Origin of the sequence: Streptomyces prunicolor NBRC 13075 (assembly GCF_000367365.1) — a bacterium.
In the GTDB taxonomy this organism is placed as follows: Bacteria; Actinomycetota; Actinomycetes; order Streptomycetales; family Streptomycetaceae; genus Streptomyces; species Streptomyces prunicolor.
Map to the genome: position 1 here is coordinate 57,672 of NZ_BARF01000047.1, position 55,920 is coordinate 113,591.

Consider the following 55,920-nt stretch of genomic DNA (forward strand, 5'->3'; position numbering starts at 1 on the left):
TCTGTCCCGCTTCAACCTCGACTTCCTGCTGGACGTGAGCGAGGTGCGGGTCAACGGCGCCGCGGCGACCTTCGCGACCTCCGGCCAGCACGAGCTGGAGATCACCCCGAAGACCCCGCTGCCGAAGGGCACGCCGATCACGGTCGTGGTCCGCTACAGCGGGGTGCCGTCCACAAAGAGCGCGTACGGCTTCACCACCTGGCACCGCACGCCGGACGGGGCGGTCGCGGCGGACGAACCCGAGTCCGCGTGGTGGTGGTTCCCGAGCAACGACCACCCGAGCGACAAGGCGACGTACGACGTGTCGGTGGCCGTGCCGAACGGCACCCAGGCGATCTCCAACGGCACGCTCCAGTCGACGAGTTCACAACTCGGCTGGACCCGCTACAACTGGCGTCAGAACAAGCCGCAGGCCACCTATCTGGCCACGCTCGCGCTCGGCAGGTTCGACATCACGACCAGCACCTCGGACGGCGGTGTCCCCGTCATCAACGCCTACAGCAAGGATCTCGGCGACAACGACGGGGCCGCGCGGGCGAGCGTCGAGCGCACCGGGGAGATCGTCGACTGGCTGAGCGGCTACTTCGGTCCGTATCCCTTCAGCACGGCCGGCGGGTACGTGCCCAACACGACCACCGGGTACGCGCTGGAGACCCAGACCCGCGTCTACTACAGCCAGAGGCAGTTCGCGAACGGCGCCAACACCTCTGTCGTGGTGCATGAGTTGGCCCACCAGTGGTACGGCGACGACGTGTCGTTGAAGGGCTGGAAGGACATCTGGATCAACGAGGGCTTCGCGCGGTACGCGCAGTGGCTGTGGTCCGAGCACGAGGGCGAGGGCACGGCGCAGCAGCTCGCCGACTATGTCTACGCCTCGCATCCGGCGGACGACGCGTTCTGGACGATCGCGCCGGGTGATCCCGGTCCGGAGGACCAGTTCGAGCTGCCGGTCTACGACCGGGGTGCGTTGGCCATCCAGGCGCTGCGGAACGAGATCGGTGACGACGCGTTCTTCGCGGTTCTGAAGGGGTGGCCGAAGGAGCACGCGTACGGCAACGCCTCTGTCGCGGACTTCCGGGCCTACGCCGAGCAGGTGTCGGGGAAGTCGCTTTCCGCGCTCTTCGACACGTGGTTGTTCCAGCCGACCAAGCCTGCGGCTCCGGCTGCGCGGAGTGCGTCGATCACGAAGGCGGGTGTGGCTCCGGTGCAGCCGAAGTCCTGGAAGAAGATCGCGGCTACGAACGACGTGCACTGAGCGTCCGCCGGGTTCGGTGCGCCCCTGAAGGGGCGCTCTCCTGGACGTGTCGACATCAGCCGCCCTTGCCGGAAGCCGTGTCCTTGACGAACACGATCCCGTCGATGCCGGCCAGGTGCGCGGGGTCCAGCGGGGCGTAGCCGTACCAAGGGGACACGCGAGGGACGGGCGTCGGGTCGGCGAGCGCGGTGGCCAGTCGGCGGGCGTCGACCAGGCAGTGCTCCTGCGGGAGCGCGTACAGCAGTCCCTCGACGGTGTCCGGTGGCGGGGCGTCCACCCCCTGGTGGCGGATCGTGCCGAGGGCCGTGGCCAGGAAGGCGTACTCCTCGCCCGTGCGGGCGGCGACGATCGCACCGGCGCTCCACCACTCCAGCGGCAGGCCGCCCATCCGCATCGTGCTCCGGTCGCGCTGGAGGTGGCCGTTGTGGCCGTTCACCAGCGTCGGGCTCCGTTCGGCGGCGGCGAGCAGGTTGGCGGCCATCATCGAGTCCCGCAGGGCGACCAGTCGCGCCATGCGGCTCGGTGACGGGTCGGCCATCGCGGAGTGGTAGCGCAGCAGCCCGACCGCGGTGCGTCCGTACAGGCGCGCCCGATGCCACTCGTCCGGTGTGGACGTGGCGACCAGTTGTGGCGTCTGGGTTTCGAGCAGGGCCGTCAAGTCATCGGCGAGCAGACGGAGTTGCCGGGCTTCGGGCGACCGCCCCACGGACCGGGAAGGGTCCCTCATAGCGGCGGGTTCGGTCCACCGGTCGTCGGCTCCGAGCAGTTCGCCGAGGGTTTCCGCGGTGCAGGGAAGGAGGGCGTCGTCGACCCTGGCGGTGAGGTAGGTGTGGAGTGCGGTGAGGGCCTGCCGCGGGCTCGCGGCGCCGGTGATCTCCAGCGGGCCGTCGAACCCGGCGAACCGCACCTGCTCGGACTCGGGCCGGCCGTCGTTGAACGCGCGCATCCAGCGCACCAGTTCGCGGTTGGCCGCGAAGGCGCCCCACTCGTGGCTGAAGCCGCGCTCCATGACCTCGTCGAGGGCGCCTGCGCCCGAGGTGACGTGGTCGTCCACGACCAGACCCATCAGACAGTCGCTCTCGATGGCGATCGTGCGGTATCCCTCCTGCTCGACGAGGTGGCGGAAGAGCTCGTTCCGTACGTCGAGCAGAACATCCTCGCCGTGGGTGGGCTCACCCAGGGCGAGCAGCCGTGGCCTGGTCGGGAGCAAGCTCATGACGGCAGCGGGGTCGACGGTGTGGACGGCAGCTGTGACAGCGGGAGTCATACCTTCAACGCTATCGTTGAAGCAACGGTTGAAACTTTTGGTGGACAGTGGCAGGACAGTGAAGCAAAACCTTCAAAGCGGTGGTCGGCTCAGGCCGGTCGACCTGGCGCGCAGGCACGGTCTGTCGACGCAGGCGGTCCGCAACTACGAAGCGGCCGGGATCCTGCCGGCCGCCGAACGCTCCGCGCACGGCTACCGCACCTACACGCCGCGGCACGCTCGGGCCCTGCACGCGTTTCTCGCGCTCGTGCCCGGACATGGCCACCGGACGGCCGCGGCGATCATGCAGGCGGTCAACCGGGACTCCGTCGAGGACGCGCTTCGGCTCATCGACGACAGTCATGTGCAGCTTCTCGACGACCGCCGCACCCTCCAGGCGGTCGAAGCCGCGCTGCGCGACCTCCGGCCCGTACCGGAGGAACGCGGCGACACGTTCGTAGGCCCGCTGGCGAGGAGGCTCGGCATCCGCCCGGCCACCCTGCGCACGTGGGAGCGCACCGGTCTGGTCCAGCCGCGCCGCGACCCGCGGACGGGCTACCGGATCTACGGCCCGGTCGACGTACGCGACGCCCTCCTGGTCCACCAGCTCAGACGGGGCGGTCACCTGCTCGAACAGATCGCCCCGCTGCTCTCCCAGGTCCGTTCCGCCGGAGGCGTCGCGCCGCTCGAATCGACACTGCGCGACTGGCAGGCCCGCCTCTCGGCCCGCGGGCGCGCCCTGCTCACCGGCGCCGCCGCACTGGACGCCTACCTCGGCCGTCCACCGGCGCACGGAGCCGGGCCGAGCGTCTCCGCCACCGCCTCGTCGGCCACGGTCTAGTGCGGGGCAGCGACCGTCGAGGCCTCCACCTCCGCGACGTGTAGGAGGAGTTCGTCACGGCCGATCGCATCGACCTCCGTCGACGGCACCGTGCACGCGTACGCCCCGGCGACCGCGCCGTACCGGGCGCATCGCTGCGGGGACTCCCCGTTCAGCCGACCGAAGAGGAAGGCGGAGGCGAAGGCGTCGCCCGCGCCGTTGGAGTCGACGACCGGTCTGCGGGGTGTGGTGGTCGGGATGTGGGTCACCTCGTCGTCGGCCAGCAGATACGCGCCCTCCGCCCCGGCGGTGGCGACGACCAGCTCGGCCCGGCCCCGCTCGGCGATCGCGCGCATCGTGCGTTCGGGCGTGCCGGTCAGTGCGGTGGTGGACAGGAAGACGATGTCCGCCGCGAGGGCGAACTCCTTCTGGTACGGGTTCTCGCCGTCCCAGTTGTGCAGGTCCGTCGAGATCGTCGTGCCGGACTCGCGGAGCAGCGGCAGGGCGTGGGCGCAGGGCTGGGTGATGGAGACGTGGGCATGGCGGCTCGCCTCGGCGAGGGCGCGGACCGTGGGTTCCGGGAGGCGGTCGTCGGGGTGGGCGCGGGTCGCGTCGTAGAGGGAGAGGCGCCTGCCGTCGGGGCCCACGAGGTTGACCGCGCGCTTGGTGCCTGCGGGCTGCGGGGCTTCGGTGAGCGGGATGCCGTGGTCGCGGTGCAGCGCGCGGACCAGGTCGCCCTCGGGGTCGGCGCCGAGCATGTCGAGGTGGTGGGTGCGCAGGCCCAGCGCGCCGAGGCCGAGGGCCACGAAGTCGCCGGTCTGGCCGGCGCGGGTGCGGATGCCGGGGTCGATCATGTAGCTGTCGGCGTACGGGAGCGGCAGTTCCGGGACGTGGACGATGGTGTCGACGCCCGCGCCGCCGAGAACGAGGACGTCGATGTCACGGCTCATGACTCACAACCCTCCTTTTGGTTGCGCAAGATTCTGCAACTCCTTTCAGCCTGCGGCAAGTTGGTTCGACGGCTCAGTCCCCGTGGTCGTACACCGTCACCGCGAGCCCCCGCCGCACCAGCCGCTCGGTGACCAGCGGCTCGACCCGTGACCACTTGCCGCCCGCGAGGCCGCACCCGATGCGGGGCATGTGCACGGACGCGCCGAGCTCCGCCGCGCGGTCGGCCAACAGGCCCAGCGCCTTGTCGATCGCCTCGTAGCGCACGGGCACGCCCTTGCTGCCCGTGCGTGTCCCGCGCTGGCCGATCATGTTGGCCACCCATACATGGCGCTCGACCTGGACGAGCTGGATCGCGCCCAGCCCGAAGCCATTGGCGGCGCGGTCCCGGTGCCAGGACCGGTACGCCTTCTCCGGCTCCGGCCAGCGGCGCGAGAGTGCCAGCACGAAGCCCTTTCCCCAGCCCCCCGAGTCGTTGCAGACATGCGCGATCACCTTGACGCCCTTGACCGACGGAACGGTCGCGTCACCCCGGACATAGTTGATCTCCCCCATGACACCCACCGTAGACGGCACCACTGACAACGGGCCTCCGGTGCTCCTCCGGTGGTTTCACAGCACTGGTGAGACAGCGATACTGCTGCACATGACGACCGAGACCGACACCGAGGAGCCGACGCTCACGATCGACGAGCTGGCCGCGCGGGCCGGTACCACGGTCCGCACCGTCCGGTTCTACAGCACCAAGGGGCTGCTTCCGCCGCCGGTGATCGGGGCGCGGCGGGTCGGGCACTACGGGCAGGAGCACCTGTCGCGGCTCGCGTTGATCGAGGAGTTGCAGCACCAGGGCATGACGCTGGCCGCGATCGAGCGCTACCTGGGTCAACTGCCGCCGGGCCTCAGCGCGCACGACCTCGCCATCCACCGCGCGGTGGTGGCGTCGTGGGCGCCGGACACGGTGGAGACCCTGGACCGCGCCGAGTTGGAGCGGCGGGCGGGCCGGGCGCTGAGCGAGGAGGACATCGAGCGGCTCGTCGCGATGGACGTGGTCGGGCTCGACGGGACCTCCTACCGCGTCGACTCCGGTCTGCTGCGGCTCGGCGTACGACTGCTCGACGTACCGGTGTCCCAGGAGGCGATCCTCGCGTCCCGGAACGTGCTGATCGAGCATTCCCGTGCGGCGGCCCACGAGTTGTCGCAGGTGTTCCGCGGTGAGGTCTCCCAACGTGCCGCGCAGGACGTGAAGTCGCTGTCCGCGCACATGCAACCCCTGGTCGTGCAGGCCCTCCTGACGGCCTTTCAGCGGTCGCTGCGGGAGGAACTCCGCGCGTGGCTCAAGGAGCCGGAGGAGTCGGCGAAGGCGCCGGAGTCAGAGGAAGGCTGAACCGCCCGACACGTTCAGCGTCTGCCCGGTCAGGAACCCGCTGCCCTCGTCGACCACGTACAGCAGGGTCGAGATCAGGTCCGACGGCTCCTGCGTGCGCGGTACGACCTGGCCGTCCCGGACGTGCGCGAAGCCGCCGTCCGCTCCGACCGTCCGCTCCGCGGTCGCGGTGCGGACCATGCTGGGCGCGATCGCGTTGACGGTGATGTCGTACGGCCCGAGCGCTGCCGCGAGCGATCGCGTGAAGCCGATGAGGCCCATCTTCGAGGCGACGTACGGGACCATCGTGGGCGGTGCGGTGAGGACGGCCGCCGAGACGATGTTGACGATACGGCCCCACCCGGCGGCCTTCAGATACGGCAGGACCGCGCGGGTCAGCAGGAACGGCGCCTCCAGGTTGACGCGCATGATCCGGCGCCATTCCTCGGGTGTGGTCTCCTCGAAGGGGCGGGCCGGGTAGACGCCGGCGTTGTTGACCAGGACGTGCAGGGTGCCGAACCGGTCGATGACGCGCTCCAACGCCCCCTGGATCTGGTCCTCGTCGGTGACGTCGCCTATCAACTCCACATAGTCCAGGACCCTTTCGGCGGTCTCCGGCTGTGCGACGAGGTCGATTCCGGCGACCCGGTAGCCGCGTGCGGCGAGCGCGACGGCGAACTCCTGCCCCAGGCCCTGTGCCGCTCCGGTCACCAGGGCAGTACGCGTCTCCATGGGGCGAGTGTGATGACCCGTCAGGCGTCCGGCAAGAGCACATTCCACTCGCTGAAACGCCCCGGTTGCCGCTCACGCCCGGTGGGCCCACCCTGCGTGACGACGCCAGCACCAGCCGTACGGGAGCCGTGCCCGATGACCGAGACCGAGCGTGCCGTGGACGATGCCGAGCGCGCCCGCGAACAGGGCGGCGGGCAGAGCGGGTTGGCGCGCTGGTGGCGTCGACTCACGCCGTCCGCGCGGGCGTTGGAGCCGGTACCGCGCCGGTGGGTCCGGGACGAGTTCGGTGTGCTGCTCGTACTGGGGTTGCTGATCGCCGGGATCGGCATCCCCTACCCGGACTTCCTCGACACGAACAACCTCCTCTCCACCGCCCACAACTCCGTCTACATCTCGCTGATGGCGTGCGGCATGGTCTTCGCGCTGTCGATGCGCGAGGTCGATCTGTCCGTGGGCGGGACCTACGCGATGTGCCTGGTCGTCGGGGCGTTGCTGATCCGGGACGGCACTCCGCCCTGGCTGGCGGTGCCGGTGATGCTGGTCACCGGGATCGCGCTGGGGGTGTTCAACGCGCTGGTGACGACGCTGCTGGCGCTGCCATCGTTCATCGTCACACTGGGCACGCTGATGCTCTTCCGGGGCGTCGGGCTGGCCCTTGCGGACGGCAAGCAGATCACCGATCTCCCGCTGGACGACTCGTTCTTCACCTTCGCGGGCGGTGATCCGGGCGGCGTGCCGTTCGCCCTGTGGGTGCTGCTCGCGGTGATCGTCCTGCTGTCGGTCGTGCTGTCCCGGACGCGCTTCGGGGCCCGGGTGCGGGCGATCGGGTCCAACCCCGACGCCGCCGCCTTCAGCGGTATCCCGGTCGTCCGCACCCGTATCCAGGCGCTGGCCCTCTCCGGCCTGACCACGGCGTGCGCCGCCGCGCTCGCGCTCGCCTTCTACGGCGCCGGGGATCCAACTCTGGGCCAGGGCTACGAGTTGCAGGCGATCGCCGCGTGCATCATCGGCGGCACTCCGCTGGCCGGGGGGCGTGGTTCGGTGGTCGGTGCGGTGGCCGGGGCGATGATCCTTTCGGTCGTCGCCTCGGGCCTGGTGTTCTTCGAAGTACCCATCAACTGGACGTCGTTCGCGACGGGTGGGGTGATCCTCGTCGCCGTCGCGGCCGACAGCGCGCTGCGCCGCACTGGACGCCGTCGCAGGTGAAGTCCCCCGCGATCCAAGTCCGTTCTCCTGTCGTCAAGTCCCCTTGTCGTCAAGTCATCTCGTGGTCCAGCCTTTTGGAGGCCGTGATGCACTCCCGTTCGCGTACCTGGTCCGCGGCGCTCGGCGCCCTGGTCCTGCTGGCCACCGCAGGCTGCGGCAGCGGTTCCGGTGGCAGCAACGGCAGGCTGAAGATGGGCATTTCGGTCGCCAACATCTCCCTCAACTTCGCCCACGAGATGGTGCTGGGCGCGGAGAGCGCGGCGAGCCATGCGGGCAAGGTCGACTTCAAGGCCGTAGGACCGCCCAACACGGACGGACCCGCCGAGGTGCAGCTGTTCCAGAACCTCACCGCCGTCGCCAAGGACGGCATCGTCCTGGAGAACCTCGACCCGCCGATCTTCACCCGGCCCGCCGCGCGCGCCGTCGACCAGGGCATCCCGATCGTCGCCCTGGACACCTCCCCCACCGACGGCAGCAAGGTCGACTTCTATGTGGGCAACGACAATTACGCGCTCGGCGAGCTGATGGCGAAGGAGGCGCTGAAGCGGCTCGGCAGCAGTCCGAAGGGGCAGGTCGTGATCGGTGTGCCCAACCCCGGGACACCCGTGCTCGACAACCGCGCCAAGGGCATCGCCGACACGTTCAAGAAGGAGGCGCCCGGCATCAAGGTCCTCGGCCCCTTCCAGACGTACAGCGATCCCGGCCAGAACTACAGCTCCTGGTCCGCGCAGGTGAACGCGCACCCGGACGCGCTGGCCTTCCTCGGTGTCGGTGACGCCGACAGCTACAACCTCGCGAAGATCAAGAAGGCCGAGCACGGCACGTGGCTCACGGCCGGCTTCGACGTCGACCCGAAGACCCTGGACGCGGTGAAGGACGGCTCCAACTTCGTGACCATCGACCCGCAGCACTTCCTGAAGGGCTATCTGTCCACGGCGATGCTGATCGAGGCCGTGCGCGACAAGAAGGGGAAACTGCCGGACGGTTGGTTCCTGTCGCCCGGCGGGGTCGTGGACTCCTCGAACATCGACGAGATCATCGCCCGGCAGAAGTCGGCGCGGGCGGCGTACGACTGGTACAAGCCGACGATCGACAAGCTGCTCGGCGACGAGGCGGGCAACCTGAAGCCACTGAAGGACGCCCGCTGAGATGGCCCACGACGACATCCTCGTGGCGGAGGAACTGGTCAAGTCCTACGGCGGCGTACGGGCGTTGGACGGTGCGTCGATCCGGCTGCGCGGCGGCGAGGTGCACGCGCTGGTCGGTGAGAACGGTGCCGGGAAGTCGACGCTCGTGCGCATCCTGTCGGGGACGCTCGGCGCGGACGGCGGGACGGTACGGGCGGCGAAGGACGCCCGGATCGCCGTCGTCTCCCAGGAGTTGAGCCTCTTCCCCGACCTCACCGTGCGCGAGAACCTCTTCCCGCAGCACCCGCCCCTGCGCCTGGGCCTGTTGGACCGGAGCGCCATGGACCGCGCGGCCCGTCCTGTCCTCGCGGAGCTCGGCCTGGACGTGGATCTTCGCACGGAACTCGGCGAACTCCCCCTCGCCGACCAGCAGTTGACGGAGATCGCGCGGGCTCTGCTACGGCGCCCCAAACTGCTGATCCTCGACGAGCCCACGTCGGCGCTCCCGGCCGCCGCCGTCGACCGCCTCGAACGCGTCCTGCGCACGCTGACCGACCGGGGCATCGCCGTCCTCTACGTCACCCACTTCCTCGACGAGGTGATGCGCTTCGCGCAGCGCGTGACCGTACTGCGGGACGGGCTGGTCGCACTGGCGGGTGCGGAGCGGGCCGAGGTCGACGTACCCGAGCTGGTGTCGGCGATGCTGGGCGGCCGACCGGAGCAACCGCCGCGCCGGGCACGGTCGTTGGCCGCCGACCGGCCGCCGCCCGTGGTGCTGTCCCAGGTGGACGTGGACGGGCGGCTGACCGACGTGACCTTCACCGTGCGGGCGGGCGAGGTGGTCGGGGTCGCCGGGCTGCAGGGGGCGGGCCATCTCGACGCGTTGGCGGTGGTGTGCGGGCGTACGGCGGTCTCCGGGGGCCGGGTGGACGTCGGCGGCCGGGGGCTGCCGCGCTCGCTGCGGGACGCGGTGCGCGCCGGCGTCGCCTTCGTACCGAGTGACCGTAAACGGTACGGGCTGATGGTGGACCGTACGGTGTGGGAGAACACCACCGCGGTCAGCTGGCTGGCGCTCGGCCGGGGCGGGATCGCCCCCGCCCGCTCCGAACTGGTGCGCCGCACCGCCGAGTTGACCGAACGGCTACGGCTGCGCGGCGGGCCGTACGACCTGGTCGTCCGGTTGTCCGGCGGCAATCAGCAGAAGGTCGTCTTCGCCAAGTGGCTCGCGACGGAGCCTAAGATCGTCGTCCTGGACGATCCGACCCGAGGTGTCGACGTCGGCGTACGCGCCGAAATGCACCGTATCGTCGGCGAGTTGGCGGCGGGCGGCGCGGCCGTCCTGATCGCCTCGACCGACCTCGCGGAGCTGACGGAGGTGTGCGACCGGGTGCTGGTGTTCGTGCGCGGGCGGGTCACCGAGGAGGTGCGCGGGGAGCGGCTGACGGAGCACGGGCTGGCGGTGGCGATGCAGCGGCCGGAGGTGACGGCGTCAGACTGACAGGGTCCGGGTGATCGCCCGTGCCGCCGCGCACAGCCGGGCCCCGATGCGGTCCACGTCCAGGCGGCGGGTGCCCCCGGTGACCGAGATCGCGGCGACCGGGCGGGAGCCGCGGTCGGGGGCGTAGACGGGTGCGGCTACCGCCGAGATGCCGATCTCGGCCTCTTCGAGATTGACGCCGTAGCCGCGGGCCCGGGTGAGGGCGAGGTCGCGGGCGAGTTGGCCGGGGAGGACCAGGGTGCGTGGGGTGAGGCGGGGCAGCGTGCGATGGGGCGGGCGGGGGTCCTGGGCGAGGAAGACCTTGCCGGTGGCGGTGCAGTGGGCGGGGAGCCGGCCGCCGGTGCGGGAGACGATCGGGGTGGCGCGGCGGCCGGTGATCTTCTCCAGGAAGAGGGTGTCGGTACCGTCCGGGACGGCCAGGTGGACGTTCTCGTGCGTCGCCTCGTGCAGATCGCCCAGGTAGGGCAGCGCCACGTCCCGCAACTCCCGTACGGACGGCGAGGATTGGCCGAGGACGAAGAGGGCGAGCCCGATGCGGTAGCTGCCTTCGGGGGTGCGGTCCACCAGGCCGAGCCGGACCAGTTCGCCGATCAGCCGGTGTGCCGTCGGCTTGGGCAGCCCGGTGCGCAGGGCGAGTTCGGCGAGGGAGAGCGCGGTCTCGGCGTCGCCGCAGGCGCGGAGCAGCAACACCCCGCGTGCGAGTACCGACTTCGGCAGCGGCCCCTCCGTCATGGACCGATCGTCGTCGCTGTCGTACTCGGGTGACAAGGTGTGGGTGACGGTGAGTCAGGAACCGCAATCGAAGCGGTACCTCGTCGAGGTCACGGCTTCACGAGTGGCGAAGCGGTACGTCCACGAGCATCGGCCGTGTCAACTCGCCGGCCCCGGCGACCAGTTCACGCAGGTGATCCGCGCTGTCGGCCCGTACCGCGTCGACGCCGAAGAAGCGTGCGGCCCGGGTGAAGTCCAGGGTGCCCAACTCGGTGCCGGGGCACCGCCCGTTGCCGCCCATCGCCTCGTAGGTGTCCTGAAGCGTGCGGTAACTCCCGTTGCCCATCACCACGAACAGCACGGGAACCTGCTGCCGTGCCGCGCTCCACAGGCCCTGGAGTCCGAACAGAGCGCAGCCGTCGCCGAGGACCGCGACGACCGGTCGCCCGGGTTCGGCGAGCGAGCGGCCGACGGCGGCGCCGATGCCCCAGCCGAGGCCGCCGCCGACGGTGTGGGTGTAGCTGCCGGGGCGGTCGAGCCGTAGCAGCCGACGGAGTAACAGGCCGACGGTGATGGCCTCTTCGACCACCACTGCGTCCGACGGCAGGCCGCGCGCGACAGCGTGAGCGGCGGCCCACGGTGCGAGCGGTGCCGTCGAGTAGGCGGCGTGGGCTGCGGACTCGGCGCGCTCCCGTTCGGCGGTGTGCCGTTCGCCCGCGCGCAGCACGCGGGCCTTCGCGGTGTGGTCGGGCACCTGCTCGCGCAGCAGCTCGGCGAGCCGGTGGAGCGAGGGTGCGAGCGCGCCGACGAGCCCGGCGTCGGCGGGGAAGTTGCGGCCGATCTCGTCGGCGTCCGAGTCGAGTTGGACGACGGTGATGCCGGGCGGCAGGGCCGGCCCGGGGCTGTAGTGGTGGGGCGTGAAGGCGTGCGCTCCGACGATGAGAACGGTGTCGTACGAGGCGAGGGCGGCGCGGATCGCGTCGTGGCGGGGTGGCAGCATCCCGGCGTAAAGGGGGTGCGTGGCAGGGAAGTTGAGGCAGTCGGCCATCGGCTGGTGGTGGACGGTCGCGCCGCAGGCCTCCGCCGTACGGACGAGCGCGGCCACCGCGTCCTCACGGCCCACCCCGTCCCCGGCGACGATCGCGGGACGGGCGGCGGCGCCGAGCAGTACGGCCGCCCGGTCGAGTCCGGCGGCGGGGCCATGCCTGGGCGGTGCGGTGCGGGCGGGGACCTCTACCTCGGTGTCCTCGGCGAGCAGGTCCATGGGGAGGGACAGGAACACCGGTCCGGCGGGCGGCCGTTGGGACTGGGCGAAGGCGCGGCGCAGGGCGAGGGGCAGGTCGCGGGCGTGCTGGATGTCGTACGTCGCCTTCACGGCGGGCCGCGCGAGGCCGAGGAGGTCGCCGGAGAGCATGGGGTCCTGCTGGAGGTGGCGGCGGTCCTGCTGGCCGGCCGTGACGACGAGCGGGGTGCGCGAACGGCGGGCGTTGAGCAGGCCGATGAGGCCGTTGGCGAGTCCGGCGGCGATGTGCAGACTGACGAACGCGGGGCGGCCGGTGCCGCGCGCGTAGCCGTCGGCCATGGAGACGACGGCGCCCTCGTGGACGCCGAGGACGTACTCGGGGGCGTTCTCGGTCGCCGACAGGGCGGCCAGGAACGGGAGTTCGGTGGTGCCGGGGTTGCCGAAGATCCGGTCCACGCCCTCGCCGCGCAGGATGTCGAGGAAGGCGAGGGCGGGACGGTGACCCATGGGGGGCTCCTCGGGGACGGGACCGGTGACCGGTTCGCCGGTCAGCGTCGGGGTCCCGTCCCCCGAGGGCAAGGGCAACGTGTCGCTCAGCGATACGTCAGCGCGCGTCGCTGAACCGCTCGCCCTTCTCGGCCTTCTCCACGAGCAGCGCGGGCGGCGCGAACCGCTCCCCGTAGCGCTCGGCGAGCGCACGCGCGCGTGCCACGAAACCGGGCAACCCGCCCTCGTAGCCGTTGATGTACTGGAGGACGCCGCCGGTCCAACCCGGGAAGCCGATCCCGAAGATGGACCCGATGTTGGCGTCCGCGACGGACGTCAGCACGCCTTCCTCAAGGAGCTTGACCGTGTCGAGCGCCTCGGAGAACAGCATGCGTTCCTGCATGTCTTCGAAGGGCACGGTCTCGGAGGGGCTCTCGGCGCCCTCGCGGGTGAAGTGCTCGCGCAGGCCCGGCCACAGACCCGCGCGCTTGCCGTTCTCGTCGTAGTCGTAGAAGCCCGCGCCGCCGCTGCGCCCGGTGCGGCCGAACTCGTCGACCATGCGGTCGATGACGGCCTCGGCGGGGTGGCCCGGCCAGGTGCCGCCCGCTTCCTCGACGGCCCGCTTGGACTCGTTGCGGATCTTGCGCGGGAGGGTGAGCGTCAACTCGTCCATCAGGGAAAGGACCTTGGCCGGGTAGCCGGCCTGCGCGGCGGCCTGCTCGATGGACGCGGGCTCGATGCCCTCGCCGACCATGGCGACGCCCTCGTTGATGAACTGCCCGATCACGCGTGAGGTGAAGAAACCGCGCGAGTCGTTGACGACGATCGGCGTCTTCTTGATCTGCCGGACCAGGTCGAAGGCGCGCGCGAGGGCCTCGTCGCCGGTGCGCTCGCCCTTGATGATCTCGACGAGGGGCATCTTGTCGACGGGCGAGAAGAAGTGCAGCCCGATGAAGTCGACCTGTCGCTCGACACCCTCGGCGAGAGCCGTGATGGGGAGAGTTGAGGTGTTGGAGCAGAGCAGCGCGTCGGGCTCGACGATGTGCTGGATCTCCTGGAACACCTTGTGCTTGAGCGAGGTGTCCTCGAAGACGGCCTCGATCACCGCGTCGCAGCCCGCGAGTTGCTGCGGGTCGGCGGTGGGGGTGATGCGGGCGAGCAGCGCGTCCGCCTTCTCCTGCGTCGTACGGCCGCGGGAGACGGCCTTGGCGCAGAGCTTCTCGGAGTAGGCCTTGCCCTTGGCCGCCGCCTCCGGAGTCACGTCCTTCAGGACGACGTCGATGCCCGCGCGGGCGCACGAGTAGGCGATGCCGGCGCCCATCATCCCGGCGCCGAGGACGGCGACCTTGCGGACCGGGCGGGACGCGATGCCCTTGGGGCGGTTGGCGCCGGAGTTGACGGCCTGGAGGTCGAAGAAGAACGCCTGGATCATGTTCTTCGAGGTCTGGCCGGCCGCCAACTCCACGAAGTAGCGGGCCTCGATGAGCTGCGCGGTCTCGAAGTCGACCTGGGCGCCCTCGACGGCGGCGGCGAGGATGTTGCGCGGGGCCGGGTAGGGCGCGCCGTTGGTCTGCTTGCGCAGGCTGGCGGGGAAGGCGGGCAGGTTGGCCGCGAACTTGGGGTTGGCCGGGGTGCCGCCCGGGATGCGGTAGCCGGGCTTGTCCCAGGGCTGCTGCGACTGCGGGTTGGCGTCGATGAAGGCGCGGGCCTTGGCGATCAACTCGTCCGGGGTGGTGGCCACTTCGTGGACGAGGCCGTTCTCCTGGGCGCGGCGCGGGCTGTACTGGGTGCCCTGGAGCAGCACCTTCAGCAGCGCGTCGGTGATGCCCAACAGCCGTACCGTACGGACGACTCCGCCGCCTCCGGGGAGCAGGCCGAGGGTGACCTCGGGGCAGCCGATCTTCGAACCGGGCGCGTCGAGGGCGATGCGGTGGTGGCAGGCGAGCGCGATCTCGTAACCGCCGCCCAGGGCCGCGCCGTTGAGCGCGGCGACGACCGGCTTGCCGAGGGTCTCGATGCGGCGCAGGTTGCGCTTGATGGCGAGGCCGCCGTCGAGCAACTCCTGGGCGGTGTCCGGGGTTACGCGGATCAGGTCACGCAGGTCGCCGCCCGCGAAGAACGTCTTCTTGGCGGACGTGACGATGATGCCGCGGATGGAGTCCCGCTCGGCCTCCAGGCGCTCGGTGATCGCGGCGAGGGAGTCGCGGAAGGCCGCGTTCATGGTGTTCGCGGACTGGTCGGGGTCGTCGAGGACGAGGGTGACGACGCCGGTGTCGTCCTGTTCCCAGCGGATGGTGGTGCTCTCGGTCATGAGGGGTTCTCCGTAGAAGTCTCTGATGCCGCAAAAGCCTCTGGCCGGCCGTGGAAGCCTCAGGTGGCCGTGGAAGCCTCAGGTGGCCGTGGAGACCGCTGGTCGCAGCGGCGATCTCCGGTGGGCCGCCGGGGTCTTCAGACGCGCTCGACGATCGTCGCGATGCCCATGCCGCCGCCGACGCACAGCGTCGCGAGGCCGTAGCGCTTGTCCTGGCGCTCCAGTTCGTCGACGAGCGTGCCGAGGATGATCGCGCCGGTCGCGCCGAGCGGGTGGCCGAGCGCGATGGCGCCGCCGTTGACGTTGACCTTGTCCAGGGACAGGCCCATGTCGCGGACGAAGCGCAGGACGACCGCGGCGAAGGCCTCGTTGATCTCGACGAGGTCGATGTCGTCGATGGTCAGGCCTGCCCTGGCGAGAGCCTTGCGGGTGGCGGGCGCGGGACCGGTGAGCATGATGGTGGGCTCGGAGCCGGAGACGGCGGCGGAGACGATCCGCGCGCGCGGGGTGAGGCCATAGCGCTCGCCGACCTCCTTCGAGCCGATCGCGACGAGCGAGGCGCCGTCGACGATGCCGGAAGAGTTGCCCGCGTGGTGGACGTGGTCGATCTTCTCCACCCAGTGGTACTTCTGCAGGGCCACCGCGTCGAAGCCGCCGAGTTCGCCGATGTCCGCGAAGGACGGCTTCAGCCTGGCGAGGGAGTCCGCGGTGGTGCCGGGGCGCAGGTGCTCGTCGCGGTCGAGGACGACCAGGCCACTGCGGTCACGGACCGGAACGACGGACCGCTCGAAGCGGCCCTCCTTCCAGGCGGTGGCCGCCCGCTCCTGCGAGAGCGCCGCGTACTCGTCCACGTCGCGTCGCGAGAATCCCTCGATCGTGGCGATCAGGTCGGCGCCGATGCCCTGGGGCACGAAGTTGACGGCGAGGTTCGTCATCGGGTCGTTGAACCAGGCGCCGCCGTCCGAGGCCATCGGCACCCGTGACATCGACTCGACGCCACCGGCGAGGACGAGGTCCTCCCAGCCCGAACGCACCTTGGCGGCGGCCATGTTGACGGCTTCGAGGCCCGAGGCACAGAAGCGGTTCTCCTGCACTCCGGCCACCGTGTCCGGCAGCCCGGCGGCCACGGCGGCGATCCGGGCGATGTCGGAGCCCTGGTCGCCGACCGGGCCGACGACGCCGAGCACGATGTCGTCGATCGCGGCCGGGTCCAGGTCCGGGAAGCGGTCGCGGAGCTCGTGGATGAGTCCGACGACCAGGTCGATGGGCTTCGTCCCGTGCAGGGATCCGTTCGCCTTGCCGCGCCCGCGCGGGGTGCGGATCGCGTCGTAGACATACGCTTCGGTGCTCACTGCCAAGCCTTTCACTGAGGGTTTTCGAGGACTCGCCGAGGGGTTTCCCGATCAGCGTCCTCGACGTCGTCGACAAGCCGGGGGACGTCCCAGTCACGGGCCACGTCGGACGTGTCCGCGCCGGGCAGTGCGGGTCCGCCGCGCACCGAGGTGGGCGTCGCGGAGAACCGGGGTGCGGGGGCGGGCTGGGTGATCCCGCCGTGCTCGGTGAACGTGCCGCGCGCGGCGAGGTGCGGATGGTGCGGGGCCTCGCGCAGCGACAGCACGGGCGCCACGCACGCGTCCGTGCCCGCGAAGACGTCCGTCCACTCGTCTCGCGTACGGCTGCGGAAGCGGGCCGCGACCGCCTCGCGCAGCTCGCCCCAGCGGGTCCGGTCCCGGCGCGCGTCGGCGAAGTCCGCGAGGCCGAGCAGGTCCACGAACTCGGCGTAGAACCGCGGCTCCAGGGCGCCCACGGCCATGTGCTTGCCGTCGGCGGTCTCGTAGGTGCCGTAGTACGGGCAGCCGCCGTCGAGGAGGTTGGCGGCGCGGCGGTCCTGCCAGCCGCCGGCGGCGAGCATGCCGTGGATCATCGCGGAGAGGTGGGCGGTGCCGTCGACGATGGCGGCGTCGACGACCTGGCCGATGCCGGTCACGCGCGCGTGGTGCAGCGCGGCGAGGACGCCGACGACGAGGTAGAGGGAGCCGCCCGCGTAGTCGCCGAGCAGGTTGGCGGGGGCGGGCGGGGGCTCCCCGGGGCTGCCGATCATGCCGAGGGTGCCGGTGAGCGCGATGTACGCGATGTCGTGCCCGGCGCGCTGGGCGAGGGGGCCGTCCTGGCCCCAGCCGGTCATCCGGCCGTAGACGAGCCGGGGGTTGCGGGCGTGGCAGGGCCCGGGGCCCACGCCGAGGCGCTCGGTGACGCCGGGGCGGTTGCCCTCGATGAGGATGTCGGCGCGTTCGACCAGGTCGAGCACGCGCGCGGGGCCGTCCGGCGCCTTCAGGTCGACGAGGACCGAGCGCTTGTTGCGGTTGGTCACGTCGTACTCCGGGTCGACCCCGAGGGCGACGCCGCCGGGGCGGTCGACGCGGACGACGTCGGCGCCCAGGTCGGCCAGGAGCATGGCCGCGAAGGGGCCGGGACCGATACCGGCCAGCTCGACCACGCGCACGCCGGAGAGCGGGCCGTGCCCGGGCGTCGTTGCCGCTGTCATCCAGCCCCCAGCTGTGACACAACTGATGTAACACCAGTGATGTTAGGAACACGTTCCACTTGACACAAGACCTGGGCGAGCAAGCGCTTAGCCAAGTTACCCGCCGTCAACCGTGACGAGCCACGACCGTGCACGGTCGTGCACGACCGGCTAGCGAAGACCATCCGCGTCCAGCTCGGCCATCAGCCGCTTCGGGGCGATCGCGCGGTAGCTCTCCTCCACCCAGTCGCACAGCAGCTCGGCGGCCGGGGCGCCCTGCTCGGCGAGCGGGACGCGCACCCAGCCGGCCTTGCCGAGGCCGTAACGGGCGGGCGTGGCGCCGGGTGCGGTGAGCGCGTGGGCATGGGCCGCCTCGTCGGTGAGCTTGACCGTAAGGGCCGGCGGATAGCTGCCGTCGTCGACACCGAGGAAGACGAACACCTTCTTGTTGACCTTCGCGACGCTCTCGCCCCACGGGCAGTATCGATATGCGGCTCCGCCGCGCGGCTTCGGTGGCACCCGGCAGCCCGAGGGCGAACTCGCGTACTTTCGCCCACTTCTTCAGGGCGTTCCTGGGCACGGCCACCTGATACCTCCGGGCTCGTCGTCGGGCACCGCACTCTTCACGCTAGCCTCAGCCACCGACAGCGGCGCGGGCTGCGGGACCCAGGAGTGTCATGAGCAGGCTGAACAGGACGGACCGTCCCTACGACATCGTGCTCTTCGGAGCCACGGGCTTCGTCGGATTGCTCACCGCGGAGTATCTCGCCGCGCACGCGCCCGAGGGCCTGCGCTGGGCGATCGCGGGCCGGGACGAGCTGAAACTGAAGCGGCTGCGCGAACGGCTGCCCGGCGCCACGCCGGTGGGCGTCCTGCGGGCCGACGTCGCCGACCCGGCCTCCCTGCGCCAACTCGCCGAGCACGCGCGCGTGGTGGCCACGACGGTCGGCCCCTACGTCAGCTACGGCGACGACCTCGTCGCCGCCTGCGCGGACACCGGCACCGACTATCTCGACCTCAGCGGCGAGCCGGAGTTCGTCGACCTGACGTACGTCCGCCACGACGCACGCGCGCGGGAGACCGGCGCACGGCTGGTGCACTCCGCCGGCTTCGACTCGATCCCGCACGACCTGGGGGCGTACTTCACAGTGAAACAACTGCCGGAGGGGGTGCCCCTGACGGTGGACGGCTTCGTGACCGTCGACGCGATGTTCTCCGGCGGCACGTTCGCCACGGCGCTGACCCAACTCGGGCGCGGCCGACAGGTGTTGTCCGCCGCCAGGGAGCGGCGACGTCACGAACCACGGCTGGTGGGCCGCCGGGCCGGTGCTCCCATGGGGGTACCGCGGTTCGCCGGCGAGGTCGGCTCCTGGGCGGTGCCCCTGCCCACCATCGACCCGCAGGTCGTTCAACGATCCGCGCGAGCCCTGGAGCGCTACGGCCCCGACTTCCGCTACCGCCACTACGCGGCCGCACGACACCTCCCCGTGGCGCTCGGCGGTGTCACGGCGGCCGGCGCGCTCGCCACGGTCGCCCAACTCCCGCCCGCCCGCCGCTGGTTGTCCGACCGCCTCAAGCCTGGCGACGGACCGAGCCCGGAGAAGCGCGCGAAGAGCTGGTTCTCCGTGAAGTTCGTGGGCGAGGGCGGCGGCCGCCGGGTCTTCACGGAGGTCGCGGGCGGCGACCCCGGCTACGACGAGACGGCGAAGATGTTCGCCGAGTCGGCCCTCTCCCTCACCCTCGACCAACTCCCGCCCACAGCGGGGCAGGTGACGACGGCGGTTGCCATGGGCGACGCGCTCATCGAACGGCTCCGCAGCGCGGGCATCACGTTCCGGGTGGCCGCGATCCGCTGACGGTGTCGGACCCTCATGCGTGAGCACGGCATCGACTGGATGCCGTTCGCGCAGCGGGAGTTCGGATCAGCCCACCGCCGAGGCCGTCGGCCCGTCTCCGCCCGGCTGGTGGCATGCCGCCGCGGAACGCCGGGCCATGAACTGACCGTGCTGATCGGGGAGTTCGGAGTACCCCTCGGAATGGGCTACGATGGATCTTGAGCCGGTCGCCGGAACATCCGGGGTCTGGTCGCGCGTCGGTGGTCCAAGGAAAGACGCCCCGCTTCCTGCGGGGAAATGCAGGTGCGAGGCCTGCCCGGCGCTCAACTCCGAGCCCCACACCGCTACTTGCGGGGTGGGGCTCGCGTGTTTCCCGCACCGGAACGCCCCCCGGCCTCACGGCCACAGCGTGTAGATCATCCCGCCGATCCAGGCGAAGCCCGCCGCCACGGACAGGACGAGCGCGATCGTCACGGCCCGCTCTATCGGCTGGCTCGGGTGGGCAACGGGCTTCGGGGAACGGTGCGTTGTCATGCGGGACAGCCTGCCGATCACGCGGGCGCGGTCACATCCGTACAGGTACTCAGATCAGGTACTCAGAACGCGACGCACCCCCGACTCCTCACACGGTCGCCTCCCGCAGCGCCCGCCGGCACAGCGCGTCCGCCCTGCGGGTCGTCTCCGGGAGGCGGAACTCCGGGGTCAACGCGAGGGTGTGGGCACAGGCGTTGTCCAGGGTCACCCGGTGGCCCACGGAGACGAACACCGGCTTCACCGCGTCCCGGGTGCGCAGCGCGCGGCCGACCTCCTCGGCGTCCGCCCGGAGCGGCGACGCGGAGCCGCGCGGGGTGCCCGGATCGTCGTAGGTGAACGTGAAGGGGTTCTTGGCGACGCCGATCGTGGGCAGGCCGGTGAGGACGCCGAGGTGGCTGGCGAGGCCGAAGCGGCGGGGGTGGGCGAGGCCGTAGCCGTCGCACACGACCAGGCCCGGCGGGCAGGGCAGCGCCTCCAACGCGGCCAGCACCGTGGGGATTTCGCGGAAGGCGAGCAGCCCCGGCACGTACGGGAAGGAGACCCGGCCGACGGCGGTGGCCTCGGCGACGACGGTGAGGCTCGCCGCGTCCAGCACGACGGCCGCGGCCACCACCACGTCCCGTTCGTCGTCGTAGGCGACGTCAACTCCCGTGACGTACCCCGTCCTTGGCGGCGGCCCCGGTTCGTCGGTCACCACCCGCTCCCGCAACTCGTCCTGGACGGCGCGGGCCTGCTCCTCGGTCGCGGGCCAGCCCGCGGGAATGTCTACGGTCGTCATGGTGGTGCCGAGCGTACGGGGATCCCGGGTTGCAGCGGGGGCCGTACTGGTCCCCCGCCACCGGCCCCGTCAGTCCTCCAGCCGCGCCACGCGCCCCTTCTCCCCCGCCGCCCAGCAGCCCAGGTCGGCCGCGCAGTCCACGGTGTCGTACGAGCCGGAGTCCACCGTCCTCCAGGTGCGGCCGGCGTCGGTCGTGAGGTCCGTGCCCGTGGGGCCGACCGCGAGGGCCGTGCTGCGGCTGCGGGGCACCCAGGTGACGCCGGAGCGGTAGGCGGGCGGCGGGGTCGTGGCGGGCCTCCAGGTGTGGCCTCCGTCGCCGGAGACGGCCGCCGCGAGCGGTGAGGGCTGGTCCGCGGTGTAGTTGCCGCCGACCGCCAGGCCGTGCGTACGGTCGCGGAAGGCGAGCGCGAACACCCCGCGCGCGGGGTCACCGGCCGGGATCGGCGTGTCGGTGGCCGTCCAGGTGAGGCCGCGGTCCGCGGAGTGCAGGACACGCGCGCGTGCACCCCCGCCGGTGGCCAGCCAGACGTCACGAGGCCCGGAACTCACCAGGCACTGGCCGCTCGCCGCGAAGCCCGCCTCACCGTCGAGCGCGGCCGGCATCCCGGTGTTCGGCAGCACCTTCCAGGAACGGCCGCCGTCGCCGGTCGACAGGATGCGGAACTTTCCGTCCACCGGGTCGCTCATCGCGAGGCCGTGCCGGCTGTCGAAGAAGGTCATGCAGTCGTAGAAGGCGCTCGCGTCGGTGTTGCGGAAGGACTCCGTCCAGGTCGCCCCGGCGTCGTCGGTGCGGTAGACGCGGGACGCCTCCCCTTCGCCGATCGCCAGGACCACCGCGCGCCGCGCGTCGAACGCCTCGATGTCCCGGAATTGCAGGTCTGCCGCGCCGGACGGCGACACGTTCCGCCAGCTCGCCCCGCCGTCGGTGGTGCGCAGCACCGTGCCCGCGGTCCCGGCCACCCACGCGGTGTTCCGGCTGACCGCCGACAGCCCCCGGAAGCGCACATCGGCGGCCCCGCTGTCCTTGAGCTCCCAGTGCGGAGCCCGGTGCGCCGTGTCCCGTGCCTGTGCCGGTACGGCGGTGAGCGCGGCCAGCGCCGCCCCGCACGCGATCGCCACGGCCACGCTCCGGTACGTATGTCCCACCTGTCGCTTCTTCCCCATGCGCCTCATGGCGGGCGAAGCTAGCCCACTCCCCCGGGGCCGTCCAGATGCCCCCGCCCGCCTTGGGCGCATTTGGGCGGCGGTGACGGAGGTCACTCGAAATTCGTGTGCACGAATGGGCCCGTTCCGGCGTCTCTTCCAGTGCGGGCCCATCCACTCGGGGGTCCGTTCCGGAATACGTACGGGAGTCCGTCCGGTCGTCACCGCAGTCCGCACCGCCGTCACACAAGGGAGCAAGGCGTTGTCCATCGTCATCGAGCAGCCCGTAGAGGCCCGCCTCGTCGCCGCCGCACCGCGGATGCCGAGCATCCCCGCCACCCTGCACTACGACCGGCGGGACCCCTTCGCCGTCCGGATGACCTTCCCGGCACCGGCCACCCTGGAGGGCGTCGAGGTCTGCTGGACCTTCGCCCGGGAACTCCTCGCGGCCGGCCTGCACGGCACCGAGGGCCACGGCGACGTCCGGGTGCGGCCCTACGGCTTCGACCGCACCGTCCTGGAGTTCCACGCCCCCGAGGGCACCGCCGTCGTCCACGTCCACTCGTCCGAGATCCGCCGCTTCCTGCAGGCCACCGGCGAGCTGGTGCCCGCCGGTCTCGAATACCTCCAGCTCGACCTGGACCACGACCTCGCCGAGCTGATGCGGGATGCCTGCTGACCTAACGCCCTTTCCCCAGCAGTGAGTTGAGCTCGCCGTAGCCGAGCCCTCCGGTCTGCGCGCCGTAGGTACCCGTGTCCAGCAGCTCCCGCGCGGCACGGCGGACCACGGCGTACGCGGCCAGTGCGACGCTGGATCCGGCGCTCACGCGCGCGACGCCCAGCGCGGCCAGTTCGGCGACCGGCGGTGCGCCGGGGCCGACCAGCACATTGAGCGGCGCGTCGATCCCGTCGGCGAGTTCCTTGACCGTTCCCGGTTCGACGGCCCCGGGGACGAAGATCCCGTCGGCGCCCGCGGCGCGGAACGCGGCGGCCCGCTCCAGGGTCGCGTCCACTCCCCCGGCGCCCCGCAGAAACGTGTCGATACGCGCGTTGACGAACAGCGGCACACCCCCCGCGTCGGCGGCCTCCCGGGCGGCGGCGATCCTCCCCCAGCCTTCGGCCGGGGGGACCCCCATCTCGCTTCGCTCGCCTGCTCGGCGACCGGCCGCAGGACGCCCGCACCGCCGTAGAGCGCGTCCTCGATGTTCACCCCCACCGCGCCCGCCGCGAGCACCGCGCGGACCGTGTCGGCGACGCCCGCCGCGTCCTTCGCGAAGCCGCTCTCGATGTCGGCGCTCACCGGCACGGCGACGCTCGCGGTGATCCGGGCGAGCGCCTCCAGGGCCCGCTCCCGGTCCAGCTGGTCCCCGTCCGGGACGCCGAGGGCCCAGGCGAGGCCCGCGCTGGTGGTCGCCACGGCGGACGCGCCCGCGTCCTCGACGATGCGGGCGCTCGCGGCGTCCCAGGCGTTCGGGAGGACGAGCGGACGCCCGGGCACATGCAGCGCGCGGAAGGCCAGAGCGCGGTCACGGAGGGTGTTCTGGTTCGTCATGCGCCCCACTCAAGTAGTCGCGGGCGCGCTCTGGCTGGCAGGAATCCGACACGGATGTGCGGGTCGCGGGCGCCGTTTAATGCGTTGACAGGCCTCCGGCGCGGTTCGTAGCGTTGCTCTCGCTTCTGTTGCCGTCGATCGGAGTAGGACGTTGCTCGTCTGAGGTTCTGAGACACCGCGTCACACACCCCTGTGGTGTGTCCGCCGTGTACGACCTCGGCGTCCGAGCCGTCCTCCGGAACAGGGCTTTCCTCTCTGCTTCCGGGACCAGTCTCCCGCCCCGCGGTGTCTCGATACGCGTCTGCCCATGACCGCGTCAAGCACCCACGAGGCCCGCATGCATAGCTCCGTCACCTGTACGTCCCTCTCCTTCGCCTGGTCCGACGGGACCTCCGTCTTCGAGGACCTGGACGCCGCCTTCGGACCCGGAAGGACCGGGCTCGTCGGTGTCAACGGATCAGGGAAATCAACCCTGTTGAAGCTGATCGCCGGTCGACTCGCCCCGGCCGACGGCGCCGTGCGGGTCGCGGGCGAGGTCGGCCACCTCCCGCAGAACGTCACGCTCGACACCGCCCTGCGCGTCGACGAGACCCTCGGCATCGCCGCTCGACGCGCCGCCCTGCACGCCATCGAGGCCGGTGACGCGGCCGAGGAGCACTTCGAGACACTCGGCGACGACTGGGACGTGGAGGAAAGGGCGCTGGCCACACTCGGTGAACTCGGCCTGGGACACCTCGATTTGGACCGCACCATCGGCGAGGTGTCGGGCGGCGAGTCCGTACTGCTGCGGCTGGCCGCGCTGTTGCTCGGCCGACCGGACGTCCTGCTCCTGGACGAGCCGACCAACAACCTCGACCTGTACGCGCGCAAGCGGCTGTACTCGGCCGTCGCGTCCTGGTCCGGGGTGATGATCGTGGTCAGCCACGACCGTGAACTCCTCGACCTCGTCGACCAGATCGCCGATCTGCGCTCCGGCGAGATCACCTGGTACGGCGGCAACTACTCCGCCTACGAGGAGGCCCTGACCACCGAACAGGACGCCGCGACACGGATGGTGCGCGTCGCCGAGGCCGACTTCCGCAAACAGAAGCGCGAACTGTCCGACGCCCAGGTCAAGTTGGCCCGCCGCAAGAAGTACGGACAGAAGATGTTCGAGCAGAAGCGCGAGCCGAAGATCGTCATGGGCGCACGCAGGCGGTCCGCGCAGGAGTCCGCGGGCAAGCACCGCATCCTGCACGAGGAACGGCTGGCCGAGGCGAAGGAACGGCTCGACGAGGCGGTGGAGGCCGTACGGGACGACGACGAGATCCGCGTCGACCTGCCGTACACGGCCGTACCGCCGGGGCGCCAGGTCCTGACCCTCATGGACCTGGAACTCGCGTACGGCGCGCGGGCGGGCGGGCTCGATCTGCGCGGGCCGGAGCGGATCGCGCTGATCGGGCGCAACGGCGCGGGCAAGACGACATTGCTGCGCACGGTCGCCGGGGAACTGGAGCCGGTGTCGGGCGAGGCGGTGACGCATGTCCCGCTGCGCTTCCTGCCGCAGCGGCTCGACGTGCTCGACGGTGAGCTGACCGTGGCGGAGAACGTGGCCCGGTTCGCGCCGGGCGCCACCAACAACCGGGTCCGGGCCCGGCTGGCCCGCTTCCTGTTCCGGGGTGCCCGCGCCGACCAGAAGGCGGCGACCCTGTCCGGCGGCGAACGCTTCCGGGCGACGCTGGCCGCGCTGATGCTCGCGGAGCCCGCCCCGCAGCTGCTGATGCTGGACGAGCCGACGAACAACCTCGACATGGCGAGCGTGCGCCAGCTCACCTCGGCGCTGGAGTCGTACGAGGGGGCGTTGATCGTGGCCAGTCACGACCTGCCGTTCCTGGAATCGATCGGCATCACACGCTGGCTGCTGCTGGACGGGGAGCTGCGGACGATCACGCCGGAGGAGGTGGAACACCCGGCCTGAGGCCTTCGGTCACCCGGCTCGACGCCCTGTGCGCGCATCTCAGGAGGGCCACAGCCTCACGTGAGGGGTTTTGTCGGCACGGACGGGTGGCGCATGATGGCCAACCGGTGCCGTGACACCAGCGCCGAAACGATCCCGCCGATACGGAGTCCCGCTCGTGCCCAGCCAGAAGGCCCTCGTCCGCCGCCCCAGCCCGCTCCTGGCCGAGGGGCTGGTCACGCACATCGAGCGGGAGAAGGTCGACGTCGAGCAAGCCGTCGAGCAGTGGGAGGCCTACGTACAGACGCTGCGGGTGCACGGCTGGGAGACGATCGAGGTCGACCCGGCCGACGACTGCCCCGACTCCGTGTTCGTCGAGGACGCGGTGGTCGTCTACAAGAACGTGGCGCTGATCACCCGCCCCGGGGCCGAGTCCCGGCGCGAGGAGACCGGCGGGGTCGAGGAGGCGGTGGCCCGGCTCGGCTGCTCGGTGAACTGGGTCTGGGAGCCGGGCACCCTGGAGGGCGGTGACGTCCTCAAGGTCGACGACACGATCTACGTCGGCCGGGGCGGCCGGACGAACGCGGCCGGCATCCAGCAGCTGCGGGCCGTGTTCGAGCCGCTCGGGGCGCGGGTGGTCACCGTGCCCGTGAGCAAGGTGCTGCATCTGAAGTCGGCGGTCACCGCGCTGTCCGACGGGACGGTGCTCGGGCACATCCCGAAGGTGGACCGGCCCTCGCTCTTCCCGCGCTTCCTGTCGGTGCCCGAGGAGGCCGGTGCGCATGTGGTGCTGCTCGGCGGCGACAAGGTGCTGATGGCGGCGAGCGCGCCCAAGACCGCCGATCTGCTCGCCGACCTCGGCCACGAGCCGGTCGTCGTGGACATCAGCGAGTTCGAGAAACTCGAAGGATGTGTGACGTGCCTCTCGGTCCGACTCCGGGATCTGTACGCCTGAACGGGTGACGGAACCGCCCGTTCGGCGCCGGGACCTGCGGTCCTGGGGCTCGTGCGGATTCCCCGGCGATACGGCCTGAACACGGCCTGAACAGCGATCTTTACAGCACTCTTAACCTACGGTCTCGTAACCTACGGTTTCGTAGCCTACGATTCCGTAAGTTGCACAGGTCCCGGCACCGCTCGCCGGTTTGTTCGGTTTTGTACGACGTCCCCCTGGAGTCCCCGTGACGATCACTTCCCCGCACCTCGGCAGCCCCGCAGTCTGGACCGACGCCAAGCTGCTGTACGCGTTGGAGGAAGTCGTCGAGACGGAACTCAACCGGCACCTCAAGGTCACCAAGGACTGGATGCCGCACGAGTACGTGCCATGGAGCGACGCCCGGAACTTCCCCGGCTTCTTCGAGGACGGCGAGGCCTGGGGCAAGGAGCAGTCCAAGGTCACCGAGATCGGCCGCATCGCTCTCGTCGTGAACCTCCTTACGGAGGACAACCTCCCCAGCTACCACCACGAGATCGCCTCCCTCTTCGGCCGCGACGGCGCCTGGGGCACCTGGGTGCACCGCTGGACGGCGGAGGAGGGCCGGCACGGCATCGTCATGCGGGACTACCTGCTCGCCTCCCGCGCGGTGGACCCGGACAAGCTCGAAGCGTTCCGCATGCAGCACATGAGCGAGGGCTTCGAGTCGGACAACCGGCACTCGATGCTGCACTCCGTGGCGTACGTCGCCTTCCAGGAGCTGGCCACGCGCGTCTCGCACCGCAACACCGGCCACCAGTCGGGCGACCCGGTCTGCGACCGCATGCTGGCCCGCATCGCGACCGACGAGAACCTCCACATGGTCTTCTACCGCAACCTCCTGAAGGCCGCGTTCGAGCTCGCCCCCGACCTCACCATGCAGGCCGTGCGCGACGTCCTCGTCAACTTCCGGATGCCCGGTCACGGCATGCCCGGCTTCGAGCGCTTCGCCGCGCAGATGGCGATCGGCGAGGTCTACAACCTGCGCATCCACCACGACGACGTGATCCAGCCGGTGCTCCGCTTCCTGAAGGTCATGGACATCGACGGTCTCGGCCCCGAGGGCCAGCAGGCGCAGGAGGAGATCGGCCTCTACATGGGCGGCCTGGACTCCGAGGCCGCCAAGTTCGACGTGAAGCTGGCGGCCCGCAAGGCCCGCATGGCGGCGCGCGCGAGCGCCTGACCGGCCTCGCGTCCGTTCGCGAGCCAAGCAACGAGTTCGGGGCTGTCGGCCGTACCAGGCCGACGGCCCCGCTTCGTTGTCGGCGATCGCGTCACCGACAACGCTCGCCGGTCAGTGATCGCCGGTCAGCGTGAGGTGCGCCGGATCTCCAGGCGTTCCTTCTCCGACAGACCGCCCCACACCCCGAAGCGTTCGTCGTGGTCGAGGGCCCACTCCAGGCAGGCCGAGCGGATCGGGCACATGCCGCAGATCCGCTTGGCCTCCCTGACGGAGCTGCCGGGCTCGGGGAAGAAGAAGTCCGCCCCGGTCTGCGCGCACAACGCCTCCTGCTGCCAGTCCAGGTCGGGCGAGGTGATCGTGTCGATGTGCATGGCCAGGATCGTGCCGTCCGGTGAAAAACGTTCGATCAACGCGGGATCAACGCCGCGCTCCGAGGCCTCCGGCCGCCCCGATGATGGCCCCGTGCCCCCGACCGGCGCACGGCGGCGCGCGGAACCGGATGAAAACACGGAGAACTTCAGCGGTCACCGAGGGTAACCGGCGCCGTATCCCCGAATCGCTCCCGCACTCCGGCAGCGATTGTCAGTGGGCGGTGCGAGACTCGGCACTGCAGAGAACGGGACCCTTCAATGAGGAGGGCAATGATGCTCACCACCCGTTTCGTCAACGGCGCTCCGAACTGGCTGGACGTCGGCTCCCCCGACATCGACAGCGCCATCTCCTTCTACGGCGGCCTCTTCGGCTGGCAGTTCCAGTCGGCGGGACCCGAGGCCGGCGGCTACGGCTTCTTCCAACTCGACGGCAGGACGGTCGCCGGCGGCATGCCGCTGCCCCCGGAGCATGCCTCGTCCGCCTGGACCGTGTACTTCCAGAGCCCGGACGCGGAGGCCACGGCCAAGGCGGTGGAGCAGGCGCACGGCGCGGTCCTGTTCCAGCCGATGGACGTGATGGGCGAGGGACACATGGCGGTCCTCCGGGACCCGGCGGGCGCGGCCTTCGGCATCTGGCAGCCGGGGCGGACCAAGGGTGTCGACATCGCGGGCGACCCCGGATCGCTGACCTGGGTCGAGCTGTACACACCGGACGTGGCCGCGGCTGCCGCCTTCTACCATGCCTCGCTCGGCCTGGAGACCTCCGCCGCCCCCATGCCGGGCGGCGACTACACCTGCCTCAACCCGGCCGACGCCGGTGAGGAAGCGATGTTCGGTGGTGTGGTCCCCCTCGACCTCGACCCGACCGGAGCGGCCTCGGGCGCGTACTGGCTGGCGTACTTCGAGGTCGCCGACGCGGACGCCACGGTGGCCAAGGCGGTGGAGTCGGGCGGCAAGGTCACCATGCCGGCCACCACCATGGAGGGCGTCGGCCGCATGGCCCAGCTCACCGACCCCCACGGCGCCCGCTTCGCGATCATCACGAGCGCGCCGCCGCAGGGTTGACGGCGACCTCGGGTCGACAGGTCGACAGGCTAGTCCTAGGCCGACGCGCGGGCACGGCTCATGCGGAGGCGCGGTGGATCAGTGTGGTCGGGAGGATCACGCTGGACGGTGCGCCTCCGATGCCGTCCCGGACACTCCGGCGGTCGAGGCCGCGCAGCAGCAGGCGGGCCATCAGCCGGCCCATCTCCTCTATGTCCTGACGGACCGTGGTGAGCGGTGGCTCGGTCTGTTCGGCGACCGGAAGCATGTCGTCGAAGCCGATCACGGCCACGTCCTCGGGCACCCGCAGCCCCTCCTCGCGCAGCACCTTCATGGCGCCGTAGGCGGTGAGGTCGTTGGCGGCGAACACAGCGTCCACGTCGGGGCAGTTGTCGAGGAGTTCCCGCATCGCCCGCTCGCCACCGCCCGGGGTGAAGTCGCTCTCCACGATCAGCCGCCGGTCGACGTCGACCATGACGTCCCGGAACCCGTCGAGCCGGTCCACCGCGGAGGTCTGGTCGAGCGCGCCGGTGATGTGCGCGATCCGGGTACGGCCGAGCCCGACCAGATGCCGTACGGCCTCGCGGGCGCCGCCCCGGTTGTCGCAGTCGACGTACACCGTCGGCCCGGACGCGCGGGTCCCCTCGCTCCAGCAGGGCCGGCCGCCGAACACCGTGGGGACGCCCGCCCGTTGGATCAGTCCGGGCAGCGGGTCGTCGAGGTGCAGGGAGAAGACGAGCGCGCCGTCCACATGACCGCCGGCGAGATAACGGCCGACACGGGCGTGGTCGGCGCGGCCTTCCGTGAGGAGCAGCACGAGTTGGGAGTCGTGGGCCGTCAACTCCTTGCTGATACCCCGGAGTTGCATGGCGAAGAAGGGGTCCGCGAAGACCCGGGTCTCCGGTTCGGCGATCACCACGGCGATCGCGTCGTGCCGCCTCGTCACCAGGCTCCGGGCGGCCTGGTTGGGGACGTACCCGAGTTCGTCCACGGCCTGCCGGACCCGCTCGACGAGTGATTCCCGCACCCCGTCCCCGCCGTTGACCACCCGGGAAACGGTGGCCCGCGACACCCCCGCCCGCGCGGCCACGGCCTCCAGCGTGGGGCGCGGTGCTGTCTCGGTCACGTCTGGACCCCTCCTCGATGATGCGGATCAGGATAGCCGCGGCCGCACCCGACGGTGAGAGCGCTCCCAGTACCGCGTGACCCCGAGTGCCCCCTCCTCGACCTCGATCGCCTCCACCGCCCACCCCGACAGCTCCACCCACCTCTCACCCCAACAGATTCACCCGCCGCCCGACCCCCTCCCGCTCCGCCCGTTCGTACGCCAGCCAAGCCAGCGCCAGGTCCTGCCACGGCAACCCGACCGGGGCGTAGACGGAGCGGTCGGTGGTGTCGGTCCGCCCCGGATGGTCGCCGCGCAGTACGTCGCCGAGCGTGGTGTCGATGTCCGTCGGGGTCAACGTGCCCACGGACTCGACCAGTTGGCGGTCGTCGACGACCACGAGCGCCGTGTCGAGCAGGTCCGCGGCGAGTTCCCGCTTGCCCGGCTCGTCCGCGCCCAGGCTCGTGAGGTGCTGCCCCTCCCGGGTGTCCGCGAGGGACAGCAGCGGGGTGCGGGACCAGGTCGCCAACAGGACGATGTCGGCGGCCGAGGCGATCTCCTTCGGTGAGCCCAGTACCCGGCCGCCATGTCGGGCGGCGAACTCGGTCGCTCGGTCCAAGTCCGTGTCGTGGACGAGGAGTTCGCCGTACGACCGCAGCGCGCCCAGCCCTCGCACCAGCAACTCGGCCTGCGCTCCCGCACCGACGACCCCCACCACCGCACCCTCCGCCGCGCCCGCGAGGGCATGCGTGCCCAGGGCGGCCGCCAGCCCCGTCCGCCACGCGGTCACCGTCGCCGAGTCCAGCAGGGCGAGCAACTCCCCGTTCGCACCGCTGTGCAGACAGAGCACCCCTCTCAACGCGGGCCGCGCGTCGGGGAACTTGGCGTTGACCTTCACCGTGTAGGCCTCGATGCCGGGCAGCAGTCCGGGCAGCAGGGCGGTGGCCGTACCGGGGAACGGCAGGTCGGTGCGCACCCGTTGGCCCGGGATCGCCGGCGCGGCCCCCACCGCGAGGAAGCCGGCCTGCAACGCGGCGATGCAGGCCGAGGGTTCCAGCAGGGCGCCGAGGTCGCTCCGGGTCAGCAGGCGGGTCATGCGTTCATGATCCGTCAGGGGCGGAGTCAGCGGCAGGGTCGGGAGCGGGGTCCTTCTTCGCCCTGCTCGGCTGGACCCTCTTCGGTTCCCCCGGCATCTTCGGGTACTCCGGCGGATACGGCAGATCGCCCAGCCCGTGGTCGTGTTCGTCGCGCCGGGCCAGTTCGAGGAGGGCGTCCAGGGAGTAGCGGTGGTCGTCCATGTCCGCGTGCACATCGCCGAGTTGGGCGAACCGGGCCGGCATCGTCGCGAGGTCGAAGTCGCGGGGGTGCGCGGTGCCGACCTCGTCCCAGCGCAGGGGGGCCGAGACGGGGGCGTGCGGGCGGGGTCGTACGGAATAGGCGGAGGCGATGGTGCGGTCGCGGGCGGTCTGGTTGTAGTCGACGAAGATGCGCTCGCCGCGCTCCTCCTTCCACCACTTGATCGTCACCTGGTCGGGCATCCGGCGTTCCAGTTCGCGGCCGACCGCGATGGCCGCGCGACGGACCTGGGTGAAGCTCCAGCGCGGTTCGATGGGTACGAAGACATGCAGGCCGCGCCCGCCGGAGGTCTTGGGGAAGCCCTGCAGACCGCCGAACTCGTCGAGTACGGCGCGGAGTTCGTGGGCGGCGCGGACCGCGTCGTCGTAGTCGGTGCCGGGCTGCGGGTCGAGGTCGATGCGGAGTTCGTCGGGGCTGTCGACGTCGTCGCGGCGTACCGGCCAGGGGTGGAAGGTGAGCGTGCCGTACTGGGCGGCCCACAGCACGGCGGCCTGTTCGGTCGGGCACATCTCGTCGGCGCTGCGTCCGCTGGGGAAGGTGATGTGGGCGGTCGGGATCCAGTCGGGCATGTTCTTGGGCGCCCGCTTCTGGAAGAAGTTCTCGCCCTCGACCCCGTCCGGATAGCGCTCCAGGGTGGTGGGGCGGTCGCGCAGAGCACGGAGGATTCCGGGGCCGACCGCGATGTAGTACCGGGCGAGGTCCAGCTTCGTGAAGCCGCGCTCCGGGAAGAAGATCTTGCCTGGGCTGGACAGCCGTACGGTCCGGCCGCCCGCCTCCAGTTCCACCGCTTCGCCCATGCGAGCCACCGTAGGCCCGGCTCGCAAACATCGCATACCGGGCGGCAAGCGACGTACGAGAGCAGAATCGGGAGCATGGATCTGCCGGTGATGCCGCCCGTGAAGCCCATGCTCGCCAAGTCGGTGGCGAGGATCCCGCCGGGCATGCACTACGAGGCGAAGTGGGACGGCTTCCGGGCGATCGTGTTCCGGGATGGGGCCGAGGTCGAGCTGGGCAGCCGTACCGGAAAGCCGTTGACCAGGTATTTTCCCGAACTGGTCGAGGCGCTGAAGGAGCGGGTCCCGGAGCGGTGCGTGCTGGACGGCGAGATCGTGATCGCCCGGGACGGACGGCTCGACTTCGACGCGCTGACCGAGCGCATCCACCCGGCCGAGTCCCGGGTGCGGACGCTGGCCGAGCGGACGCCGGCCTCCTTCGTCGCGTTCGACCTGCTGGCCCTGGCCGACGAGTCGCTGCTGGACGTGCCGCTCGGCGACCGCCGCGCGCTCCTCGAACGGGCGCTGTACGGCGTGACCGCACCCGTGCATCTGGCGCCCGCGACCACCGATATCGAGGTGGCGCAGCGGTGGTTCCAGCAGTACGAGGGCGCCGGGCTCGACGGTGTCGTGGCGAAGCCGCTGGACCTGCGCTATCGCCAGGACGAGCGCGCGATGTTCAAGATCAAGCACGAGCGGACCGCGGACGCCGTCGTGGCCGGTTACCGCCTCCACAAGAGCGGGCCCGTCGTGGGCTCGCTCCTTCTGGGTCTCTACGACGAGCAGGGCGCCCTGCAACACGTGGGGGTGTCCGCCGCCTTCACCATGAAGCGGCGCGCCGAGCTCATCGAGGAACTCGCGCCCCTGCGCATGGACGACCCGACCGGGCATCCGTGGGCGGCCTGGGCGGAGGAGGCCGCGCACGAGACGGCACAGCTGCCGGGTGCACCGAGCCGCTGGTCCGGCAAGAAGGACCTCTCCTGGGTACCGCTGAGGCCGGAGCGGGTGGCCGAGGTGGCGTACGACCACATGGAGAACGGCGCGCGCTTCCGGCACACGGCGCGTTTCCGCCGCTGGCGCCCCGACCGCACGCCCGAGAGCTGCACGTACGCGCAGCTGGAGGAGCCGGTCCGCTACGACCTCGCGGAGATCCTCGGTCCGCCGGACTGACCCCTTCCGGATCTTCCGGTGGGCCGATCGGCCCATTCAGCGCGCACAAACACAACCGAGCGGGTATGGCCATCAATGAACTTATAAGCGCACAATCGAAAACACAGACTTGGTGGCAACGGTGGGCATGGGACAGAGGGCGCCCCAGCGGCGCGGCGCGAGAAGAGCGGCGCTGCTGGCCGCCACGATGATGGCCTCCCTGGCGGTGGGCTGCACGGCACATCACGGCAGCCCCGTCGACGACGGACGCGGACAGAGCCGGCCCCCTGCACAGACCCCGGCCCAGAGCCCGAGCGCCGGTGGCACGGTCGCCCCCGCCGCCGGTCCGCTGCTCGCCGTGAAGATCGACAACGTGCCCGCGGCCCGCCCGCAGACGGGACTGGACTCGGCGGACATCGTGTACGCGGAGCAGGTCGAGGGCGGGCTGAGCCGGCTGATGGCGGTGTTCGCCACCAAGCTGCCCAAGTCCGTCGGCCCGGTGCGCAGCGCCCGCGTCTCCGACCTGGAGCTGCTGCGCCAGTTCGACGAGCCGACGCTCGCCTTCTCCGGGGCACAGCACAAGCTGTTGCCGCTGATCGCCAAGGCCCCGCTGCGATCAGCGTCTCCGGACGAGGTGTCCAGTGCCTACTACCGGGGCGTCGACAAGTCCGCCCCGCACAACCTCTACCTCCACCCGAACAAGCTGCTCTCCTCCGCCCCGGGCGCGGCGGCCCTGACCACCGGTTTCCACTACGGCGCGGCCCCTACGGGCGGCAAGCCCACGGCCTCCCGCACCGTGCGTTACCCGGCGGCCCGCTTCACCTTCACCTGGTCCGGGAGCAAGCACCGCTGGCAGGTCAGCGAGGACGGCACGCCCACCGTGCTGACCAACGGCAAGCGGGTCGCCCCGGCGACGGTCGTCGTGCAGTACGTCAAGATCCGCAAGTCCAAGTACCACGACGTCCTCGGCAACAACACGCCCTACACGGAGACCGTCGGCTCGGGGAAGGCGGACGTCCTGCGGGACGGCCGTACGTACAGCGTCGACTGGAAGCGACAGAAGGCCACGGACGGAACGGAGTTCACGACCTCGGACGGCAAGCCCATGAACTTCGCGAAGGGCCAGGTCTGGGTGGTGTTCGCGAAGTCCTGAACAAGGCTGGCCAAGGCGCGCCCCTTTAAGGGGCGCGGGGAACTGCGCGACCAGTCCCCACCGGCCCGCAGCAAAAAACGGCCCCCTATCGCTGTACGGCGACGGGCTCCGCAGGATTGCGGAGCCCTTCCGCCGCGTCCGAGACCCGCTGAATGAGCTCGAAGAAAACGCCCTGCTCCTCGGCAGAGAGCGGAGCCAGAAAAACCTGGTTCATCCGAGCCGTCCGCACGACGAGCTTGCGGTGAGTGCGCGTGCCGTCACCGGTGAGCCGTAGCAGAAATCGCCGCCCGTCCTGCGGATCACGCACTTTGTCGAGCAACCCGCGCCTGATCAGCCGACTGATCACCTCCGCGATGGTCGACCGGTCCAGGCCCACCCGCTCCCCCACCGTCCGCTGGTCGAGCCCCGGCTCCTCGGCGAGCGCGTTGAGCACCGCGAACTGCGGGGAGGTGATCTCCTCGGAGACCATGGTGTTCCACAGCAGATAGTGCGCCTGCTGGAGTCGCCGGGCGAGGTGCCCGGGGTGGGTGGTGAGGTCCACCGCGGCCATGTGCCCTCCCGAAGTCGAATTCATCCGTGCACTGAACGATACCGGGAGGCCCTACGGCCGAGTCCAGCCTTGCGTACCGACCTGTCTCCGTACTTGACCTCGTACTTCTCTGAGGTCTTGACGGGGAGCCCCCACAGTGACAGCGTGAAGGAAACTTCACCGAAATGCTCAGTGCCCTGATGAACTGCGATGAACCGCTCACCGGGCGCTCGAACGGGACGGAGCTTCACGGATGGACAAGGTGGTCGCCACAGCCGACGAGGCCGTGGCCGATGTGCCGGACGGAGCGACACTCGCGGTCGGCGGCTTCGGGCTGAGCGGTGTGCCGAACGTACTGATCCAGGCCCTGTACGAGCGCGGGACGACCGGCCTGGGCGTGGTCTCCAACAACTGCGGTGCGCTGGAGTCCGGCCTCGCGGTGCTGCTGGCCGCCGGGCGGATCGCGCGGGTGACCGGCTCCTACATCGGCGCCAACAAGGAGTTCGCCCGCCAGTATCTCGCCGGGGAACTGGAGGTCGAGATGATCCCCCAGGGCACGCTGGCCGAGCGGCTGCGGGCCGGTGGGGCGGGGATTCCCGCCTTCTACACCCCGGCAGGGGTCGGCACCCAGGTCGCCGAGGGCGGACTGCCCTGGCGCTACGACGGCTCGGGCGGCGTCACGCTCGCCTCGCCGCCGAAGGAGGTGCGGGAGTTCGACGGCACCGAGTACGTCCTGGAGCGCGGCATCCGCACCGACTTCGCGCTGGTCCGCGCCGCGAAGGGCGACCGGCACGGGAACCTCGTCTTCAACAAGTCCACCCGGAACTTCAACCCCCTCGCGGCGATGGCCGGCAAGGTGACGATCGCCGAGGTGGAGGAACTGGTCGAGCCCGGCGAGATCGACCCGGACGCGGTGCACCTGCCCGGGATCTTCGTGCAGCGGGTGGTGGCCCTCACCCCCGAGCAGGCCGCCGACAAGCGGATCGAGCAGCGAACGGTGACGGTGAGCGGCTGATGGCCTGGACAAGGGAAGAGATGGCCGCCCGCGCGGCCCGCGAACTTCAGGACGGGCAGTACGTCAATCTCGGCATCGGGCTGCCGACCCTGATCCCCAACTACCTCCCGCCGGGGGTGGAAGTGATCCTGGAGTCCGAGAACGGCATCCTGGGCACCGGCCCGTATCCGACCGAGGACCAGGTCGATCCGGATCTGATCAACGCCGGCAAGGAGACCGTGACAGTCCTGCCCGGGGCGTCCTTCTTCGACTCGGCGCTCTCCTTCGGGATGATCCGGGGCGGGCACATCGACGTCGCCGTGCTGGGCGCGATGCAGGTGTCGGCGGGCGGTGACCTGGCGAACTGGGCGATCCCCGGGAAGATGATCACCGGGATCGGCGGGGCGATGGACCTCGTGCACGGTGCTCGCACGGTCATCGTCGTGATGACCCATGTGGCCAAGGACGGCTCCCCGAAGATCCTCGCGGAGTGCGCGCTGCCGCTCACAGGCAAAGCGTGTGTGAACCGAGTCATCACCGACCTCGGCGTGATCGACGTGTCGCCCGAAGGTCTCGTGTTGATCGAGACCGCGCCCGGTGTGAGTGTCGAGGAGATCGTCGCCAAGACCGACGCGAAACTCACCGTCACGGAAGGCCTGCTGTGAACACGGTTTACATCGTCGACGCCGTCCGCACCCCCATCGGCAGGTACAGCGGAGGGCTCGCCTCCGTCCGCCCGGACGACCTCGCCGCCCACGCCATCCGTGAACTCCTCGCCCGCACCCCGGACTTGGACCCGTCCCGCATCGAGGACGTCTACTTCGGCAACGCGAACGGCGCCGGCGAGGAGAACCGCAACGTCGGCCGCATGGCAGGCCTCCTCGCGGGCCTGCCCACCTCGGTGCCGGGTGTCACGGTCAACCGGCTGTGCGCCTCCGGCCTCGAAGCGGTCATCCAGGCGGCCCGCGCGATCGCGGTCGGGGACGCCTCCATCGCCGTAGCGGGCGGGGTCGAATCGATGACCCGGGCGCCGTACGTGCTGCCGAAGTCGGACCGGCCCTTCCCTGCCGGGCACACCGAGTTGTACTCGACCACGCTCGGCTGGCGCATGGTCAATCCGGCCATGAACCCGGAGTGGACCATCCCGCTCGGTGAGAGCGCGGAGTTGATCGCCGACAAGCACAAGATCGGCCGTGAGCAGCAGGACGAGTTCGCGCTCGCGAGTCACCGGAAGGCGGCGGAGGCGCAGGCCGCGGGGCTCTTCGACGCGGAGATCGCGCCCGTCTCCATCCCGCAGCGAAAGGGCGATCCGGTCGTCTTCGGCGCCGACGAGTCGGTACGGGCGGACGCGTCCCTCGCCGCCATGGCCAAGCTGAAGCCGTCGTTCCGAACGGAGAACGGGACGGTGACCGCGGGCAACGCGTCGCCGCTCAACGACGGTGCCGCGGCTCTGTTGTTGGTGGACGAGGAAGGGCTCAAGGCGACCGGCCGTCAGCCCCTGGCCCGGGTCTCCGCGACCGGTGTCTCGGCGATCGACCCGCAGTACTTCGGACTCGCCCCCGTGGAAGCCGTCAACCGCGCACTCACCAAGGCGGGCAAGGGATTTGACGACCTGTCAGTCCTCGAACTGAACGAGGCCTTCGCCGCGCAGGTGCTCGGATGTGTCGCCGAGTGGCCCGAGTTCGACCCCGCGATCCTCAACCCCCGGGGCGGTGCCATCGCTCTCGGCCACCCGCTCGGCGCCTCCGGTGCCCGGCTCGCCGGTACCGTCGCCCACCAACTCGCCCGCAAGGGCACGGGAGTTGGCGTCGCCACGCTCTGCATCGGCGTGGGCCAGGGCCTGGCCCTGGTCCTCGAACGCTAGGAACCCGAACGGCAGGAACTCGAACGGCAGGAACCCCCATGGCTCTCACCCAGCACGACATCGACCTCGAAATAGCGGCCGAGCACGCGACGTACGAGAAGCGGGTCGCCGACGGCGCGCCGGTCGAGCACCACCCGCGCCGCGACTACGCCCCCTACCGCTCCTCGCTGCTCCGCCACCCGAAACAGCCGCCGGTCACCATCGACGTCTCGAAGGACCCGGAGCTGGTGGAGCTGGCCTCCCCCGCCTTCGGCGAGCGGGACATCACGGAGATCGACAACGACCTCACCCGGCAGCACAACGGGGAGCCGATCGGTGAGCGGATCACCGTCTCCGGGCGGCTGTTGGACCGGGACGGGCGGCCGATCCGCGGTCAGTTGGTGGAGATCTGGCAGGCGAACTCGGCCGGCCGCTACGCGCACCAGCGCGAGCAGCACGACGCCCCGCTGGACCCCAACTTCACCGGCGTGGGCCGCACGTTGACCGACGACGAGGGCAACTACCGCTTCACCACCGTCCAGCCGGGCCCCTACCCCTGGCGCAACCACGTCAACGCCTGGCGCCCGGCGCACATCCACTTCTCGATGTTCGGCACGGCGTTCACCCAACGGCTCGTGACGCAGATGTACTTCCCGAGCGACCCGCTGTTCCCGTACGACCCGATCATCCAGTCGGTGACGGACGACGCGGCCCGGCAGCGCCTCGTCGCGACGTACGACCACAGCCTGTCGGTGCCCGAGTTCTCGATGGGCTACCACTGGGACATCGTGCTCGACGGCCCGCACGCCACCTGGATCGAAGAAGGACGCTGACCCGCCATGACGAAGATCGACACGAGCCGTCCGGAGTCCGTGCTGCCGACCCCCTCGCACACGGTCGGCCCCTTCTACGGCTACGCGCTGCCGTTCCCCGGCGGCGGTGACATCGCGCCGGTCGGGCACCCGGACACGATCACCGTCCAGGGGTACGTCTACGACGGCGAGGGCAAGCCGCTGCCGGACGCCTTCGTCGAGTTGTGGGGCCCCGACCCCGAGGGCAACGTCTCCACGACCGACGGCTCGATCCGGCGCGACCCGGCCGGCGGCGGCTATCTCGGCCGCAACGGCGTGGAGTTCACCGGCTGGGGCCGCATCCAGACCGACGCCAACGGCCACTGGTACGCACGGACACTGCGACCGGGCGCGCGCGGCCGGAGCGCCCCGTACCTCTCCGCATGCGTCTTCGCGCGCGGACTGCTGGTGCACCTCTTCACCCGGATCTACCTCCCGGGCGACAAGGCCGCGCTCGCCGCGGACCCGCTGCTGTCCGGGCTGGACGCGGCGCGGCGCGACACGCTGATCGCGCAGGACGACGGCAAGGGCACATACCGTTTCGACATCCGCCTTCAGGGCGAAGGCGAAACGGTCTTCCTGGAGTTCCAGTGACAGCTGCCGACCCGTCGTCGGACACCGGTCTGCTCGCCCCCGGGTGGGCCGGCTCCCCCGCCGCGTCCGCGACGAGCGACTCCGCGTACCTACGGGCGCTGCTCGACGCGGAGGCCGCGCTCACCCGCGCCCAGGCCGCCCTGGGTCTCGCACCCGCCGAGGCGGCGACGGCGGTGACGGCCGCGGCGGACCCGGACCGCTTCGAAGTACGGTCCCTCGTGGAACGGTCCAGAACCGGCGGGAACCCGGTGATCCCGCTGGTAGCGGACCTGACGAAGGCGGTCGGCGGGGAGTACGGCCCGTACGTCCACCGGGGCGCGACCAGCCAGGACATCATGGACACGGCGACGATGCTGGTCGCGTCCCGCACCCTGCACCTGGTCCTGACCGACCTGGCCCGTACGGAGCGTGCGCTGTCGGGGCTGGCCGCCACCCACCGGGACACCGCGATGCCGGGCCGGACCCTCACCCAGCACGCCGTACCGACGACCTTCGGGCTGAAGGCCGCCGGGTGGCGGTCGCTGGTGCTCGACGCACGGGATCGCGTACGGGTCGTACGGAGCGCGCTGCCCGTCCAACTCGGGGGCGCGGCAGGCACGTTGGCCGCCTTCACCGCGTACGGCGCCGAGGACGCGCTCGCGCTGCCGGACGCCTACGCCCGTGAACTCGGCCTGGCGGTACCGTTGTTGCCGTGGCACACCCTTCGTACGCCGATCGCCGATCTCGCCGGGTGCCTGGCCTTCGCGGCGGGGGCGCTGGGCAAGGTCGCCGCCGATGTGCTCGTCCTGTGCCGTACGGAGATCGCCGAGGTCTCGGAGGGCAGCGGCGGGGGTTCGTCGGCCATGCCGCACAAGGCGAATCCCGTACGGTCCACGCTGATCGCCGCCGCCGCGCGCCGGGCGCCGCAGCTCGCGGCCGTTCTCTACGGCTCGTTGGTCGCCGAGGACGAGCGGCCGGCCGGGGCCTGGCACGCCGAGTGGGAGCCGTTGCGGGAGCTGCTGCGGCTGGTCGGCGGGGCGGCGCGCGATGCCGCCGAGCTGACCGAGGGGCTGCGGGTGCACCCGGACGTGATGCGTCAACACCTGGATCTCACCCATGGGTTGATCGTCTCCGAGCGACTGTCGGCCGAGCTGGCACCGCTGCTCGGACGGGCCCGGGCGAAGGAACTGCTCACGGAGGTCGCCCGGCGTACGTACGCGGAGGGCCGTCCACTGGCCGAACTGCTTGCCGGGGAGCCGGAGTTGAAGGACCTCGACCTCTCCGCGCTGACCGATCCCGCCCGTTACACTGGTTCCGCCGGAGCCCTCACCGACCGTGCGTTGGAGCGACGTTGACCGAGAAACTCCTCAACTTCCGTGCCGAGGGGCCCGATTCCGCTCCCCCGCTGCTGCTCGGGCCCTCGCTGGGCACGTCGTACGCACTGTGGGACAAGGTCGCACCCGAACTGTCCGTCACCCACCGGGTGATCCGCTGGGACCTGCCTGGGCACGGCGGTTCGGCGCCCGGGCTGATCGGTCCCGGGGCGACCGTCGGGGACCTCGCGAACCTTGTGCTCGCGCTCGCCGACTCCCTCGGGATCGAGCAATTCGCCTACGCGGGCGTGTCGTTGGGCGGTGCGGTCGGGCTGCATCTCGCGGTGCATCACCCCGAGCGGGTCGCGTCGCTCGCCGTCATCTGTTCCTCGGCGCACTTCAACGGGGCGAAGCCTTGGGAGGAACGGGCCGCGCGGGTACGGAGCGAGGGCGTGGGGTGGCTGGTGGAGAACGCCGACTCCCGTTGGTTCACGCCCGGGTTCACCGTCCCGGAGCTGGTCGCCGACCAGGGTGACGTAGACCCGGGCGCGTACGCCGCGTGCTGTGACGCGCTGGCCGCGTACGACCTGCGTGAGCGGCTGCCCGAGATCAGCGCGCGGACGTTGGTGATCGCGGGGCGCGAGGACCCGGCGACGCCGCCGGCGCATCTGCGGGAGATCGCGGACGCGGTGCCGGGCTCGGCCCTCGTCGAGATTCCGGGCGCTTCCCATCTGGCGGTCGCGCAGTGCCCGGTGGCTGTTCTGACGGCGTTGCGGGCGCATCTCGGGGGCGGGGCGAAGCGGGGGATGGAGGTGCGGCGAGAAGTGCTCGGTGATGTCCATGTGGACCGGGCGCAGGCTCGGCAGACGCCGTTCACCGCGCGGTTCCAGGACTTCATCTCGCGGTATGCGTGGGGGGAGATCTGGACCGACCCGACGCTGTCCCGGCGCGAGCGGAGCATGGTCACGCTGACGGCGTTGGTTGCACATGGGCACTACGACGAGTTGGCCATGCATGTTCGGGCGGCTCGGCGTAATGGGCTTACGGCGGAGGAGATCGGGGCCGTGTTGTTGCAGTGTGCGGTGTATTGCGGCGTGCCTGCGGCGAACTCGGCGTTTGCTGTGGCGCAGCGGGTGTTGTCGGAAGAGGGCGACTAAGGGTGTGGGGGTGCCTGTTGTGCGTCGGCTGCGGCTGCGTCGTGGCTGGTCGCGCAGTTCCCCGCGCCCCTTAAAGACGCAGGCCAGCCCAAGTTTTTAGCGCGCGGGGAACTGCGCGAGCCTGAAAAATGCAGGCCGACCCAAGTTCCTAGGGCGAGGGGAACTGCGCGCCCTTCAAAAACGCAGGCCGACCCATGTCTCTAGCGGTACGAGGAGAGGAAGTGCGCGCGCCTTAAAACACAGGCCAGCCCACGCTTTTAGGGGCACGAGAAACCGCGCGGGCCTCAAAACGCAGGCCAGCCCATGCTTTTTAGGGGCGCGGGGAACTGCGCGCCCAGCCCCCACCGGCCCGCAGCCGAACGACGACTCAGCGCAAGCCCCTCCCCGTCTCCAACACCTCCCGCGCCTGATTCACCAAGCCGTCGGCCCCGCACGCACGCGCCAGCGTCAAACCCCTGTTGATCTCCGCCACCGACCGCGCAGCGATCCCGTACTCGACCCGCGCCGCCGCATGCTCGTACTGGCACGGCGATGACTCCAGGTAAGCGACAGCCTGCGCCGCGAGGCGTACCGCACGCTGCCCCGTTTCCAGGGCCGCGGCACAGCGAAGGGCCTCGCCGATCGCCGTGTCCGTGCCGAAGTGTTCGGCCTGCCGGCGGGCGTCCGTGGCGAGTTGGGCCGCGCGGGTCGGGTCCTCGACGGCGAGGGCCCGGGCGAGGTCGACGGCCCAGGGAACCATCACCGGGTTGTGGTGGCCGCGTACGGTCGCCGCCTTCGCGGCCTGTTCCAGTTCGTTGATGCCGTCCTTCGTGTTGCCGACGGCGAGCAGGAGCCGGCCACGCACACAGCGCGGGTCGGGCAGCACGATGGTGGACGGGTACGGCGGGCTGAAGCCGTACTGTTCGGCGATCGCCCAGGCCTCCTCGACATGGCCGCGAGCGAGCAGCGTGTCGACCAGGTTGCAGGTGGCCGACCAGTACAGGGGCAGTCCGCGGCCGACACGCTCGGCGAGGCGCAGGGACTCGCGCAGCGAGAGCTCGGCCTCGCGGAGACGGCCGCGCCTGCGGTGGCCGAGGCCGACGTAGGCGTGTGCCAGGGAGAGGTGACCGCCGCTCCAGCCGGCGGTCACATAGGCGCTCAGGGCTTCGTTGTAGAGGCTCTCCGCGCGGTCCAGGCGGTCCGTGTAGGCGTACGCACTGGCCAGCATCATGAGGATCTCCAGGCCCCACTCGGTGTCGGTCCAGCCGAGTCCGGGGGCGAGCCGTCCGTTGACGAGGGCGCGGTCGCAGACCTCGACGACCTCCTCGGCGTTCTCGCCGTGGGTCATGGCGTCGAAGCCGCGCAGGATCAGCAGGGCCCGCTCGGAGTTGTCCCGGCCGGTGCAGGTGCCGGCGAGTGCGGCGAGCCGCTCGGAGCGTCCCGGGGAGGTGCCCTCGCCCGCGTGGATGCCCTCCCACATGAACTGCACGGCCTGGAGCCGCATCCGGGCGGCGCCCGGTTCGTACCGGGCGGCCTCCTCCTCGACGGTGCGGACGGCCTCCTCCAGCTGGTCGTTGTGGGTCAGCGCCTGGGACAGCCGGAAAACGGCGTCCACGCGTGCGTGGCCGTCGAGGCCGGGCATGCCGAGGGCGGTCTGGAGGTGGCCGATGGTGGTGGCGGGCGCGGTGAGGAGGGTGGCGCAGCCGAGTTCGTAGAGCACGTGCGCGTGGGTCTCGGCGAGCGGCGGCTCCACGAGGGCGCGCTCCAGACAGCGGCGGGCTGCGTCGGGGGCGCCGATGGAGAGGTGTTCGCGGGCCGCCTCGCGCAGCTGCTCGACGAGTTCCTGGTCGTCCTCCGGATGCACCTTGAGGAGGTGCCGTGAGGCGGCGGCCGCGCCGTGCCCGGAGTCGGTGACGACCTGGGCGGCGATGCCGTGCATGGCTGTGCGCACACCGTCCGGGATGGAGTCGTAGACGTCGCTCGCGATCAGCGGGTGGACGAACTCCAGCTCGCCCGCGCCGGCCTGGGACGCGGCGGGGTCGGGCGCGGTGAGGATGCGGTCGGTGCGCAGCAACTCGGCGCAGCGGACCGCCTCGTCGCGTTTCATGGTGGCGAGCTTGGCGACCAGGTCCACGGAGATGCCGGTGCCGAGGATGGCGGCGGCCCAGGCGAACCGGGTGGCCTCGAAGCCCAGGTCGTCCAGGCGGGCGAGGAGTCCGCCGCCGCGCGCGGAGCGGTTGAGCTCGCGCAGTTCGGCGGCCGACTCCTCGACGGGGGCGAGGCCGCTGTCCTTGACCTTGGCTAGGAGTTCGACGGTCTCGTACGGGTTGCCGTCGGTGACCGCCCACACCTCGCGGCAGAACGCGCCGTCGGCGTGCGGGCCGAGGGTGGCGCGGGTGAGGCCCGCGGTGGCCCTCGGGGTGAGCGATTCCAGGACGGTGGCCGGCGGGCCGGCCGCGGCGGCGATCGCGTCCAGGTAGCGGGCGCTCTCGCCGCTGACCTCGCCGGGCCTGCGGGCGACCACGAGCAGGACGGAGAGGTCGTCGAGCCGTTCGGCGAACGCGGCGAGCCAGCGCAGGGTCTCCTGGTCGGCCCAGTGGGCGTCGTCGACCAGCAGGACCAGCGGCCAGTGGCGCTTGGCGAGACGGCGTACCGCGGCCACCAGACCGTCGCACACGCCCTGCGGGTCGGGCTGCCGCTCGCCGGGTTCGGTGACGCCGAGGGCGGGGCCCGCGATGTCGTACCAGTCGCCGAGGTACTCGCGGATCTCCTCGGGCATCAGCGTGAGGAGCGCGGGTTGCAGCAACTGCCGTACGACGTTGAAGGGGACGGACCTGAGGGTCTCGCCGCCGCGGACGTGCCAGACCGCGCAGCCGTGCGCCTTGGCGATGCGGCGGGTCTCGGTCAGCAGCGCGGTCTTGCCGAACCCGGCCTCACCCCGGACCATCAGCAGGCTGCCCGAGGAGGACTCGTCGGCACGCAGGGCGGCGATCGCCTCCGCCACACCCTCGACTTCCTCCTCCCGCTCCCACAGGGAGGCCGAGGCTGCTCCTGGAGACCGTTCCTCCGTCATCCCGATACCTCCCCAGTAGCCCGAACGACGTACAGCCCTTGAGCGTAGCCGTCCGGATGCCGAAGTGGAGGCCGGTCCGGGGAGCTGTTGCCGCAACGGGTGACGGGTCTTTTTCAGCAGGGCCGATGTAGGTGACGAACGGTCAAGAGGCGCTGAAATGAAGGTGTTTTCCGATCAGTCCCGACCCGTCCCGAACAGGCCTGCGGTACGGGCTCTGGTCGCCGGGTCGGTGGGCAATTTCATCGAGTGGTACGAGTTCGGTGTCTACGGCTACTTCGCGACGGTGATCGCGGCGCGGTTCTTCACCCCGGAGGGCGCCGGCGCGGCCGAGGGGCTGGTGCGGACGTACGCCTCGTTCGCGCTGGCGTTCTTCTTCCGGCCGGTCGGCGCCGCCCTGTTCGGCCGGCTCGGTGACCGGGTGGGGCGGCGGCCGGTGCTGATCCTGGTGATCGCGCTGATGACCGGTGCGACGACGCTGATCGGTGTGCTGCCGACGTACGCGACGGTCGGCGCCCTCGCGCCCTGGCTGCTCACGTTTCTGAGGGTCCTTCAGGGACTGTCCGCGGGTGGGGAGTTCGGGGGTGCGGTGGCGCTGCTGACGGAGTTCGCGCCGCCGGGGCGGCGAGGACTGTACGGGGCGTGGCAGTCGTTCACCGTGGCGCTGGGGCTGTTGGGCGGGGCGGGGGTCGCGGCGCTGCTGGCGACCGTGCTCGACGCGGGTCAACTGGCCGACTGGGGCTGGCGGTTGGCGTTCCTGCTGACGCTGCCGATGGGGCTCGGCGCACTGTGGCTCCGACTGCGGCTGGACGAGACGCCGTCGTTCCGGAGCGAGCGGGTGGGGCAGGTGGTGGTGCTGGCGCGTGAGGTGTGTGCGGCGATCGCGCTGGGCGCGGGGCGGGTGATGGGGTGGGCGGCGGCCGGTTACACCTTCCTGGTGGTGCTGCCGTCGTATCTGCAGAGCACGCTGGACGCGAGCTTCCAACAGGCGCTGTTGGCCACGGTGTTGGCCAATGTCGGGTTCGCGGTCACCATCCTTCCGGCCGGGCTGCTGAGCGACCGGGTGGGGCGGCGTCCGGTGATGCTGGCGGGGGCGGTGCTGGTGGTGGCCCTGTCCGTGCCGCTGCTCAACCTCCTTCAGGATGACGGGACTTCGAACTCCGTGAAGGGGGCGTGGGTGTTCGGGGCGGGTGCGGTGGTGGGGCTGATGGCGGGACCGGGCCCGGCGATGCTCTCGGAGATGTTCCCGACGAGCGTGCGGTACACCGGTCTGGGACTCGCCTACGCCCTGTCCAATGCCGTCTTCTCGGGGTGTGCCGGGCTCATCATCACCGAGAGCGTCGGGCGGACCGGGAACGTGGACATTCCCGCGTACTACGCGGCGGCGGCCTGCGCGGTGAGCGTGCTGGCGCTCGCGGTGACCAAGGCCCCGCCGGGGACGGCGAGTTGGGAGGAGATGGATGCGGATGCGGGTGATCGGGCTGATGTCCGGGACGTCGTACGACGCGATCGACGCGGCGGCGGCCGACCTGGACCTCGTCGGTGACAGTGTCGTACTGGAGCCGCTCGGGATGGTGAGCGTGCCGTACGACGAGGAACTGCGGGAGGCGCTCGCCGCGGCGCTGCCACCGGCGGCCACCACACTGGCCGAGGTGTGCCGTCTCGACACCCTGATCGGGCAGGCCTTCGCCGCGGCGGCCGTCCGGGCGAACGCCGAACTGTGCGACGGGCAGGCCGAGTTGGTGGCCTCCCACGGGCAGACGGTCTACCACTGGGTGGAAAACGGTGCGGTGCGCGGCACGCTGCAGCTGGGGCAGCCGGCCTGGATCGCGGAGGCGACCGGACTGCCCGTGGTCGCCGACTTCCGACCGCGCGACATCGCCGCCGGGGGCCAGGGCGCGCCGCTGGTCAGCCTGTTCGACCTGCTGTGGCTGCGCGGCCGGCCGGGCACCCCGGTCGCGCTCAACCTCGGCGGGATCGCCAACCTCACCGCCCCCGACGGCACCGCCTTCGACACGGGACCGGCGTGCGCGCTGATCGACGCGGCGGCGCGCGGCTTCAGCGGCGGGCGTCTCGCCTACGACGCGGAGGGCGCCCTCGCGGCGCTTGGAACGGTCCACCAGCCGCTGTTGGAACGGCTGTCGAGCGAGCCGTACTACACGCTCCCCGCCCCGAAGTCGACCGGCAAGGAGCTGTTCCACCTCGGCTATCTCCAGGACGCGCTGGCCGGCCTGGGCACGCTGCCCGCCGAGAACGTCATCGCGACGCTCACCCTGCTCACGGCCCGTACGGTCGCGGACGCGGTCCGCTCGGTGGCCGCGACGGAGGTCATCGCCTCGGGCGGCGGCACCCGCAACCCGGTCCTGATGACCCTGCTCGCCACCGAACTCCCCGGCGTCCCCCTCCGCACCTGCGACGAACTGGGCCTCCCGTCCCCCGCGAAGGAGGCATACGCCTTCGCCCTCCTCGGCTTCCTGACAGCACACGGCCTCCCTGGCACAACCCCGACAAGCACCGGCGCCCACCATCCGAGCGTCCTCGGCTCGCTGACACCGGGGCGACGGGGCCTGCGGTTGCCTCCGGCGGCTGAACAGGGGCCGGTGCGGCTGGTGTTGGGGTGAGCGGGCGGGGTGGAGGAGTGGGGGCGGTGCGGGTTGCCGGGTAGGTCGGCAGGGCGGGAGCGGTGCGGGTGAACGGGTGAGTCGGCGGGCCGGAACAGCCACTGGTAACCGGGTGGCTCGGCGGGATCGCGCCGATTCGGGCCGGGTCCTCTCATCCCCCTTTCACCGACGCCTCATACGGTAGGGGCATGACGCAGGTGACTCCCCCCGGGTGGTACCCCGATCCCGGGCAGACGAATGACGGTCCCGCCGCCGAGCGCTGGTGGGACGGCAAGGCATGGACGGACCGCACTCGGCCCGCCGGGTCGGGCGCCGAATGGGGTCCCCCGACGGAGCCGCCGTACGGCGGGGCGTATCCGGCGTATCCCGCCGCGCCCCCGGCCGCGCCCCGCCGCAATCTGCGCACGGGCATAGCCGTGGCGGTGGCCGTGGCGGTGCTCACGGCCATCGGTGTCGGTGCCTACGCGCTGTCCGACAACGGCAGCGGGAACGGCACCCAGGCCGGCAACCAGCAGGCGCCGAACGGTCAGGGCGGCGTCGGCGGCCAGGGCGGTCCCGAAGGGCAGGGCGGCACGGGTGGTACCGGCGGCCAGAGCGATCCCTTCGGCGGGTCCGGTGGCACGGGTGGTTCCGGCGGTACGGGCGGTGCGACGCCTGCCCCGAGCCAGTCGGCGGAACCGAAGGTCAAGGCCGGGGGCACCGTGACCGACTCGCTCGACGGCATCAGCTTCACCGTGCCGGCCGACTGGTACGGCCAGGCCGGCCAGGCCGGTGCGTCGGTCACGTCGAACACGTCCTACAAGTGCCCCGGCAACACCTCCCAGAGCTGCACCAACGGCGGAGCGTACTCGGCCCCCGCCGTGCTCCTCGGCACCGTCGGCAGCACGGCCGAGGCGGTGGCCAAGGCGGACATCGCCGCCAACGCCAAGGAGTCCTACGGCGGCACGAGCTACGGCAGCATCACCTCGCACCAGGTGCTGGCCTCCAAGGCCGTGACCGTCGCCGGACAGAAGGGCTATCTGGTCCGCTGGAAGGCGGTCACCAGCAAGGGCGCCGACGGCTATGTCGAGTCGCTCGCGTTCCCCTCGCCCGCGAGCACCGGTCAGATCGTCGTGGTCCGCTTCGGCGTCGATGTGGGCCAGAAGGAGTCCGTCATCGACGAGATCACCGCGGGCATCAAGGTGTCCACGGGCGGCGGCGACGGCCAGACCATCTGATCCACCCCGCACACCGGTCGGCCGGGTGGGGCGCCTCTCCGCTCAAGAGGAACCCCACCCGGCCGGGTGGTGCGCGCCGCCCCCGTCCCCACGGTGCGGCGCGAGCAGGTCACCGTCCAGTCATCCCACGGACGGCGGCCTGGTTCTCAGGTGAGGCCGAGTGCCGGTAGCACCGCGGCCTCCACGAATCTGACGAGGTAGTCGGGGTCGGCGTAACAGCCCTCCAGGACCGGACGGGCCCGCAGGACGCCGAAGATCTGGGCCGGGACGTACGGCAGGGCCGGATGGTCGGCCGGGATCTCGCCGCGTTCGACGCCTCGGCGCAGGATGTCCTCCAGCGCGGCGATCTCCGGATGGACGAGCGCCTCACGGACCGCCTGGGCCAGTTCACTGTCCTGGATGACGGCGTGGCCGAGCGCCGAGACGAGTTTCGTGTCCTTCGCCGACCAGGCGCCCGCCGCCCGCGCGGCCTGGCGCAGGTCCTCCGCGAGCGATCCCGTGTCGATGCCGGTGAAGTGCACCCGGCGGTTGGCGCGCAGCGCGGCGGCGACGAACTGGGGCTTGGTCCCCCACTGCCGGTAGAGCGTGGACTTGCTGCACCGGGTGCTGCTGGCGACGCCCTCCATGCTGACGGAGTCGTAGCCGCATTCCCGGATCTGTTCGAGCACGGCGTCGAAGAACTCCCGCTCACGCTCGGGCGTGATCTTGGAGCGGCGCGAGGCGATGACCGTGTCCGGTCCGTCCTCAGCCTGCGACGTCATGGCTCTTCTCCTCGCTCTGCCCGCGGACCCGGGGCCCGCTCTCCAGTGTGTCTCGTTTCGCTATCGATACGCCAGTGTACCGGTACTCCGCCGTATCGGTACCCGCGCGTATCGGTACACTGGCGTATCGGAACGGACTCGTACCGATGAGTTCGGTCCGCCGGAAGGGTCACAAACCCAGCCAGCACCACCACACGCACCACCGTCAGCGAAGGGGCCGGGGGATGAATGCCCGAACCGAGCCTGCAGAGAAGGGGACCGACGCGATAGCGCGGCCCCCGCTCGTCCGTGAGCTCCTGCTTGTCGCAGGGCTCTTCCTCGTCTACAAGTTCGGCCGCCAGCTGGCGACGGGCCACACCGGTGAGGCCCTGCACAACGCCCGCCACGTGTGGGACCTGGAACGGACCCTGCGTCTCCCGAACGAGGGCTCGGTGCAGTCGGTGCTGCTGCACAGCGACACCCTCGTGCACCTCGCGAACACCTTCTACGCGACCGTCCACTTCCCGGCCACTGTCGCCTTCCTGGTCTGGCTGTACCTACGGCGCCCCGCGCACTACGTCTGGGCCCGCCGGGTCCTGGCCACGGTCACCTCGGCCGCCCTGGTACTCCCCTTCGTGTTCCCCCTCGCACCCCCGCGCATGCTGGCCGCCACGGGCCTGGTCGACACCGCCAAGGTCTACGGCCCCTCGGTCTACGGCCCGCCGACCAGCGACCATCTCTCGAACCAGTTCGCGGCGATGCCCTCGCTGCACTTCGGCTGGGCCCTGATGGTCGCGATCGGCCTGATCGTCGCGACCCGCTCACGCTGGCGCTGGCTGTGGCTGCTGCATCCGCTGGTCACGCTGATGGTGATCGTCGGCACCGCGAACCACTACTGGCTGGACGCGATCGTGGCCACCGCCATGCTCGGCGTCGCCCTCGCCTTCATCCATCCCCCGCACCGCACGGCGACGACCGCCGGCCGCGTACAGCCCCAACTCGCCGCAGAAGAGCCGGTTCTCGTCGGAGCCGGCCGATGAACGCCACCCTCGTCGCCGTCATCCTGTCCCTGTTCTCGGCCGTCGCCTACGCGGCCGCCGCCGTGGCCCAGGAGCGACTCGCGTCCCGCAACTCCGACGCGGGCATGCTGCGCCTGCTCGCCACGGGTTCGTGGTGGTGGACGGTCGTCCTGAACGCGTCGGCCGCGCTACTGCACGTCGTGGCCCTCAAGTACGGCCCGCTGACCGTCGTACAGCCGCTGGGCGCGCTCACCCTCGTCGCCGCCGTCCCGATGGGCGCGCGAGTGGCCGGGCGGCGGGTCAGCGCGGTCGAGTGGCGGGGCACCGCGCTCACCCTGCTCGGTCTCTCCGCCCTGCTGGTCACGGCGTCCGGGCCGCAGCCCGACCAAGTACTCACCGTTCCCCAGGCGTTGGCGGTCGCGGGCACGACCTCCGCACTCATCGGCCTGCTGGCCCGACGCGGCGCGAAGCCCGGTCTACGGCATGCCTCGGCGTCCGGTGTCGCCTCGGGTGTGGCCTCCGCGCTCACGCAGACCGTGACGGTCGCGGCGACGGACCGTTCGGGTCCGGTGCTGAGCATGCAGGTGGTCGGAGTCGCCCTGCTGGTCGCGGTGTTCGCGGCGGGCGGGCTGCTGCTCTCGCAGACCGCCTACCGGGGTGGCCTCGGCGCCCCGCTCGCGGTGGTGACCCTGGCGAACCCGCTGGCGGCCGCCGCGATCGGCCTCGCCCTGCTCGGCGAACGCCTCCAGGGCGGCGCGGCAGGCATCCTCCTCGCCCTGACGGGAGCCGGCATCGCGTCCTGGGGTGTGGTCCTGCTGACCCGGGTGACACCCGCCGTACCGCTGCCGCTCGCATACGACGACCACGATCACCCCGTGGCCGCGGTACTGGCGCTGGAGCCTCAATCGGCCTCCGCCGAACCGGCGTTGCTGCCCCGGCAGCCGGACCGGAAGACCGCGCCGGGGCATCTCACCTCGCTGTGACCGGGTCGGTCAGCCGAGTCCGCGGTCGTCCTGCTTGAGCGCGGTGTCGACGGTCAGCGCCGTCGCCACCACCAGGCTCAGCAGCGGCTCGGGAAGCTGGTAGTGGATCTGCAGGACGTAGTTGTCGGCGGTGGTGAACATCGTCTTGGCGAGGCCTTCCCAGGTCTTGGTGATCCGGGCCACCTCGTTGTCGGCGTGGTCGACGATGGCGAAGTTCCACGCCCGCCAGTTCTCCGCCTTGATCGCGCCGATCTGCTGACCGTCCACGTTCAGCGCGAAGTTGATCTTCCCGATCATGTTCTTCTGCACGATCTCGCCCACGGTCGAGCCGTCCGGACGGGTCACGATCACCCGGGACTTCATGATCTTCGCCGGCCGGGTCAGCACCAACTGCGGCTGCCCGTAGGCGTCCCGGATCTCCAGCCGGTGGGTCATGAACTGGTCGAGGCTGGAGACGAAGCGCAGCGCCTTCTTCAGCGTGCTCTGGCCTATCTCGCTGACCGAGCCGATCAGATTGCCGTTCTGATCCATGACCTTGTACTCGTTGGTCAGCTCGATCAGCTTGGCCTTCTGGTTCACCACGAGCACCGGCTCGGTGAACAGGCTGCCGCCGCCGGAGCCGCCCCCGGCGACCCCGGCCTGCTGCTGCACCTGCTGCTTGACCTGGCGCTGGGCCCGCGGATCCGGCCCCGCCTGCTGCTGCGGCACGGCCTGCGGCTGCTGCTGGGCCGCCTGGCCCTGTTGGTCCGCGTTGGTGTGCTCGGTCCACTTCGCGCCGTCCCAGTACCGGAGGGTCTGGGGCGCTCCGTGCGGATCCGGGTACCAGCCTGCAGGTGTGTTCGAATGCGTGGTCACCGGGGCACACTACCGCGAGTGCCCCGGAAAACAACCGGTCTCACAAAGCCCCTCAAGCGGTCGCGATCGCGGGGTCGCTGACCCCCGGCCGGCCGTTCTCGACATGTCCGGCGAATCGCCGCAGGAAGCTCGCGTCGCCGTCCGAGGTGACCGTCAGGTCGTACCACCGCTTGCTCGCGCCCAGGTCGAAGGTGTGCCGCACGGTGGCGCCCGCCCGCACCTTGAACGTCTGCGTCCGGCCGCCGTAGCCGCCCGCGACCTTCAACTGCACTGTCCCGGAGCCCTTGTTGGTGAAGGTCAGCTCGATGTCGTCGCCGCAGCTCCGGGCGGTGACCTCGGGTCCGGCGGTCTTGCCGGGGCCCTTGAAGGCGCGCAGGAAGCCGTTCGGGCCGTGCACGGTCAGGTCGTAGGAGCCGTTCGAGTACGCCGAGTTCCAGGCGTCCGAGACGGACTTGCCGGCCTCGGTGGTGTAACTCCAGGGCCCGTCCGTGCGGTTGGCGGAGGTGACCAGGAAATTGGCGCCGGCCTTCGGGCCGGAGGCGAAGGTCAGCGTCAACTTCCCGGCCGCCGTATCGGTCGAACCGTCCACCGTGGCCGCGTACTTGAGCGGCCGGGCCGGGCGCGCTCCGCGCTCCTGCTTGGGCAGCGCCGGGTTGGCGGGCGGGGTCGGCACATAGTCGGGGTGACGGTTCTTGTCCGGCGGCTGGTAGCCGTCCGTGTCCGGGAGCGGGACCTTCTTGACGTCCTTGTGGGAGAAGTCGAAGGCGCCGGTCAGGTCACCGCAGATCGCGCGCCGCCACGGCGAGATGTTGGGCTCGTGGACGCCGAAGCGGGTCTCCATGAAGCGGATGACCGAGGTGTGGTCGAAGGTCTCCGAGCAGACGTAACCGCCCTTGCTCCAGGGCGAGACGACGATCATCGGCACCCGCTGGCCGAGGCCGTAGGGTCCTGCCGGGTTGGTGGCGTTGCCCTTGAAGAGGTCGGGGCCGACGTCGACGGTCGACTTGCCCTGCGCGGCCGAGCCCGGCGCGAACGGCGGGAGGAGGTGGTCGAAGAAGCCGTCGTTCTCGTCGTAGGTGATGAACAGGGCCGTCTTCGCCCAGACCTCCGGGTCGGAGGTCAGCGCGTCCAGGACCTGGGAGACGTACCAAGCACCGTAGTTCGCGGGCCAGTTGGGGTGCTCGGTGAAGGCCTCGGGGGCGACGACCCAGGAGATCTTCGGCAGCTTGCCACCCTTGACGTCGGCCTTCAGCTGGTCGAAGAAGCCCTCGCCCTTGGTGGCGTCGGTGCCGGTGCGGGCCTTGTCGTAGAGCGGGTCGCCGGGCTGGGCGTTCTGGAACTGCTTGAAGTAGAGGAGGGAGTTGTCGCCGTAGTTGCCGCGGTACGCGTCCTGGATCCAGCCCCAGCCGCCGCTCGCGTCGAGGCCGTCACCGACGTCCTGGTAGATCTTCCAGGAGACCCCGGCCTTCTCCAGCCGCTCGGGGTACGTCGTCCAGCTGTAGCCGGCCTCGTCGTTGCCGAGGACCGGGCCGCCGCCGACGCCGTCGTTGCCGGTGTAACCCGTCCACATGTAGTAGCGGTTCGGGTCGGTGGAGCCGATGAACGAACAGTGGTAGGCGTCGCAGATGGTGAAGGAGTCGGCGAGCGCGTAGTGGAACGGGATGTCCTCGCGGGTCAGGTACGCCATCGTCGTGGAGCCCTTGGACGGCACCCACTTGTCGTACTTGCCGCCGTCGAACGCGGCGTGCCCGTCGTTCCAGCCGTGCGGGAGGTCCTGGATGAACTGCAGGCCCAGGTCGTCGGCCGCGGGGCGGAACGGGAGGATGTCCTTCGTGCCGTCCGACTGGTACCAGACCGGTTTTCCGTCCTGCCGGGTCACGACCGGATGCGGGTCGCCGAAGCCCCGGACGCCCCTGAGCGAGCCGAAGTAGTGGTCGAAGGACCGGTTCTCCTGCATCAGCACGACGATGTGCTCGACGTCCTCGATGCTCCCGGAACGGTGGTTCGCCGGGAGCGCGGCGGCCCGCTCGATGCTGTTCGACAGTGCCGTGAAGGCCGTGGTGGCACCCGCGAGTTGGAGAAAGCGACGCCGATTGACTTCGGACATGGGTGAGGCACCTCTCATCCTGACGCGCGGCCGGCCGGAACATGGCGAAATGCGCGCGGTGCGAGTGTTCCAAGAGCAACAAACGTCAGGGAAGGGTCTGGTGGCGCCCATGTGAAACTCGCCCGTACGTGCGGGGCCGGGCGAGCGAAGATGAGCGGTCAGGCTGTCGCCAGGACACCGAGGACGGTGCCGGCCAGGCCGCCGAGGCAGGACGGGGCCACGGACTCGGTGAGCAACTGACCGCGGATCTGGCCCTTGTTGGCGCCCAGCGCCCGTCGTAGACCGATCTCCTTACGGCGTTCCAGGACCGAGCTGACCATGGTGTTGGCCACGCCGATCCCGCCCACCAGCAGGGCGACCGCGCCGAGGCCGAGGAAGAGCGCGGAGAAGGTCGTCTCGGTGGCGCGCTTCGCGGCGAGGGCGTCGGACGGGCGGCCGACCGCTGTTCCCGCCGCCGCCCGAGCCGTCACCGCAGGCGACCAGCAGGGAAAGCGCTCGCCGCCGTACCGAGACCGGTGAGGGCGGCGGCCCGGATTCGATGAGTGAGGTTCGACATGGCGGAACCGTCGCCCGGGGATATGAAGATCCTGTCAGACCGCCGTCAGAGTCCTGTCTGCCCTCGCGGCACCGACCTTAGGGTGACCGCGTGAACGCATATGTCCTGGTGGCCGAGGACGACGTCAAACAGGCCGAGGTGATCCGCCGCTATCTGGAACGCGAGGGCCACTCGTCGCTGGTCGTCCACGACGGGCGCGCCGCCATCGACGAGGTACGGCGCCGGCGGCCGGATCTGCTCGTCCTCGACGTCATGATGCCCCTGGTCGACGGGCTGGACGTGTGCCGTGTGCTGCGCCGGGAGTGCGAGGTGCCGGTGCTGATGCTGACCGCGCGCAGCACGGAGGAGGACCTCCTGCTCGGCCTCGACCTCGGCGCCGACGACTACATGACCAAGCCGTACAGCCCACGGGAGTTGATGGCCCGGATCCGTACCCTGCTGCGGCGGACGCGTGCCACGGTGGCACCGGACGACCCCGTGCTGCGGATCGGCGCGCTCGCCGTCGACCCGGTCCGCCGTACCGTCGAGCTCGACGGACGCCAAGTGGTGTGCACGCCCGGCGAGTTCGAGATCCTCGCGGCGATGGCCGCCGAACCGGAACGGGTCTTCACCCGCCGCCAACTCCTCGCCCTGACACGGGGGTTCGACCTCTACATCACCGAGCGCACGATCGACGTCCACATCCTCAACCTGCGCAAGAAGATCGAGGCCGTCCCCCGTCGCCCCGCCTATCTGCAGACCGTGTACGGCGTCGGCTACAAGCTCATGGACGGAACTCGTGCGCACTGAACCGGAGTTGGGGGACGGGGAAGGCGACGGTACGAAGTCCGGGGCACGCGTCCGTGCCAAAGTACCGCTGCGCAGAAGCCTGTTGGTCCGGCTGCTGGCCACCTCGGTGATGATCGCCGTCTGCTCGGTCGCCGCCACCGCCTGGCTGGCCGCCCGCACCACCAGCAGCGCCATCCAGCAGGAGCAGGGCCAACTCCTGTCCTCCGACACCGAGATCTACGACAGGGTGGTCGGCTACGCAGCCGTCCACCCGGACTGGAACGGCGTCGCCCCCACCCTGCGCCGCCTCGCCGAGCAGACCGGCCGCCGTATCACCCTGACCACCCAGAGCCGTCGTACCATCGCCGCGTCGTCCGCCACCACCGCCGC

The 55,920-nt window shown here is 71.0% G+C and carries 51 protein-coding genes and 3 pseudogenes (2 of these 54 running past the window's edge); 29 read left to right on the plus strand and 25 right to left on the minus strand.

Annotated features, from left to right (window positions below; all coding sequences use genetic code 11):
• Positions 1-1,255: the 3' portion of a M1 family metallopeptidase gene (locus SPR02S_RS20455; RefSeq protein WP_019058855.1), read on the plus strand. Its footprint begins 233 nt before the window's first position; the window shows 1,255 of its 1,488 coding nt (coding positions 234-1,488); its start codon lies beyond the left edge, outside the window; the stop codon is at positions 1,253-1,255.
• Between the two features lie 55 nt (positions 1,256-1,310).
• Here SPR02S_RS20455 and SPR02S_RS20460 read toward each other — a convergent pair whose 3' ends face one another.
• Positions 1,311-2,522: an erythromycin esterase family protein gene (locus tag SPR02S_RS20460; RefSeq protein ID WP_019058856.1), complete on the minus strand. Its 1,212-nt coding sequence runs from the start codon at positions 2,520-2,522 to the stop codon at positions 1,311-1,313.
• Positions 2,523-2,580: 58 nt separating this feature from the next.
• On the opposite strand from SPR02S_RS20460, the gene SPR02S_RS56025 reads away from it, so the two are divergent.
• The gene (locus SPR02S_RS56025) at positions 2,581-3,342 is read left to right on the plus strand and encodes a TioE family transcriptional regulator (RefSeq protein ID WP_019058857.1); all 762 of its coding nucleotides are present in this window, start codon (positions 2,581-2,583) and stop codon (positions 3,340-3,342) included.
• Here SPR02S_RS56025 and SPR02S_RS20470 read toward each other — a convergent pair.
• Both SPR02S_RS20470 and SPR02S_RS20475 read right to left on the minus strand, forming a co-directional pair.
• Positions 3,339-4,271, minus strand: a complete 933-nt coding sequence (locus SPR02S_RS20470) for an adenosine kinase (protein ID WP_019058858.1) — start codon at positions 4,269-4,271, stop codon at positions 3,339-3,341. The genes SPR02S_RS56025 and SPR02S_RS20470 overlap by 4 nt on opposite strands.
• Positions 4,272-4,344: 73 nt before the next feature.
• The gene (locus tag SPR02S_RS20475; protein WP_026150720.1) at positions 4,345-4,824 is read right to left on the minus strand and encodes a macro domain-containing protein; all 480 of its coding nucleotides are present in this window, start codon (positions 4,822-4,824) and stop codon (positions 4,345-4,347) included.
• A 91-nt stretch (positions 4,825-4,915) separates the two neighbouring features.
• Here SPR02S_RS20475 and SPR02S_RS20480 point away from each other — a divergent pair, with 91 nt between their 5' ends.
• Positions 4,916-5,653, plus strand: a complete 738-nt coding sequence (locus SPR02S_RS20480) for a MerR family transcriptional regulator (protein ID WP_019058860.1) — start codon at positions 4,916-4,918, stop codon at positions 5,651-5,653.
• Here SPR02S_RS20480 and SPR02S_RS20485 read toward each other — a convergent pair.
• Positions 5,639-6,364 carry an SDR family NAD(P)-dependent oxidoreductase gene (locus SPR02S_RS20485; protein ID WP_026150721.1) on the minus strand — a complete coding sequence of 242 codons (726 nt, stop codon included), beginning with the start codon at positions 6,362-6,364 and terminating at the stop codon, positions 5,639-5,641. The two genes, SPR02S_RS20480 and SPR02S_RS20485, sit on opposite strands and share 15 nt — an antisense overlap.
• A 135-nt stretch (positions 6,365-6,499) precedes the next feature.
• Here SPR02S_RS20485 and SPR02S_RS20490 point away from each other — a divergent pair, with 135 nt between their 5' ends.
• The 3 genes from SPR02S_RS20490 to SPR02S_RS20500 all read left to right on the plus strand — a co-directional run bounded on the left by SPR02S_RS20490 (position 6,500) and on the right by SPR02S_RS20500 (position 10,195).
• The gene (locus SPR02S_RS20490; RefSeq protein WP_019058862.1) at positions 6,500-7,570 is read left to right on the plus strand and encodes an ABC transporter permease; all 1,071 of its coding nucleotides are present in this window, start codon (positions 6,500-6,502) and stop codon (positions 7,568-7,570) included.
• A gap of 86 nt (positions 7,571-7,656) precedes the next feature.
• Complete coding sequence (locus tag SPR02S_RS20495) at positions 7,657-8,718, plus strand: sugar ABC transporter substrate-binding protein (protein WP_019058863.1); 1,062 nt, start codon at positions 7,657-7,659, stop codon at positions 8,716-8,718.
• A gap of 1 nt (position 8,719) precedes the next feature.
• Entirely contained in the window at positions 8,720-10,195 is a 1,476-nt protein-coding gene (locus SPR02S_RS20500) for a sugar ABC transporter ATP-binding protein (protein WP_019058864.1), read from the plus strand.
• On the opposite strand, the gene SPR02S_RS20505 is transcribed toward SPR02S_RS20500, so the two are convergent.
• The 6 genes and pseudogenes from SPR02S_RS20505 to SPR02S_RS56030 all read right to left on the minus strand — a co-directional run bounded on the left by SPR02S_RS20505 (position 10,187) and on the right by SPR02S_RS56030 (position 18,056).
• On the minus strand, positions 10,187-10,927 hold the full coding sequence (locus tag SPR02S_RS20505; RefSeq protein ID WP_019058865.1) for an IclR family transcriptional regulator: 741 nt from the start codon (positions 10,925-10,927) through the stop codon (positions 10,187-10,189). The two genes, SPR02S_RS20500 and SPR02S_RS20505, sit on opposite strands and share 9 nt — an antisense overlap.
• Positions 10,928-11,024: 97 nt before the next feature.
• Positions 11,025-12,656, minus strand: a complete 1,632-nt coding sequence (locus tag SPR02S_RS20510) for a thiamine pyrophosphate-binding protein (protein ID WP_019058866.1) — start codon at positions 12,654-12,656, stop codon at positions 11,025-11,027.
• 97 nt (positions 12,657-12,753) lie between these two features.
• Positions 12,754-14,946, minus strand: coding sequence for a 3-hydroxyacyl-CoA dehydrogenase NAD-binding domain-containing protein (locus tag SPR02S_RS20515; protein ID WP_019058867.1), 2,193 nt, complete (start codon positions 14,944-14,946; stop codon positions 12,754-12,756).
• 137 nt (positions 14,947-15,083) lie between these two features.
• Entirely contained in the window at positions 15,084-16,298 is a 1,215-nt protein-coding gene (locus SPR02S_RS20520; RefSeq protein ID WP_019058868.1) for an acetyl-CoA C-acetyltransferase, read from the minus strand.
• An 11-nt stretch (positions 16,299-16,309) separates the two neighbouring features.
• Positions 16,310-17,491, minus strand: a complete 1,182-nt coding sequence (locus tag SPR02S_RS20525) for a CaiB/BaiF CoA transferase family protein (RefSeq protein WP_078622949.1) — start codon at positions 17,489-17,491, stop codon at positions 16,310-16,312.
• A 150-nt stretch (positions 17,492-17,641) separates the two neighbouring features.
• Positions 17,642-18,056 (minus strand): annotated as a pseudogene (locus SPR02S_RS56030) (MmcQ/YjbR family DNA-binding protein).
• A gap of 91 nt (positions 18,057-18,147) precedes the next feature.
• On the opposite strand from SPR02S_RS56030, the gene SPR02S_RS20535 reads away from it, so the two are divergent.
• A complete protein-coding gene (locus SPR02S_RS20535) occupies positions 18,148-19,326 on the plus strand; it encodes a saccharopine dehydrogenase family protein (protein ID WP_019058871.1) in 1,179 nt (392 codons plus the stop codon).
• Positions 19,327-19,341: 15 nt separating this feature from the next.
• A complete protein-coding gene (locus tag SPR02S_RS63165) occupies positions 19,342-19,527 on the plus strand; it encodes a hypothetical protein (RefSeq protein ID WP_158697848.1) in 186 nt (61 codons plus the stop codon).
• Between the two features lie 174 nt (positions 19,528-19,701).
• Here SPR02S_RS63165 and mmpA read toward each other — a convergent pair whose 3' ends face one another.
• From mmpA to SPR02S_RS20550, 3 genes are all read right to left on the minus strand, one after another.
• Entirely contained in the window at positions 19,702-19,839 is a 138-nt protein-coding gene (gene mmpA / locus SPR02S_RS63825; protein WP_162473570.1) for a morphogenic membrane protein MmpA, read from the minus strand.
• An 88-nt stretch (positions 19,840-19,927) separates the two neighbouring features.
• A complete protein-coding gene (locus SPR02S_RS20545; RefSeq protein ID WP_019058873.1) occupies positions 19,928-20,617 on the minus strand; it encodes an endonuclease V in 690 nt (229 codons plus the stop codon).
• 69 nt (positions 20,618-20,686) lie between these two features.
• On the minus strand, positions 20,687-21,781 hold the full coding sequence (locus tag SPR02S_RS20550) for a WD40/YVTN/BNR-like repeat-containing protein (RefSeq protein WP_019058874.1): 1,095 nt from the start codon (positions 21,779-21,781) through the stop codon (positions 20,687-20,689).
• Positions 21,782-22,022: 241 nt separating this feature from the next.
• Here SPR02S_RS20550 and ssgD point away from each other — a divergent pair, with 241 nt between their 5' ends.
• A complete protein-coding gene (gene ssgD / locus SPR02S_RS20555) occupies positions 22,023-22,439 on the plus strand; it encodes a spore wall synthesis regulator SsgD (RefSeq protein ID WP_026150723.1) in 417 nt (138 codons plus the stop codon).
• Between the two features lies 1 nt (position 22,440).
• Here the strand turns inward: ssgD and SPR02S_RS66445 are convergent, their stop codons facing one another.
• Positions 22,441-22,896, minus strand: a complete 456-nt coding sequence (locus tag SPR02S_RS66445) for an isocitrate lyase/phosphoenolpyruvate mutase family protein (RefSeq protein WP_019058876.1) — start codon at positions 22,894-22,896, stop codon at positions 22,441-22,443.
• 68 nt (positions 22,897-22,964) lie between these two features.
• A pseudogene (locus SPR02S_RS66450) lies at positions 22,965-23,312 on the minus strand (isocitrate lyase/phosphoenolpyruvate mutase family protein); the annotation flags it as partial.
• 337 nt (positions 23,313-23,649) lie between these two features.
• Here SPR02S_RS66450 and SPR02S_RS20565 point away from each other — a divergent pair.
• The 3 genes from SPR02S_RS20565 (at position 23,650) to SPR02S_RS20575 (ending at position 27,404) form a co-directional block, all read left to right on the plus strand.
• On the plus strand, positions 23,650-25,269 hold the full coding sequence (locus SPR02S_RS20565) for an ABC-F family ATP-binding cassette domain-containing protein (protein WP_019058878.1): 1,620 nt from the start codon (positions 23,650-23,652) through the stop codon (positions 25,267-25,269).
• Between the two features lie 157 nt (positions 25,270-25,426).
• Positions 25,427-26,203 carry a dimethylargininase gene (gene ddaH / locus SPR02S_RS20570; protein WP_019058879.1) on the plus strand — a complete coding sequence of 259 codons (777 nt, stop codon included), beginning with the start codon at positions 25,427-25,429 and terminating at the stop codon, positions 26,201-26,203.
• 226 nt (positions 26,204-26,429) lie between these two features.
• Positions 26,430-27,404: an acyl-ACP desaturase gene (locus SPR02S_RS20575; RefSeq protein WP_019058880.1), complete on the plus strand. Its 975-nt coding sequence runs from the start codon at positions 26,430-26,432 to the stop codon at positions 27,402-27,404.
• Between the two features lie 125 nt (positions 27,405-27,529).
• Here the strand turns inward: SPR02S_RS20575 and SPR02S_RS20580 are convergent, their stop codons facing one another.
• Positions 27,530-27,775 (minus strand): WhiB family transcriptional regulator, encoded by a 246-nt coding sequence (locus SPR02S_RS20580; RefSeq protein WP_169389431.1) that lies wholly within the window; start codon positions 27,773-27,775, stop codon positions 27,530-27,532.
• A gap of 273 nt (positions 27,776-28,048) precedes the next feature.
• Here SPR02S_RS20580 and SPR02S_RS20585 point away from each other — a divergent pair, with 273 nt between their 5' ends.
• Positions 28,049-28,840: a VOC family protein gene (locus SPR02S_RS20585; RefSeq protein WP_026150724.1), complete on the plus strand. Its 792-nt coding sequence runs from the start codon at positions 28,049-28,051 to the stop codon at positions 28,838-28,840.
• A 58-nt stretch (positions 28,841-28,898) separates the two neighbouring features.
• On the opposite strand, the gene SPR02S_RS20590 is transcribed toward SPR02S_RS20585, so the two are convergent.
• The 3 genes from SPR02S_RS20590 to ligD all read right to left on the minus strand — a co-directional run bounded on the left by SPR02S_RS20590 (position 28,899) and on the right by ligD (position 32,077).
• Positions 28,899-29,945, minus strand: coding sequence for a LacI family DNA-binding transcriptional regulator (locus tag SPR02S_RS20590; RefSeq protein ID WP_019058883.1), 1,047 nt, complete (start codon positions 29,943-29,945; stop codon positions 28,899-28,901).
• A 145-nt stretch (positions 29,946-30,090) separates the two neighbouring features.
• A complete protein-coding gene (locus tag SPR02S_RS20600) occupies positions 30,091-31,020 on the minus strand; it encodes an ornithine cyclodeaminase family protein (protein ID WP_019058885.1) in 930 nt (309 codons plus the stop codon).
• A 4-nt stretch (positions 31,021-31,024) separates the two neighbouring features.
• Entirely contained in the window at positions 31,025-32,077 is a 1,053-nt protein-coding gene (ligD, locus tag SPR02S_RS20605) for a non-homologous end-joining DNA ligase (protein ID WP_019058886.1), read from the minus strand.
• A gap of 75 nt (positions 32,078-32,152) precedes the next feature.
• Between ligD and SPR02S_RS20610 the strand changes: the two genes are divergently transcribed.
• Both SPR02S_RS20610 and SPR02S_RS20615 read left to right on the plus strand, forming a co-directional pair.
• On the plus strand, positions 32,153-33,223 hold the full coding sequence (locus tag SPR02S_RS20610) for an ATP-dependent DNA ligase (RefSeq protein ID WP_019058887.1): 1,071 nt from the start codon (positions 32,153-32,155) through the stop codon (positions 33,221-33,223).
• A gap of 127 nt (positions 33,224-33,350) precedes the next feature.
• Complete coding sequence (locus tag SPR02S_RS20615; protein ID WP_026150725.1) at positions 33,351-34,355, plus strand: DUF3048 domain-containing protein; 1,005 nt, start codon at positions 33,351-33,353, stop codon at positions 34,353-34,355.
• Between the two features lie 85 nt (positions 34,356-34,440).
• Here SPR02S_RS20615 and SPR02S_RS20620 read toward each other — a convergent pair whose 3' ends face one another.
• Positions 34,441-34,905: a MarR family winged helix-turn-helix transcriptional regulator gene (locus SPR02S_RS20620; RefSeq protein WP_019058889.1), complete on the minus strand. Its 465-nt coding sequence runs from the start codon at positions 34,903-34,905 to the stop codon at positions 34,441-34,443.
• 232 nt (positions 34,906-35,137) lie between these two features.
• Here SPR02S_RS20620 and SPR02S_RS20625 point away from each other — a divergent pair, with 232 nt between their 5' ends.
• From SPR02S_RS20625 to pcaDC, 7 genes are read left to right on the plus strand one after another with little or no spacing between them, the layout of a single operon-like run.
• On the plus strand, positions 35,138-35,899 hold the full coding sequence (locus tag SPR02S_RS20625) for a CoA transferase subunit A (protein ID WP_019058890.1): 762 nt from the start codon (positions 35,138-35,140) through the stop codon (positions 35,897-35,899).
• A complete protein-coding gene (locus SPR02S_RS20630) occupies positions 35,899-36,543 on the plus strand; it encodes a CoA transferase subunit B (protein WP_026150726.1) in 645 nt (214 codons plus the stop codon). Before SPR02S_RS20625 ends, SPR02S_RS20630 begins: the two co-directional genes overlap by 1 nt.
• Entirely contained in the window at positions 36,540-37,742 is a 1,203-nt protein-coding gene (locus tag SPR02S_RS20635; protein WP_019058892.1) for a thiolase family protein, read from the plus strand. Before SPR02S_RS20630 ends, SPR02S_RS20635 begins: the two co-directional genes overlap by 4 nt.
• 38 nt (positions 37,743-37,780) lie before the next feature.
• A complete protein-coding gene (gene pcaH, locus SPR02S_RS20640) occupies positions 37,781-38,554 on the plus strand; it encodes a protocatechuate 3,4-dioxygenase subunit beta (RefSeq protein WP_019058893.1) in 774 nt (257 codons plus the stop codon).
• Positions 38,555-38,560: 6 nt separating this feature from the next.
• Positions 38,561-39,166: a protocatechuate 3,4-dioxygenase subunit alpha gene (pcaG, locus tag SPR02S_RS20645; protein WP_019058894.1), complete on the plus strand. Its 606-nt coding sequence runs from the start codon at positions 38,561-38,563 to the stop codon at positions 39,164-39,166.
• Positions 39,163-40,500 (plus strand): 3-carboxy-cis,cis-muconate cycloisomerase, encoded by a 1,338-nt coding sequence (gene pcaB / locus SPR02S_RS20650; RefSeq protein WP_019058895.1) that lies wholly within the window; start codon positions 39,163-39,165, stop codon positions 40,498-40,500. The genes pcaG and pcaB overlap by 4 nt, the downstream gene beginning before the upstream one ends.
• Entirely contained in the window at positions 40,497-41,615 is a 1,119-nt protein-coding gene (gene pcaDC / locus SPR02S_RS20655) for a bifunctional 3-oxoadipate enol-lactonase/4-carboxymuconolactone decarboxylase PcaDC (RefSeq protein WP_019058896.1), read from the plus strand. Before pcaB ends, pcaDC begins: the two co-directional genes overlap by 4 nt.
• A 367-nt stretch (positions 41,616-41,982) precedes the next feature.
• On the opposite strand, the gene SPR02S_RS20660 is transcribed toward pcaDC, so the two are convergent.
• Entirely contained in the window at positions 41,983-44,667 is a 2,685-nt protein-coding gene (locus SPR02S_RS20660) for an ATP-binding protein (protein WP_019058897.1), read from the minus strand.
• 157 nt (positions 44,668-44,824) lie between these two features.
• On the opposite strand from SPR02S_RS20660, the gene SPR02S_RS20665 reads away from it, so the two are divergent.
• The 3 genes from SPR02S_RS20665 (at position 44,825) to SPR02S_RS20675 (ending at position 48,502) form a co-directional block, all read left to right on the plus strand.
• A complete protein-coding gene (locus SPR02S_RS20665) occupies positions 44,825-46,210 on the plus strand; it encodes an MFS transporter (protein ID WP_019058898.1) in 1,386 nt (461 codons plus the stop codon).
• Positions 46,131-47,285 carry an anhydro-N-acetylmuramic acid kinase gene (locus SPR02S_RS20670; RefSeq protein WP_026150727.1) on the plus strand — a complete coding sequence of 385 codons (1,155 nt, stop codon included), beginning with the start codon at positions 46,131-46,133 and terminating at the stop codon, positions 47,283-47,285. The genes SPR02S_RS20665 and SPR02S_RS20670 overlap by 80 nt, the downstream gene beginning before the upstream one ends.
• A gap of 188 nt (positions 47,286-47,473) precedes the next feature.
• Positions 47,474-48,502, plus strand: coding sequence for a DUF2510 domain-containing protein (locus SPR02S_RS20675; RefSeq protein WP_019058900.1), 1,029 nt, complete (start codon positions 47,474-47,476; stop codon positions 48,500-48,502).
• Positions 48,503-48,648: 146 nt separating this feature from the next.
• On the opposite strand, the gene SPR02S_RS20680 is transcribed toward SPR02S_RS20675, so the two are convergent.
• Complete coding sequence (locus SPR02S_RS20680; RefSeq protein ID WP_019058901.1) at positions 48,649-49,263, minus strand: TetR/AcrR family transcriptional regulator; 615 nt, start codon at positions 49,261-49,263, stop codon at positions 48,649-48,651.
• Between the two features lie 224 nt (positions 49,264-49,487).
• Between SPR02S_RS20680 and SPR02S_RS20685 the strand changes: the two genes are divergently transcribed.
• Complete coding sequence (locus SPR02S_RS20685) at positions 49,488-50,282, plus strand: phosphatase PAP2 family protein (RefSeq protein ID WP_019058902.1); 795 nt, start codon at positions 49,488-49,490, stop codon at positions 50,280-50,282.
• Positions 50,279-51,244 (plus strand): DMT family protein, encoded by a 966-nt coding sequence (locus tag SPR02S_RS20690; protein WP_019058903.1) that lies wholly within the window; start codon positions 50,279-50,281, stop codon positions 51,242-51,244. The genes SPR02S_RS20685 and SPR02S_RS20690 overlap by 4 nt, the downstream gene beginning before the upstream one ends.
• Positions 51,245-51,253: 9 nt before the next feature.
• Here the strand turns inward: SPR02S_RS20690 and SPR02S_RS20695 are convergent, their stop codons facing one another.
• From SPR02S_RS20695 to SPR02S_RS61775, 3 genes and pseudogenes are all read right to left on the minus strand, one after another.
• Positions 51,254-52,099 carry an LURP-one-related family protein gene (locus SPR02S_RS20695; RefSeq protein WP_019058904.1) on the minus strand — a complete coding sequence of 282 codons (846 nt, stop codon included), beginning with the start codon at positions 52,097-52,099 and terminating at the stop codon, positions 51,254-51,256.
• A gap of 52 nt (positions 52,100-52,151) precedes the next feature.
• The gene (locus SPR02S_RS20700) at positions 52,152-54,206 is read right to left on the minus strand and encodes a phosphocholine-specific phospholipase C (protein ID WP_019058905.1); all 2,055 of its coding nucleotides are present in this window, start codon (positions 54,204-54,206) and stop codon (positions 52,152-52,154) included.
• 164 nt (positions 54,207-54,370) lie between these two features.
• Positions 54,371-54,646, minus strand: a pseudogene (locus SPR02S_RS61775) (ABC transporter permease); the annotation flags it as partial.
• Positions 54,647-54,852: 206 nt separating this feature from the next.
• Between SPR02S_RS61775 and SPR02S_RS20710 the strand changes: the two are divergent.
• Positions 54,853-55,551, plus strand: a complete 699-nt coding sequence (locus SPR02S_RS20710) for a response regulator transcription factor (protein WP_019058907.1) — start codon at positions 54,853-54,855, stop codon at positions 55,549-55,551.
• On the plus strand, positions 55,541-55,920 hold the beginning of the coding sequence (locus SPR02S_RS20715) for a sensor histidine kinase (RefSeq protein ID WP_019058908.1). It continues 1,438 nt past the right edge of the window; 380 of the gene's 1,818 nt are visible here — the first part of the coding sequence; the start codon lies at positions 55,541-55,543; its stop codon lies beyond the right edge, outside the window. Before SPR02S_RS20710 ends, SPR02S_RS20715 begins: the two co-directional genes overlap by 11 nt.

Coding starts and splice junctions, on each gene's coding strand:
- SPR02S_RS20460 (WP_019058856.1), bottom strand. CDS start 2,522: ATGACTCCCGCTGTCACAGCTGCCGTCCACACCGTCGACCCCGCTGCC.
- SPR02S_RS20470 (WP_019058858.1), bottom strand. CDS start 4,271: ATGAGCCGTGACATCGACGTCCTCGTTCTCGGCGGCGCGGGCGTCGAC.
- SPR02S_RS20475 (WP_026150720.1), bottom strand. CDS start 4,824: ATGGGGGAGATCAACTATGTCCGGGGTGACGCGACCGTTCCGTCGGTC.
- SPR02S_RS20480 (WP_019058860.1), top strand. CDS start 4,916: ATGACGACCGAGACCGACACCGAGGAGCCGACGCTCACGATCGACGAG.
- SPR02S_RS20485 (WP_026150721.1), bottom strand. CDS start 6,364: ATGGAGACGCGTACTGCCCTGGTGACCGGAGCGGCACAGGGCCTGGGG.
- SPR02S_RS20490 (WP_019058862.1), top strand. CDS start 6,500: ATGACCGAGACCGAGCGTGCCGTGGACGATGCCGAGCGCGCCCGCGAA.
- SPR02S_RS20495 (WP_019058863.1), top strand. CDS start 7,657: ATGCACTCCCGTTCGCGTACCTGGTCCGCGGCGCTCGGCGCCCTGGTC.
- SPR02S_RS20500 (WP_019058864.1), top strand. CDS start 8,720: ATGGCCCACGACGACATCCTCGTGGCGGAGGAACTGGTCAAGTCCTAC.
- SPR02S_RS20505 (WP_019058865.1), bottom strand. CDS start 10,927: ATGACGGAGGGGCCGCTGCCGAAGTCGGTACTCGCACGCGGGGTGTTG.
- SPR02S_RS20510 (WP_019058866.1), bottom strand. CDS start 12,656: ATGGGTCACCGTCCCGCCCTCGCCTTCCTCGACATCCTGCGCGGCGAG.
- SPR02S_RS20515 (WP_019058867.1), bottom strand. CDS start 14,946: ATGACCGAGAGCACCACCATCCGCTGGGAACAGGACGACACCGGCGTC.
- SPR02S_RS20525 (WP_078622949.1), bottom strand. CDS start 17,491: ATGACAGCGGCAACGACGCCCGGGCACGGCCCGCTCTCCGGCGTGCGC.
- SPR02S_RS20535 (WP_019058871.1), top strand. CDS start 18,148: ATGAGCAGGCTGAACAGGACGGACCGTCCCTACGACATCGTGCTCTTC.
- SPR02S_RS63165 (WP_158697848.1), top strand. CDS start 19,342: ATGCGTGAGCACGGCATCGACTGGATGCCGTTCGCGCAGCGGGAGTTC.
- mmpA (WP_162473570.1), bottom strand. CDS start 19,839: ATGACAACGCACCGTTCCCCGAAGCCCGTTGCCCACCCGAGCCAGCCG.
- SPR02S_RS20545 (WP_019058873.1), bottom strand. CDS start 20,617: ATGACGACCGTAGACATTCCCGCGGGCTGGCCCGCGACCGAGGAGCAG.
- SPR02S_RS20550 (WP_019058874.1), bottom strand. CDS start 21,781: ATGGGGAAGAAGCGACAGGTGGGACATACGTACCGGAGCGTGGCCGTG.
- SPR02S_RS66445 (WP_019058876.1), bottom strand. CDS start 22,896: ATGGGGGTCCCCCCGGCCGAAGGCTGGGGGAGGATCGCCGCCGCCCGG.
- SPR02S_RS20565 (WP_019058878.1), top strand. CDS start 23,650: ATGCATAGCTCCGTCACCTGTACGTCCCTCTCCTTCGCCTGGTCCGAC.
- SPR02S_RS20580 (WP_169389431.1), bottom strand. CDS start 27,775: ATGCACATCGACACGATCACCTCGCCCGACCTGGACTGGCAGCAGGAG.
- SPR02S_RS20585 (WP_026150724.1), top strand. CDS start 28,049: ATGCTCACCACCCGTTTCGTCAACGGCGCTCCGAACTGGCTGGACGTC.
- SPR02S_RS20600 (WP_019058885.1), bottom strand. CDS start 31,020: ATGACCCGCCTGCTGACCCGGAGCGACCTCGGCGCCCTGCTGGAACCC.
- ligD (WP_019058886.1), bottom strand. CDS start 32,077: ATGGGCGAAGCGGTGGAACTGGAGGCGGGCGGCCGGACCGTACGGCTG.
- SPR02S_RS20610 (WP_019058887.1), top strand. CDS start 32,153: ATGGATCTGCCGGTGATGCCGCCCGTGAAGCCCATGCTCGCCAAGTCG.
- SPR02S_RS20615 (WP_026150725.1), top strand. CDS start 33,351: ATGGGACAGAGGGCGCCCCAGCGGCGCGGCGCGAGAAGAGCGGCGCTG.
- SPR02S_RS20620 (WP_019058889.1), bottom strand. CDS start 34,905: ATGGCCGCGGTGGACCTCACCACCCACCCCGGGCACCTCGCCCGGCGA.
- SPR02S_RS20625 (WP_019058890.1), top strand. CDS start 35,138: ATGGACAAGGTGGTCGCCACAGCCGACGAGGCCGTGGCCGATGTGCCG.
- SPR02S_RS20630 (WP_026150726.1), top strand. CDS start 35,899: ATGGCCTGGACAAGGGAAGAGATGGCCGCCCGCGCGGCCCGCGAACTT.
- pcaH (WP_019058893.1), top strand. CDS start 37,781: ATGGCTCTCACCCAGCACGACATCGACCTCGAAATAGCGGCCGAGCAC.
- pcaG (WP_019058894.1), top strand. CDS start 38,561: ATGACGAAGATCGACACGAGCCGTCCGGAGTCCGTGCTGCCGACCCCC.
- SPR02S_RS20660 (WP_019058897.1), bottom strand. CDS start 44,667: ATGACGGAGGAACGGTCTCCAGGAGCAGCCTCGGCCTCCCTGTGGGAG.
- SPR02S_RS20665 (WP_019058898.1), top strand. CDS start 44,825: ATGAAGGTGTTTTCCGATCAGTCCCGACCCGTCCCGAACAGGCCTGCG.
- SPR02S_RS20670 (WP_026150727.1), top strand. CDS start 46,131: ATGCGGGTGATCGGGCTGATGTCCGGGACGTCGTACGACGCGATCGAC.
- SPR02S_RS20675 (WP_019058900.1), top strand. CDS start 47,474: ATGACGCAGGTGACTCCCCCCGGGTGGTACCCCGATCCCGGGCAGACG.
- SPR02S_RS20680 (WP_019058901.1), bottom strand. CDS start 49,263: ATGACGTCGCAGGCTGAGGACGGACCGGACACGGTCATCGCCTCGCGC.
- SPR02S_RS20685 (WP_019058902.1), top strand. CDS start 49,488: ATGAATGCCCGAACCGAGCCTGCAGAGAAGGGGACCGACGCGATAGCG.
- SPR02S_RS20690 (WP_019058903.1), top strand. CDS start 50,279: ATGAACGCCACCCTCGTCGCCGTCATCCTGTCCCTGTTCTCGGCCGTC.
- SPR02S_RS20700 (WP_019058905.1), bottom strand. CDS start 54,206: ATGTCCGAAGTCAATCGGCGTCGCTTTCTCCAACTCGCGGGTGCCACC.